Below are 57,190 nucleotides of genomic sequence, written 5' to 3'. Positions count from 1 at the left end.
TCCGATATTGCGTCGATCCCGATGGTAGGCAGCGTACTTCGTCAGTTGTTCCGTCAAGCTTCGCATGGATGCCCCGCAGTCAGGCGAAAACGCTATGATCGCGGAACCAAGGGGCCGCAAAAATTCGGGTAGCCGACAATTCGCTCGGAATGTGGCCAGGTTTGCCCATTTTTTCTATGTTCGGCTTCCAAGCCGTGACCCCGCGGCCATGCATCGCTCGATCGGCCCGATACGGAATACGACGCGCCCATGACCTCTCGCCCCTCGAGCCACGCGGCTTCGCGGCATAAACCGCTCGAAAACGCCGCCGCGCACGCGATGCTCGAACGGAGCGCCTGGTACCAGAGCGTGCCCGCACCGTTGCGCGAGGCATTGCGCAAGCACGGCCGCGTAGATGCACTGAATGCCGGCGAGTTCCTCTTCATGCGCGGAGATGCCTACGATGGTCTCTACTGTGTGCTGGAAGGCGCCATGCGTTTGGGCGCCGTTTGCGCGGACGGGCGCGAGACGCTGCTCGCGGTGATCAGCGTCGGACACTGGTTCGGCGAAATCGCACTGTTCGATCGTGGCGCGCGCACGCACGACGCTTACGCGGTGCGCGATTGCAGTCTTTTCCACGTACCCGGCGCGGCGCTCGATGCGCTGCTCCATGCTGAGCCTGCCTACTGGCAAGTCTTCGGGCTGCTTATGACGCATAAGCTTCGCCTCGCGTTCGAAGCCATCGAAGAGGCCGCGCTGCTGCCTGCACCCGCGCGCGTGGCACGGCGTCTATTGTTGCTGGCCGACGAATATGGCGAAGCGGCGGGCCTCAGCGGTACGGCAGGCAGGCCCCGGGCAATCAATACGCCCCAGGAAGACCTCGCGCTGATGCTGGCTCTGTCGCGCCAAACCGTGAACCAGATTCTTCGTCAATTCGAGCGCGAGGGACTATTGGCGTTGCGCTATGGCGAAATCGAGATCGTCGATCCGGAGCGACTGGCACTTCAGGGCGCACGAGCGGGTCGGTAGACGGCTTCGTCGCACGCACTGAAATGCACGTTTATGCACGTTTACTTTCTTGTTCATGCACGATAACATGCGTGCATGAACGAAGATCTCCCCCTCGCCCGGCGCGACGAAATCGCCGATCGGCTCGCGCAAGGCCAGTCTGTCGTGGCGGCCGTGCTCGCCGTCGAATTCAACGTATCCGAAGACGCCATTCGCCGCGACTTGCGTGCCTTGGCGGCGCAAGGCCGTTGCCGCAGAGTCTACGGCGGTGCGTTGCCGATTACGCCGGCATCTGCCCCCATGGCCGCCCGCATGGACGAAGCGCGCGCCCAAAAGGCGGCGCTGGCTCGCGCCGCCATCCCCCTGATTCAACGAGGCGAACTCCTGTTCCTCGATAGCGGCAGCACGAACCTCGCGCTGGTCGACCTATTGCCGGAGGACCGGGAACTCACCGTGGCAACGAATGCCGTCGACATCGCGGCCGCCGTGCTTCGTCGAGCCGATTTGCCGTTGATCATGATCGGCGGGGCGGTCGACCCAGCGGTAGGCGGATGCGTCGATGCAGCCGCTTTGCAGAGCGTCGCGAGATTGAATGTCGATCGCTGCTTCGTCGGTGCGTGCGCGATTTCGCCGAAGAGCGGCATCAGTGCATTTGGTCTTGCCGACGCCACCTTCAAGCGCGCGGTCGTCGAGGCCAGCGCGCACAGCATAGTGCTGGCCACCAACGACAAATTCGACGCTCGTGGGCCGCATCGCGTCGCGACGATGAAGGCCATCGAGTATGTGGTCGTCGAGCACGATTTGCCCCGTGCCGAGCACGCCGCTTTATCGAAAGCGGGGCCCTCGATCGTCAGAGCCGACCCATCAGCGAGCCTATGACCATGGAACGCGTATCCGCCATTCCCCCTGAAACGGCTTCGGATCTGCCGGCCGCTCGGCTTGCTACACGTCTTGCGTTCCTCGTCGCCGGCTTCGGCGTCGCATGCTGGGCACCGCTCGTGCCGTTCGCGAAGCAGCGGCTCGGAGTCGATGATGCCGTGCTCGGCATGCTGCTGCTCTGCATCGGCCTCGGATCGGTGATCGCCATGGTGATCACCGGCGCGCTCAGCGCCCGATACGGCAGCAAGCCCATCATCGTCGCCGCAGGCATCGTGCTCGCCGTCACCCTGCCAGTGCTGGCTGTCATCGGCACGCCGCTGACATTGGCTCTCGCGTTGCTCGCGTTCGGCGCGTCGCTCGGCTCGCTCGACGTCGCCATGAATATCCACGGCGTGGAGGTCGAGCGGGCGGAAGCTCGGCCGTTGATGTCGGGGTTTCACGCGCTGTTCAGCGTCGGCGGATTTCTCGGCTCCACGCTGATGACGTTTCTGCTTTCGGTGCATGTGGGGGCCCGCGTCAGCACGTTGCTCTGCGCGGCGCTCATGCTGGGTGCCATGGCGATTGCGCGGCCGCGCCTCATGCAAACGGCTCAGGCTCATGATGGTCCGCTGTTCGTCGCGCCGCGCGGCGTCGTGCTCGTACTCGCCGCGCTCGCGGCGATCACGTTTCTCGTCGAAGGTGCATTGCTCGATTGGAGTGCGCTGTTGATCACGCGCCAAGGGCTCGTCGCTGCCGCCCAGGGCGGGCTCGGCTATATGCTGTTCTCGATCGCGATGACCGCGGGGCGATTGGGGGGCGACGCGGTGACCGCGCGTTTCGGCGACCGATCCGTCATGTTTTGCGGTGGATTGGTCGCGACGGCGGGCTTCGTCGTGCTGCTGACGGCGCCGATCGCCGCCATGGCGATGCTCGGGTTTTTGTTGATCGGCTTCGGTGCATCCAACGTCGTGCCGGTGCTGTTTCGCCGTGCCGGCACTCAGCGTGCGATGCCGTCCGCGCTGGCAGTGGCGGCGATCACGACGACCGGTTATGCGGGAAACCTGGCCGGCCCTGCGGGGATCGGCTTCGTGGCGAACAAGGTCGGTTTGCCGGGCGCGTTTTGGCTGTTGGCCGCGCTCTTCTTTCTGGTCCCGTGTTGTGCTCGTCTGGTGACCGCAAGCCGATAGGGGTAGCGGTTCCCGCACCTGCGTTCGAATGCAGGTTTCCCCTAGGCAACTTTAAATCAATGGAAAGCGTTTACGGCCGTTAACGCGGATAAGGGGTGACGTAGCGCCGAAAAGCGCGGTGACCCCCGTGTTTTCATCGCACGAATCGAAGTACTTCCGCGGCGTCCAACATCATGTTCAAACTCAGCTTTTCGCAAAAGCTATGGCTACCGCTCGTCATCAGCCTTGGCGCGCTGCTCGTCGTCTCGGTGTCGGCGGCTTGGCAGGCGCGCGAGACGCGCATCACCGAGCGCAAGCACGATCTCACCAACGTCGCTCAAGTCGGGCTCAGCATCGTGAAGGACTATGCGTCGTTGGCGCAGAGCGGCGCCCTGTCCGAGGCGGATGCCCAGAAGCAGGCGCTCGACCGTCTCAGCAAAGTGCGATACGGGGAAGACGGCTATTTCCTCGTCATCAACTCCAAGCCGCAGATGGTGATGCATCCGATCAAGCCGGCGCTCGACGGTAAGGATCTGGCCGGTACCACCGATGCCGACGGCCGTCACCACTACGTGACGTTCGCCTCGGTGGCGCGCAATCCGGAGGGCGGATTCGTCGACTACGTGTTTCCGCATCCGGGCGCGACGGCGGCCCAGGCGGTGGGCAAGATCGGCTACGTCCTGCGCTATGAGCCGTGGGACTGGATCATCGCAACGGGCGCCTACGTCGACGATATCGATGCAGCGTTCATGCGCTCGGTGTGGCAGTTGGGCGCAATCTTCATCACGCTATCCGTGCTGCTGATCATGCTCGTCGTCATCACGAATCGCAGTTTGCTGCGTACGATCGGCGGCGACCCGGCCTACGCGGCGAACGTTGCGGAAGCGATCGCCGCGGGGGATCTCACGATTACGATTCGCACGCGCGAAGGCGACACGTCGAGCCTGCTGGTCGTGATGCAGCGGATGCGCGAAGCGCTGACCGGTGTGATCGGCCAAATCAAGCATGCGGCCGATAACGTCGCGACCGGGGCGAACGAAATCGCGAACGGCAACGCGGATCTGTCGTCGCGTACCGAGAGTCAGGCGGCCTCGCTTCAGCAGACGGCATCGAGCATGGAACAGATGACGGCGATGGTGCGTCAGACGGCTGACCACGCGCGCACGGCCAGCGACATCGCGGCCGGCGCGGCGGCAGTCGCGAATCGCGGCGGGGAGATGATCGCCGAAGCGGTGTCGGCGATGAACGGCATCTCGAAGGAATCGGGGCGCATGGTAGAGATCATCGCCACGATCGAAGGCATCGCGTTTCAGACCAACATCCTCGCGCTCAACGCGGCGGTGGAGGCGGCACGTGCCGGAGAACAGGGCAGGGGCTTCGCGGTCGTCGCCGGCGAAGTGCGTGCGCTCGCCCAGCGCAGCGGAGGGGCTGCGAAGGAAATCCGCGATCTGATCAGCCGCTCGGTAAACCGCATCGGCAGCGGGGCTACGCTAGTCGAAAATACCGGGGCGACGATCGAAGACGCGCGCGATGCGATCGCGCGCGTCACCGCAGTCGTGCAGGAGATTGCTTCGGCGGCGGCCGAGCAAAGCGCGGGTCTCGACCAGGTGAATCTTGCCGTGACCCAAATGGACGGGATGACTCAGCAGAACGCCGCACTCGTCGAAGAGGCCGCGGCCGCCGCACACTCGCTCAATGAGCAAGCGCTGACGCTGCAGCGTGCGGCGGCACGCTTCAAGTTCGAGAACGAGAGCCGGGCGACGCAGCTTTCCTGATCGATACGAGCCCCTGCTGACGTTGCGGCCGCTGGCCACGATCGCTGCGTCTGAATACTACCAATTGTTAGAGCGTCGCAGGTCGCAACACTCGACCCTTGGGTACCTTACTTGATCTTGACCACGACTTTACCCTTCGCGCGTCCTTGCGCAAGGTACTCAAGCGCTTCCTTTGCTTGTTCGAACGGAAAGACTTTGTCGATCACAGGATGGATACGTTCGGATTCGAGTAGTTTGCCGATCTCGGCGAGTTGAGCACCGTCGGGGCGTACGAAGAGAAATGAGTAGGTGACATCCCGCTTCCTCGCAAGACGCATGATCTTGCGGCTCATCAGGCCGAATACAAACTTCAGGGCGAAGTTCAGCCCGCGAGCACGGGCGAACGCTGCGTCCAGCGGCCCGATAAGAGAGACGATCTTCCCTCCCGGCTTCAAGATTCCTACCGATTTTTCAACCGCGTCACCCCTAATCGTGCCAAGCACCACATCGTAATCGCGCAGCACTTTCTCGAACGCTTGCTTCTTGTAGTCGATTACTTCGTCCGCGCTCAGGCCTTTCACCAACGGGATATTACCCGTGCTGGTATTGGTTCCCACCTTGGCGCCAAAATGTTTGGCCAGTTGGATCGCCAATGTTCCAATACCGCCGGACCCTGCGGGAATGAACACCTTCTGACCCGGCTGGAGATTGGCCCGCTCCTTCAGTGCTTGCCATGAAGTGAGCCCGACCATTGGAACCGAGGCGGCCTGCACGAAGTCCAGATTAACCGGTTTCGGGGCTGCAGCGCTCTCCGGTACCACGGCAAATTCGGCGATAGATCCTCTTCCAAGGTCGAACAGACTTGCAAAGATGGCGTCGCCTTTCTTGAAGCGAGTGACGCGGCTGCCAACATCGATCACGATGCCGGCCAGATCGCTGCCCATGGTCGCGGGCAGTTGGACCTTCAAGACGGGTTTGAACATTCCCGTCGTAATCATGTTGTCGATCGGGTTCACCCCCGCGGCGTGCACCTCAACCAGCAGTTCGTCGGGCTTGAGCGTGGGGCGCGGCATTTCGGCGAACCCGATCTCGGGTGATTTGCCATAGCGTTTGAATGTGAGCGCCTTCATGTTGCGCTTGCTCCGATGATGCGTTGTATTCGCGAGAGACTTCATACGCCACAGGTCCACAAAGTATTCATTGCGATAGAAACTCCAGTGCCGTGGGTACGAAGGCTTGCGCACCAGGCCCGGCGCCTTGAGCGACGCATCCTGCGCCACGAAGCCGCCAAGCGAGAAGCCGAGCAGATCGCGAAAAGTCCAGAATTGGCTGACCAGATAACCACGTGCTCCATGGATTTCTACGCCACTGAACCCAGCCTTCCTGCAAATGGCCGCGCTGCGCCCGAAGCGTCGTATCCGTCGTTCCGCCGTTTGCTGCAATGAATAGTCAGGCGCGCAACTGATAACGCTCGGCCGCGTGTGCTTGTCGAATGTCCGACAGCAGTTCCTGGCGAGCGCCATCCAGCGCGTCCCACCGCCCGGCTACGTGCAGCGGCGGGATCGTGACCAGTTCGCGACGGTCGAACCCGATCAGTGCCGCATCGACCAACTCGCCCACTTCCATCACCTCGGGCAGCGTGTTCACGTCGACCCCGACGCGCTCCCAAATCTCCGTGCGCGTCGCCGCCGGCAGGACGGCCTGCACGTAAACGCCCTTGGACGACAACTCGAGATTCAGGCCCTGCGACAGGAACAGGACGAATGCCTTGGTCGCGCCGTAGACCGACATGCCGAACTCGGGTGCGAAACCCACCACCGAGCCAATGTTGACGATGGAGCCGTTACCGGACTGCACAAAGCGTGGAGCGACCGCTGCTGCAAGCCGCGTCAGCGCCGTCGTGTTGAGCGTGATCAGGCGTTCGATGCTTTCAGGGGTTTGCTGCAGGAAGCCGCCCGACTCGGCCACGCCGGCATTGTTAATCAGAATTCCTATTCGATCGTCGTCGCGCAGACGAGCCTCGAGCGCGGACAGATCGGTGGACCGGGTCAGGTCGGACTGCAGCACTTCGACGGCCACACCGCTTTCCTCACGCAGGCGCGCTGCCAACGCATCGAGTCGCGCCTTGTCACGGGCGACTAGGACGAGATCATGGCCACGCTGAGCGAAGCGCTCGGCGTAGGTGGCACCGATGCCGCTGGAGGCGCCGGTGATAAGGACTGTCGGAAGCGTGGTCATGGGTACTTTCCTTTGCAAGGGTTCTTCTGGCGGAGGCTCAATCAAGGGCACGAGCCATAGCCGGAAATCGTCGGGTAATCGATGTAGCCCACCGCCCCACCGCCCCGCCGCCATAGAGCGTCGCCGGGTCGCGTTGCGTTGGGGTGCGCTGTGCTTCAGGCGTTCGACCAGGTCCGGGTTGCTGATAAACGGACGGCCGAACGCACGAAGGGGCGGGTCAGCGGCGCCATGACGACGCGATGGGTGAGCTTCAGGCCACCGAGGGCGTACGGCTCGAAAAGCGTTTTCTCTGACATGGTGTTCCGGTGTCTGGTGGTGGAATTGGCTTAATGATGACGATCATAATCTGACGTGTCAAGGCTTTGATGACGACCGACATCAATGTATAGTCAGGCCATCCGACAGGAACGCGCCGCACGGAGAGGAAAAGTGAAAGTCACCAAGGCACAGGCCCAAGCCAACCGGGCCCACGTTGTTGAAACAGCGTCGACGCTGTTCAGGGAGCGCGGTTTTGATGGGGTCGGCGTAGCTGATCTGATGGGTGCGGCGGGGTTCACCCACGGGGGCTTCTACAAGCACTTCCGCTCGAAAGCCGATCTGATGGCGGAATCGGCAGCCTGCGGCATGGCGCAGACCGTTGCGCTGTCGGCCGGGGTAGACGCATCGGAATTCGTGCGACTGTATCTCGCGCGCGAACACCGCGACTCGCGCGCAACCGGCTGCACGATGGCCGCGCTGGGCGGGGATGCCGCGCGTCAACCCGAAGCGGTCCGGGCCATATTCGCGGACGGAATCGAAAAACTGCTGGCGGCGTTAATCCAAGAACGTGATTCGTCAGACGGCGCAGACTTGGCGGGGATGCGAGCCGACTGCCTCGACATCATGGCGCATGCGGTTGGCGCGATGGTGTTGTCGCGCGCGTGCCCGGATGATTCTCAACTGGCCGACGAAATCCTGACGGTATGCCGCGACAAGATTCTCGCGACACTGGGGCCGTCGGCGACAGCACGCGAACCGGCGCACGATCATGGTAACGACAGATCCGCTAAGCAAACGTGACATGGGGCACCGATAGCCCCGTACTGGACGGTTTTGCATTTTCGAGACGCGCATGTCGGCTTTTAACGTTCCGAGCGAGAAGCGGCCACGCGCGGCGACCCATCGGCGTTGGCCGCGCGCCGCACACGCTTTTTCGTCACCATGACGCGAACCCCGAGCAGCTGCTGCGCCTCGTTCGCTCGTTCGTCAACCTAGCTTGAAGAAGCTCACGGTGGTATGCAGCTCGCGCCCTTGCGTCTTCAACGATTGCGATGCGGCGGCGATCTCTTCCACGAGCGCTGCGTTCTGCTGCGTCGATTGATCCATCAGCGAGACGGCTTGATTGATTTCGTCGATCGAGCGGCTCTGATCGTGCGCCGAGGCCGATATTTCGGCCGTAATCGTGGCCACGTTGCCGATCGCGTCAGTCAGTTCCGCGATGGTGCGCCCGGCCAGATTCACCTGTTGCGCGCCCGCTCTGACGTTTTCCACCGATGCATCCAGCAGAACCTTGATTTCCTTCGCCGCAGTGGTCGAACGCTGTGCGAGGTTGCGCACTTCGGAAGCGACGACGGCGAAGCCTCGGCCGCTTTCACCGGCACGGGCCGATTCGACCGCGGCATTCAACGCGAGAATGTTCGTCTGGAACGCGATGCCTTCGATTATCGCGACGATGCCCTCGATCTTCCCCGATTGTTCGACCGCCGTGCTCATCGTTTGAGCCGCGGTCGAAACGGCTTCGTTGCCCCGGCGCGCGACTTGCACCGCACCGGCCGCGACGTTGTTCACATTGCTTGCCTGCGAGGCCGTCTCGCGCACCGTGCTCGCAAGCTGTTCCATCGTCGCCGCCGTTTGCTGGATCGACGCGGCCTGCTGTTCCGTGCGCGCGGACAAATCGCCGTTGCCCATGGAAACCTCGCCGGCGGCGACCTCGAACTCGCGGCTGCTTGCCATCACCTTGACCAACACGCCGTGCAACTTCTCGACGAAGGCGTTGAACTGCGTCGCAAGCAGCCCGACTTCGTCGTGGCTGTCCTGCGGCAGGCGTCGAGTCATGTCGCCGTCGCCGACCGCGATCTCGCGCATGGAACTGGCAAGGTGGCGCAACGGCGACGTCATGCGACGGCCCAGCGCGATGGTGATGGCTAGCACGATGGCCAGCACGAGGAGACCGCTGCCGATCAACATGAATGTCAAGCGATTGGCGCCGGCCATCATTTCCGCATTGGGTACGAGTGCGTAGTACTTCCAGCCGTTATGCGGCGACGTATAGACATACGCGCGATAGTGGGTGCCGTCCATGTCCACCGTGGCCAGACCGTCCGCTGCTTCGGCCAGTTGCCGATAACCGCCGCCGAGGCTCTTGAGTTCCTTGAACCCGTGTGTTTTGTCGCGCGGATCGATCAAGATCTTGCCGCTGCCGTCCGCCACCATGACGTACCCGGTTTTGCCGAAGTGGATGCTGCTCATGGCCTTGGCGAACGCATCGAGCGTGATGTCCGCCTCGACTGCGCCGATGACCTCGCCCTGGGCGTTCGTCAACGTCTTCGAGAACGAGATGCACACGCCACCCTCGCTCGCCGCATTGAGGTAGGGTGCGGGCCTGACGACCTTGCCGGGCGTCGCCATCGCGAGCTGGTACCAGGGCCTCACGCGCGGGTCGTAGTGGCCGCTGGGGAAGCTTTCGATCGGCCACTGCACGTAGCCGCCCGCTTTCGTGCCCACGTCGAGGTAGCGCAGGCTGGGATGGCTGTCGCCGAATTGCTTGAACGTGTTGAAGATCGCGGTCTCGACCGGGCCATGACCATCCGCGGTCATTTCACCGTGCGTGAAATAGTTCGTGAGCGTGTCGTCCGCCGCCTGAATTTGCGGGAGCCCCGTGATGTAGTTGAGATTGTCCTCGAATTCACGGAACGTGCCGTCGAGCGATTCGTCGGCTTGGCTGATCTTGGCACTACTCGAACTTTCGAATGCATCGACTGCTTGCTGCCGCACATTTACCGCGCCCACGGTGGTCAACATCACTACCGTGATCGCTAGTGCGGCGCTCGATACCGCGCTGATCTTGAATGCAATCGAAGATGGGAACTTCATTTGTCGAAGACTCAGGTTTCAGGGAAATCACTGGCGGGCGAGCGTAGGACACGCTCGGCGCCCAGAAAGAAGTACTGACTGGGTTGTCGGCAAATCCTGGCCGATAGTTGAGCGCGGGAAGGGGTGGGCGAGGGTTAACCCACCCGAGAAGGGGCTTTTAATGAATCAATCGTACTTGAGCGATAAATACGCTCTCGCCCCGGTTATTTAGGTGCGGCTTGACGTGGATCGTCATGACCGAGCCGGCGAATGCGGCCGGTGAACAGAACGACCGCGGCCACCACGGGGAGGATCAAAAACCCTTCCAGGATGTCCGGGTCGAGCGACAGATGGGCAGCGTGAAGCGCACGCAGCGCCGCGCCGGAAAGATTGAGAACGTAGTAGGAGATGGCCGCCACCGATAAGCCTTCGACGGCATGCTGCATCCGCAGCTGGGTTCTTGCCGTGCGGTTCATGCCCTCGAGCAGCGCCGTCGTATGTTCTTCCTGCGCGAGATTGACGCGTGTCCGCAGCAAATCGACGGCGCGCGCGACGCGCGTCGCCGATTGCTGATGGCGAGCCCAGACCGAACTACAGGTTTGCATGGCGGGCAGAAGGCGGCGCTGCATGAATTCGGCAATGGTCGGAAAGCCCTCGATTCGCTCTTCCCGAAGCTCGGCAATGCGGGCGAGGACGAGCTTTTCGTAAGCTGCCGATGCGCTGAAGCGCGTTTCGAGGCCCGCGTTTGCCTGAATCTGGCCCGCGAGGCGCGTGAGTTCGCGCAGCAGATAGGCGTCGTCGCAATCGTCGCCCGGTTGTTCCATCCGCCGCATGAAAACGGAAAGCGCCCCATCGAGCTTGCCTAGGAACTGACTGTGACGCCGCGCGTCGGGGAGGGCGAGCAGCGCCATCATGCGGTATGTCTCGATCTCGAACAGGCGCTGAATGAGACGGCCGGCTTGCGCCTCGCGGAATCCGAGGTCGAGTATGAGAAATCGCGAGAAGTGATCGTCGTGCACGAGCCAGTCGCAGTAGACTTCGCCGCCCGTGAGCACTTTGGTGCCGACGAGCACGGGTCCCGGCAGCAGCGCGTGAGCCTGCTTGCGGATTTGCGCCGCATCCTCGCCGCAACGCAGTTCGGCATGTACGGCCACTAAGACGCTTTCTCGGAGCAAGGCGAGCCACGAATCGGGAAGATCCCTCATGGCCGAGCCGCTGAACAATTTATCCTGTGCCCCGCTCCGAACGAACGTGAACGTGGAGAATTCCGTATGTTTTTCCCACTTGATTTGCCAATCGCCCTTTTTCGCTGTGTAGTGATTGTGCTGCGGCGTCGGCGCGGGAAGCCCCATGGCGCTGGCCAAGCTGGCGAGCAGGCGGTCGTGGATGTCTTCGTCGCGCTCGGAATAAACGGCGAGATGGCTCAATGACGCGGGCCCGTCGATCCGGAGAAACGGGCGGGCGTGCAGTTCTTTCGAGAGCGGATCTCTGAGCGGATGGTTGAGCGACGAGAACATGGGTTGTATCGATGACCGGGCGTGACAGTGTAGCGTGCCAATATGGCAGTTGGCAGCACGGGATCGACATAGCCGTCATTGAACGCGTGGGCACGCGGTTGTGCCGAAAAACGCCAAGTTACCGGCGCACGCAGCATAAGCGGCCGTTATGTTCGACGGTATCATGTCCCGGTGACGCCGCAAGGCGGCGGGCCGAATGACGCAAGCATGTAGTGCCGGAGGATCCGAATGCCATCACGTCCCAAAGAGATACAAGCGTTTATCGACGCGGCGCGTATCCTCTTCGCGGCCGAGTCGATAACGCGGGAGGCTCGTGCGTTGGCCACCGAAATATTCACCCTCCTCGAGCGAGAGAGCCGATTCCGCTTCGAAAAGCGCGAGCGCTTCCCCGCGTGCGACTGGCTCGACGAGACGCTGCAGCCGTATCTGAATGCCGACGATGCATATGGTCGAATCGCAAGAAGCATCAAAGCGCTCGAACCGTTCATCGGCTGGTCGAGACGGATGACCGCCGCGAACGCGAGCGAAAATTTCCTCGAAGGCCACGCGAACGGCATGATTTGCGGCCCGGGCGGCATCGAGGAGCGGCAGGATCTTCAGTTGGGTTTTACGGTGATGAAGCCCGATGTCCGCTATCCCGATCACAGCCATCCACCCGAGGAAGCGTACGTGCTGATGACGCCGGGCCAATTCCGCAAGGACCGAGGGCCGTGGCTTTCGCCGGGAATCGGCGCCGGCATTCATAACGCTCCAGGCGCGGTTCACGCAGTGCGCTCCGACGAAAATGCGCTTCTGGCGTTGTGGTGCTTAAAGATATGAAAAACGGCGGTCATCCGTTGGAGGCGATGGCGAGCGCGGGTGCCGTCGACGTGCCGGAAACGTGCCGACCGGAATGGCGCGCAATGGCGATGTCCGCGACGCTGTCTTCCTCGAAGAAAAACTTTTTCGCACCGAACGCGGGCTTGAGCTCATGGAGCCAGGTCGCTGTCGGATCGAACCTGGCGTAGAACGGCCTACGCACCCAATCGGGGTTCCGTGCCTGCAGGAACTGAAGCGCGAACACCTTCTCGCCGCCGATATCGACGATCCCGTCGATGACGACCTTGCCGGGGAATGCGCTCATCGATGGGCCGCGGACCGTCCGCGCGAGTCCCGATACCGTTTGGTAAGCGGCCTGAAAAATCTCATAGGCTTTCGCGAGCGGCAATTGAAAATAGTGGCTGGGCCCGGTATCGCGCTCGACGAACATGTAGTACGGGATGGCGCCGAGCCGCACGCCCGTCGTCCAGAGTTCCGCCCAGCCCTTCGGATCTTCGTTGATGTGGCGAATCAGCGGCGCCTGCATGCGCAGCGTCGCGCCGGAGGAGACGATACGCTTGACCGCGCGTTGCGCGATGGCGGGCCGCAATTCCGCCGGGTGATTGTAGTGGCCCATGATCGCGAGGTTCTTGCCTGCGGCGACGACTTTTTCGAACAGGCGCATGAGGTCATCCGAATCCTTGTCCGTCACGAAGCGCTGCGGCCAGTACGAGACCGATTTGGTGCCGATGCGGATGTTCTGGATATAAGCGAGCTCGGGTGCCAGCAGCGGTTCGATGTATCCCGCGAGCGAGCGCGTGTTCATGATCAGCGGATCTCCGCCCGTGATCAAGACGTCGGTCACTTCGGGGTGCTGCTTCAGATAGGCAACCAGCTCATTCGATTCCTTCGCATCGAACTTGAGATCGTCCATGCCGACGAATTGCGGCCAACGGAAGCAGAACGTGCAATAAGCATGACAGGTCTGTCCGGCGCTCGGGAAGAACAGCACGGTTTCCTTGTATTTGTGCTGTAGACCGCTGACGGGTCGCCCATCGAGAAAGGGGACGTTGTGCGTCAGCTGGCCGGCGGGATGAGGATTCATCCGCATGCGGATCGCCCGCACGGCTGCTTCGATGGCGGCCTCGTCCTTCTTTTCGAGCACGAGATCTTTCAGATGCGAATACTCGGCCGGGGCAAGCATGTCCCGATGCGGAAACGTCAGGCGATAGATCGGATCGTTCGGGATATCGGTCCAATCGATCAGTTCTTCCATGACGTATTGATTCGTGCGGAACGGCAAGACGCGAGAGACGACTTGCACGGCTTCGCGCAACTCATTGGAGAGCAACTGCCATTGCGGGGCCTGGTTGATCGTTTGGCGCGTATAGGGCTTGAACTTTACGGGAAGCGCTTCGTTGGACATCATGCTCCTCCAATTTTAAAGATGACGTTTGCCTAAAAATAAGGAGTACGAATGAAATCGATACAAAAGAATTCATCGTCATCGAGCGGTCGAGGCTGCCGCATCGGCCCATCAAACAGGCGAGCCGAAGCCGCCGCCGGCGGAAATGGAAGCGGCCGACAAGCGATGCGACTGGAGCGATCTACCGCGATATGGAAGACATTGTTGCGATATGGTTCGCCGTGAGCAAACGATATAAACTCGCGACGTTGTGCGTTCGAGGAAGGATCCGTGAGACGAAAGATTCCGAGTATCGAGGCCCTTATCGCATTCGAGGCAGCGGCCCGGCACCTCAGCTTCACCCGCAGCGCGGATGAACTCGCGCTCACGCAAAGCGCCGTTGGACGGCAGGTCGCGATCCTCGAGGAGTACCTGGGCGTCGCGCTCTTCAATCGGGTCAAGAAGCGGCTCAGTCTTACGGAGGTCGGCCAGCTCTATGCGAAGCAGGTTCGGCTCAATCTCGAGAGGATGGAGCGCGACACGCTGGCGGCGATGGCCCATCAGGATGCGGGTGGCGTACTCGAACTCGCGGTCATTCCCACATTCGCTACGCGCTGGTTGATTCCGCGTCTTCCTCAGTTCTACGGCGCGCATGAGCACATCACCATCAATCTGGCGACGCGTGCGGAGCCGTTCCTGTTTACCGACACGCAGTTCGACGCCGCGATTCACTTCGGCGATCCGATTTGGCCCGGTGCGATCGCCAAGCATTTATTTGGCGAAGAGATGACGGCGGTGTGCAGCCCGCAGCTGATGAAGGGCCGCGCGAGCGTGGAACCCCATGAGGTCCAGAATTTCACGTTGCTGCACCAGTCGGCGCGGCCCGATGCATGGCGGCAATGGCTCATGCAGGCGGGCGTGCACGATGCGGACGGCATGAAAGGTCAGCGCTACGAGCTTTTTTCGATGCTCGTCGAAGCGGCGCGTGCCGGCTTGGGCGTTGCCCTCGTGCCTCGATTCCTCGTTTCGCACGAGTTGGCCACCGGCGAGCTCGTGTGTCCTTGCGATCTGCTTTTACAGAGCGAGAAGGGCTACTACCTCGTGTATCCCGAACATAAGCAGAATTCGCCATGGTTGCGGGCGTTCGAGGCATGGCTGCTATCCGCGGCGAGCCGGTACGTCGAACGCGGCGGTGCATAGGGTGCGAGCCGGCGGGCACGAGGGATGCTCAGCACTGGTGCGCGCGTCGATCGCCTGTGCAATGAGTCCGCGGACATTCGGCTGATCGCAGTCCATCGGGCGCGCTCGCGAATGATCGGGAAAACAAGCAACGCGTTCGTGTGAAGCCGACGACATCACTACTGGCGGTCAGTTTCTTCGCAGCCGATGTGCAGGCGGGCGCAGGGCCGTTCCTCGGCATTTATCTGCAGGCACACGGGTGGCACGCCGATTCGATCGGCACCATTCTGACGGTGGGGGCGATCGTCGGCATGCTCGTGACGGCGCCCGCGGGTGCGCTCGTCGATGCCATCTACCATCGGCGTTTGGTCGTCGTCTGCGCCAGTGCCCTTACGATCGTCGCGGCGGTTGTGATTTGGCTGTCCCAGGACTATTGGCCGATCATGTCCTCGCAAATCGCGACGGCCGTCGCGGGCTCGACCATGGGCACCGCCCTCATGGGATTGACGCTCGGCATCACGGGGCGACGAAACTTCGACCGGCAATACGGGCGCATCCAAGTAGCCAACCATGCCGGGAACATTGCAGCAGCGGCGTTATCGGGAGCGGCCGGATGGTGGTTCGGCATTTCCTATGTCTTCGTGCTGAGCGCGATATTCGGTGTCGCGTGCATCGCCTCGGTGCTGCTGATTCCCGCGCGCGCCGTCCACCGGCACTATGCTCGCGGCCTTGCGCACGAGGACGAGAAAGATCGATCGCAAGTGCGGGCGGAGCGCGTGCGCGTCTTGCTGCACAACCGTCCGCTGCTGCTGCTCGCCATCGCACTGGCGGCCTTCGATCTCGGCAATTCCGCCATGTTGCCGCTCTACAGCCTTGCAGTCTCGGCGCGTCACCATGGGGCGGCAAGTCAAATCACGGCAGCGAACATCGTCATTTCTCAGGTGGTGATGTTGATTGCGGCTGTCTACGCCTATCGCATCATTCGCCGCTGGGGCTTCTGGTGGGTCATCTTCGCGACGCTGTTGACGTTGCCGCTGAGGGGCGTGGCCGCGGCATGGCTCACGACGCCGTGGGGCATCGTGCCCGTGCAGATATTCGACGGTCTCGGATCGGGCCTGCTGAGTGTCGCGGTGCCGGCACTCGTCGTGCATCTCTTGCACGGCAGCGGTCGGGTCAATCTCGGTCAAGGGGCGGTGAAGGGCATACAAGCGGCCGGCGGCAGCCTGAGCCCGTTGTTGGGCGGATGGCTCGCCAACAGGTTCGGATTCTCGACGGCATTCATTGTGCTCGGAAGCCTCTCGGCGATCTCGCTCGCCGTATGGGTCATGCAGGGCGTGACGATACGCCGAGCCTTCGATACGCGCCGCGACGAACTGGACAAGATGGCCGACGTCGATACGTCGGCGTTGTTTCAGTGACGACGGCCCGAATGCAAAGGCCGCCGCACGCCGTTAGATGCGTTCGAGAATGACGGCGATTCCTTGTCCCACGCCGATGCACATCGTGCAGAGCGCATATCGTCCGCCTTTGCGCGCGAGTTCATAGGTAGCCGTCGTCGCGAGACGCGCACCGGATGCGCCGAGCGGGTGCCCCAGTGCGATGGCGCCGCCATTCGGATTGATTCGCTCGTCGTCGGCGGCCAGATCGAGTGCGCGCGTCACGGCGAGCGCCTGCGCCGCAAACGCTTCGTTCAGCTCGATGACGGCCATTTGATCGAGCTTCAATCCCGCTACCTTCAACACCTTGCGCACAGCGTCGATCGGGCCCACGCCCATGATGCGCGGCGCCACGCCGGCCGTCGCCATTGCGACGACGCGCGCACGCGGCCGCAAGCCGTATTGCGATGCGGCCCGTTCGTTCGCCAGCAACAGCGCGCAGGCGCCGTCGTTGACGCCCGATGCGTTGCCGGCCGTGACCGTGCCGTCGGGGCGGACCACGCCTTTTAGCTTGGCGAGCGCCTCTAGCGTCGTCGCGCGTGGGTGTTCGTCCTTCGTGACCACCAGCGGATCGCCTTTCTTCTGCGCGATCGTGACGGGGACGATCTCGTCATCGAACCGGCCGCTCTCTTGCGCCGCCGCCGTCCGTTGCTGACTGCGCAGGGCAAAGGCGTCCTGGTCCGCACGATCGATGCCGAATTCGGCCGCTACGTTTTCCGCCGTTTCCGGCATCGAATCGACTCCGTACATCGCGCGCATCGCCGGATTGACGAAGCGCCAGCCGATCGTCGTGTCTTCGATTTTGGCCGCTCTGCTGAACGCGCTTTCTGCCTTCCCCATGACGAACGGCGCGCGGCTCATGCTTTCCACCCCGCCCGCGATCATGAGGGCGGTTTCACCGCTCTTGATGGCGCGCGCCGCGATGCCCAACGCATCGAGCCCCGAGCCGCACAAGCGATTGACCGTGCTGCCGGGTACGTCGACCGGCAAACCGGCGAGCAGCGACGCCATCCGTGCGACGTTGCGATTGTCTTCGCCGGCCTGGTTGGCGCAACCGTAGATGACGTCGTCGATTGCGCTCCAATCCACGTTGGCGTTGCGTTCCATCAACGCCTTGATCGGAATTGCGCCGAGGTCATCGGTGCGGACGACTGCCAGTGCGCCGCCGTAACGTCCGATAGGTGTCCTGATCGCATCGCAAATGAAGGCGTTTTCCATCGAGAATCCTTGCTGTGAGCGTGAATACGGGTTTGACGGTGTGCCGCCACGCGAGCAAGCGATGGCGTTCGATTGCTCAATCTTGGAGACGCCCAACTTGACCGTCAAGTGCGATTAACAGAATACTGTGCGATCATCGAACAACGATGCATGGACACCTTGGGTAATCCTCAGAGGAAAAAATGGCAAGAACGAGCGATCGTCGCGCACCGGAAGCGGCAATGAAAGCGGAAGCGGAAGCGGAAGCGCAAGAGCACATGCCGGCAGCGCGCGTCGAACAGGAAAACGACCAAGCACCGGAGGCTGCCTCGGCCGGCGATCCGAACTTCATGACGTCGCTCGAGCGAGGGTTGGCGGTGCTGCAAGCCTTCTCGCAAGAGCGACGCGTATTGACGACTTCTCAAATCAGCCAGCGGACGGACATTCCGCGCGCCGCCGTCCGGCGTTGCCTCTATACGTTGGCCAAGCTCGGGTTCGTCGCCGAGGACGAGAACCGGCTGTTTTCGCTGCGGCCGCGCGTGTTGAAACTCGGCCATGCGTATCTCGCGGGGACTCCGCTCGCGAATGCAGCACAGCCCGTGTTGCGTCATATCAGCAGCACGCTCAACGAATCGGCGTCGGTTGCGATTCTCGACGGCGACGAGATTCTCTACATCGCGCGAGCGCCGATATCGCGCATCATGTCGATCGACATTCACGTCGGCACCCGGCTCCCGGCTTTCTGCACGTCGATGGGCCGCGTGCTGCTCGCGCATTGCAGCGCCGAAGTGCTCGATGCGTATTTCGATCGTGCGAAATTCATTCAATACACGCCGCGCACGATCGTCTCGCGGGACGGTTTGCGCGATACGCTCGCGTCCGTGCGGGCGAATGGATATGCGCTCGTCGACCAGGAACTGGAGATCGGGCTTCGGTCGATCGCGGTGCCGATCTACGGCACCGAGGGAAGAGCGATCGCCGCGCTCAACGTCGGCGTGCAGGCGGCTCGCCTATCGATTGCGGAAATGGAGAGCCGCATCCTGCCGGTGTTGCGCGAGGGGGCTCAGGAGTTGGCGTTGCTGGCTGTTTGAGAGCAGAGGGGCCCACTCGAAAGGACCGATCCCAAACGTCGCCCACTGGCGTTTGCGCCTCAAGGGCGCACGTTGGTCCCAATGCTTCGAATGCCTTATCAAGTGCGTGTACGCGATGGCTTCGCGTATCGATGCACTTTTGCGCCGGTTGACCACCTTGCGGCACGCGAGACGATTACTTTGACCGAGCATTTCATTGCTAATCATTCGGCAGGCCCCATCGCTACACGCATCGCCACATAGTGCGAGCAAGGTAAAAATGCATTTCCAAACTTTTAGCGGCAAGACGGTATCCATATTGGCACTCGTTGCTGCCTATGCATTGACGCCACTTCCTGCGTCGGCAGCCACCGTCATCGGGCCTTCGGAGCAGCCGCAGATTTCCATGAGCGGCAGCGATGCCATCGATTGCAATCGGGCCGTGCAAGGACTTCCAGCGGTTACCCAGCAGCAGGTGCCGTGCAAGGACTCCGTGCAAGAAAAAGCATGGTCCGACGCGCGGCAGCGGCGCTCCGAACAGGCATTGCGAGACAAAAGATTGCGAGAGCAGCGGCTGCGCGCCGAGCGATTACAGGCGCAGCAACTGCGAGATGAACGAATCCACGAAGAACGAATTCGCGATGAGCGGGTGCACGACGAGCGAGTGCACGAGGCGCGGTTGAGGGAGGAGCGAGTGCACGAACAACGATTGCGGGACGCACGATCGCACTAGCGCTGTTCGGCGAGCACGCGCAGCGCGAGCTCCGAAGTGCGTTTGATATGTGCCCGCGATGCCGCGGCCGCCGTCTCCCCGTCGCCGCGCTCGATTGCATCGAGCAGCGCATTCATTTCTCGATTCGACTCCTCGCTGCGGCCCGGCGTGGCGATCGTCATCGCGCGCAGCCGATTGATCCGTGCGTTCAGCGATTTCACGACGCTCAGCGAGACCACTTTGCCCGCGCCATTGAACATCGCATCGTAGAACGCTTCGGTATGCTCGAGCACGCGCGGCACGTCGCCCTCCGCAAACGCGCCTTCTATCTCTCTGCGGATCGCGCGCAACCGCGCGATCAACTCCGGCGTCGCCCGTTCGGCGCACGCTTGCGCCGCGTGCGCTTCGAGCAAACTGCGCAACTCGTATATCTCACCGACCTGGCTCGGGTCCAGCCGCGCGACGATCGGCCCCTGGCGCGCGACGATCTCAACCAGACCTTCCGTTTCCAAATGCCGCAACACTTCTCGCACGACGGTGCGGCTTACCCCTAGTTCGTCGCACAGCGTTCGCTCGACCAGGCGCGCACCCGGCTTGAAATAGCCTTGCACGATCGCACCGCGGAGTTTATCGAGCGTGAGTTCTCTGAGCGTCTTGGCCGTTCGGTCTATTTTGAGGTCTGACATGGCGTAAGAAGGGTGGGCGAGCCGTTGTTCGCCTGTGCCGGCCCATCGGGCGGCATGTTGGCATTCCGTATTATCGACGATCTCGGCCCGCCCGCCATGCGTTGCCGGCGATGGGGCCGTTTCCCGGAGCCACGGCCCGCACCGCAAACGCCAGAAGCATGCCAGGCGAGGCGTTCACTCTATCATGGTATTCCATAATATCTCCGCCTCTTTGTGCGCCATAAGCTGGTATACCATAATCTCAACCGATGGCATCCGCGGCGCTGCGCCGGGTCAGGAGAACTGTTATGAAGCTGGAAGTGCGCAAACTGGTCACGTATCTCGAGGACACGTTCATCGAAGGCGGTAAGGCCGCCCCCCGTCCTCTGAAGCTGTTCGCGGCCGCTGCCGTGCTTCGCAATCCGTGGGCGGGGCGTGACTTCGTCGAGGACTTGAAGCCCGAGATTCACGGCCTGGCGCCCCAATTGGGCGAATTGCTGACGGGCGAGATTCTGCGCGTCGCGGGTTCGGGCGAGGCCGTCGAAGGCTATGGCAAGGCCGCGATCGTCGGCACGTCGGGCGAACTCGAGCACGCTTCCGCGCTGATCCATACGCTGCGCTTCGGCAATCACTATCGGCAGGCGGTGGGCGCCAAGAGCTATCTGGCGTTCACGAACGTGCGCGGCGGCCCCAACTGCCCGATCTCGATCCCGCTGATGCACAAGCACGACGAAGGAATGCGTTCGCACTATTTGACGGTGCAGTTCTCGATCGTCGATGCCCCCGCGCCCGACGAGCTCGTGGTCGCGCTCGGCGCATCGATCGGCGGGCGGCCGCATCACCGCATCGGCGATCGCTATCAGGACTTGAAGGAGCTCGAGTCCAATGAAGCCTGAGCGCTCGCTGGGCCGCGACGCGACGAGCGGCGATGCCGCCGGCACGCGCTATAGCGTCTACGCGCCGCAGGCGGGCGACGCACGCGAGACGGTAGTGCTGATCCACGGCGTCGGCATGAACCACAGCGTCTGGTCGCCACAGATCGGCGCATTGACCGCGCACTATCGCGTCGTCGCCTATGACATGCTCGGTCATGGCGGCAGCGCGCTGCCGTCGGCCGCGCCGACGCTCGACGAATACGCCTCGCAACTGGAACGCCTGCTCGATGCGTTGCGGATCGAGCGCGCGCACGTCGTCGGTCATTCGATGGGCGCGCTGATCGCGCTGGAATTCGCATTGACGCGCCCTGGCCGGACCCGCAGCGTCGTCGCATTGAACGCGGTGTACGAGCGCACGCCCGGCCAGCGCGAAGCGGTCATGAACCGCGCCGCCACGTTGAACGATGCACCGGCCGCGGCCGGCATCGATGCGACGCTCGAACGCTGGTTCGGCGATCCCGTCCCCGGTCATTTGACGAAGGCGGCCGAGGCCGTGCGCGAACTGCTGTCGACCGTCGATCCCGTCGGCTATGCACGCACCTATCGATTGTTCGCTCGCTCCGACGATGCCCATGTCGGCCGGTTATCGCGCCTCGCGGTGCCTGCGTTGTTCCTGACGGGCGAATGCGATGCGAACTCGAATCCGGCGATGTCGCTGGCGATGGCGGCTGCCGCGCCGCACGGCCGCGCAGACATCATCGCCAACGAGCGCCACATGATGAACCTGACCAACCCGGCGCAAGTGAACGACCGGTTGCTCGAATTTTTGCGGAGCGCGTCGACCGTGAGCACGGTGGGCGACCGAGATGGCGACGCCGGAGGATGCCACCATGACTGAGACGATTCAAGAACGCACGATCGATACCGCCGAATTTCGCCGCGCACTCGGCGCGTTCGTGACGGGCGTGACGGTCGTGACGACGATCCAGCCCGACGGTTCGCCGCGCGGCTTCACGGCGAATTCGTTTACGTCGGTTTCGCTCGATCCGCCGTTGATCCTCGTTTGCATCGCGAAGACGGCATCGAGCTACGCGGTGTTTTCGCAGACGAATCATTTCGCGATCAGCGTTCTCGCCGAAGACCAGAAGGCAGTGTCGGGCGTTTTCGCCTCGAAGGCCGCGGACAAGTTCTCGCAAGTGGCCTGGCACAAGCGCGTCACGGGCGCGCCGGTGATGGACGGCGCCGCCGCAAGCTTCGATTGCGCGACGCATGAAGTCGTCGATGCGGGCGACCACATCATTTTGATCGGTCGCGTCCTAGACTTCATTCATACGGCGTCGTCGCCGCTCGGCTATTGCCGCGGCGCTTACGTGAACTTCAGCCTGTCGCTCGATGCATTGGCCGCGGCGGGGCCTCGCGCGCACGTCGGCGCGATCCTCGAGCATCGCGACGGCCTCGTGCTGCTCGAAACCGCTCACGGGTTGCAGTTGCCGACGGGTGCGAGGCTCGAACCGGAAAGCGACGCCGCGAGTTTGCTCGGTGTGCTTAGCAAGCTGGGGCTCAAAGTGCATCTGGACTTTCTTTTCGCGGTTTTCGAAGCGGGCAGCGGCCCCGCGCCGGGCGTGCAGATTTACTACCGCGGGCGCGTGAAGAACGACATCTCGCCGCAGTCGGGCGGCCCGATCCGAATCGTCCCGTTGCCGCAGATACCGTGGGACGCGATTCCCGACGACGCCGTGCGCTCGATGCTTCAGCGCTACGTGCGCGAGCGCAGCGAGGATGCATTCGGCATCTATGTAGGCGATACGGAGACCGGCACGGTGCAACCGCTCGCGCCGGCTCACTGAACACCCACGCGCGGCGAACGGCGTTCCGCGGTACGTAAGCCCACTGCGAACTAAGCCCACTGCGCGGTTGCGATAGGAGATGAACCATCATGAAGTTTTCGTTGTTCCTGCATATGGAGCGATACGACACGAGCACGTCGCATCGGGAACTGTTCGACCAAATGACGGAGCTCGTGCAACTTGCCGAGCGCGGCGGCTTCGAAACGGCGTGGATCGGCGAGCACCATGCGATGGAATTCACGATCGCGCCGAATCCGTTCGTCAATCTGTCGTACCTCGCCGCGAAGACAGAGCGCATTCGCCTTGGCACCGGCACCGTGATCGCGCCGTTCTGGCATCCGATCGCACTGGCCGGCGAAGCGGGCATGGTCGACGTGGCCAGTAACGGCCGGCTCGATCTCGGCATCGCGCGCGGCGCTTATTCGTTCGAGTACGAGCGCCTATTGCCGGGGCTCGATGCGATGAGCGCGGGCGCGCGGATGCGCGAACTCGTGCCGGCGCTGCGTCGACTCTTCAAGGGCGATTACGCGCACCAGGGCGAGTTTTGGTCTTGGCCTGCCTCGACGCCGGTGCCGCGCCCGATCCAGCTGCCGCATCCGCCGATGTGGCTCGCCGCGCGCGATCCGAATTCGCATGCGTTCGCCGTCGCCAACGGCTGCAACGTGCAGGTGACGTCGCTGGCCGCGGGCGATGCGGAAGTGGCGAGTCTCATGGAGCGCTTCAACGCCGCATGCGCCGCCAATCCGCAAGTGCCGCGGCCCGAGGTGATGATGCTGATGCATACGTTCGTCGGCGCGAACGCAACGGAAGTCGATGCCGCAGTCGAAGATCTTGCACGCTTTTATCGCTACTTCAGCAAGTGGTTCAAGAACGAACGCCCGATCGAGCAAGGGTTCATCGAGCCGCTCACCGATGCCGACGTCGACATGTTCCCGCAGTACTCGCCCGAGAACATTCGCAAGAACCTCGTCATCGGCGAGCCGAAGCAGGTCATCGAACGCTTGAAGCGCTACGAAGAACTGGGCTACGACCAGTACAGCTTCTGGCTCGATAGCCATATGAGCTACGAGCGCAAGCGCAGATCGGTCGAGCTGTTCATCGCCGAAGTGATGCCGGCGTTCGCCAAGCGTTGACATCGACATCGACATCGAGGCTTTCGGCTAATTTCACGCAGGGAGCGGCTGCAAATGTTGCAACGATTTCAGCAGTACATCGACGGTGCGTTCGAACATGCCGCCAGCGAATTCGACAGTGTCGATCCGTCCAACGGCGCGGTGTGGGCGCGCATGCCGGCCGCCGGCGCGGACGACGTCGACCGTGCGGTGCGCGCGGCGCATCGCGCATTGAGTGAGCCGGGGTGGGCCGATCTTACCGCCAGCGCGCGCGGCAAGCTGTTGTATCGGCTCGCCGAATTGATCGAACGCGATGCGCCGCGTCTTGCCGAACTCGAAACGCGGGATACGGGCAAGATCATCCGCGAAACCCGCAGTCAGATCGGTTATGTCGCCGAGTATTACCGCTATTACGCCGGTGTCGCGGACAAGATTCAAGGCGCATGGCTGCCCGTCGACAAGCCTGATATGGAAGTGACGTTGCGGCGCGAACCGGTGGGCGTCGTCGCGGCCATCGTGCCGTGGAACTCGCAGCTATTTCTGTCGGCCGTGAAAGTCGGCCCCGCACTCGCCGCAGGCTGCACGGTCGTGCTCAAGGCGTCCGAAGATGGCCCCGCGCCTTTGCTCGAATTCGCGCGCCTCGTGCATGAAGCCGGCTTTCCGAAAGGCGTCGTCAATATCGTGACGGGCAACGGCCACGATTGCGGCCGCGTGTTGACGAGTCATCCGCTCATCTCGCGCATCGCATTCACGGGTGGCCCGGAGACGGCGCGTCACGTCGTGCGCAACTCGGCCGAGAACCTCGCGGCGATGTCGCTCGAACTCGGAGGCAAGTCGCCCGTGGTCGTTTTCGACGACGCCGATATCGAAAGCACCTGCAATGCCGTGATCGCAGGGATATTCGCGGCGACGGGCCAAAGCTGCGTCGCCGGCTCGCGTCTCATCGTGCAGCGCGGTATTCATGATGGGCTTTTAGCGCGCTTGATCGCGCGGGCGCGCGCGATCCGCATCGGCGATCCCCAAGACACGGCAACCGAAATGGGGCCGCTCGCGACCCGGCGCCAACTGGAGCATATCCAGCGCGTATTGGCCGCAAGCATCGAAGCGGGCGGCCGCGTCGTCACCGGCGGATCGCAGCCGGAAGGATCGGTGGCGGGCCACTACTTCCTTCCCACGATCGTCGATTGTCCGAACGCAAAAGTACCCAGCGTGATGGAGGAATTGTTCGGACCGGTGCTCAGTGTCGTTACGTTCGATACGGAGGCCGACGCCGTCGCGCTCGCGAACGATACGAAATATGGTCTTGCTTCGGGTGTGTTCACGCGCGATTTGACGCGTGCGCATCGGCTTACGCGTGCGCTGCACGCCGGCATCGTCTGGGTCAATACCTATCGAGCCGTGTCGCCGATCGTGCCGTTCGGCGGCTATGGCTTGAGCGGTCTTGGCCGTGAAGGCGGCCTCGAGGCCGTGCTCGAGTACACGCGGACCAAGTCCGTCTGGATTCGCACGTCGGACGAGCCCATCGCCGATCCGTTCGTGATGCGTTGAGCAAACGAAGCTCAGGCATCGAAGGCGAATCATTCACGCAGGCGCTCGCAGAGAAGGGGAATCGGCATGTTCTACGAAATTCGCACGTACCGCATCAAGACGGGCGCGGTGCCCGCCTATCTGAAGCTCGTGGAGGAGGAAGGCATCGCGCTGCAGAAGCGGTACTTGGGCCAATTGGTTGGGTACTTTCACTCGGAAATCGGCCCGTTGAACCAGATCGTTCATATCTGGGCCTATCCGAGCTTGGACGAACGCGAGCGCCGACGCGCGGCGCTCGCCGAAGACCCGGCTTGGCGAATCTTCGCACCGAAGATTCAAGCGCTGATGGAAGAGATGGAGAACAAGATCATGAGGCCGGCTGCTTTCTCGCCGCTCAAATGAATCCGGGGCAATGCGTTCGCTGCGATCGCGGCGCGGTGATTGAAAAGCTATCTAGGAGACGAAGCATGAACGGCAGAGGCATTTTTCGGAAGGCAGCGCTGATTGGAATATGCGCAACGGCGTTGGCGTCAGCCGGCGCGCAAGCGGCGGATTCGATCGTCTTTACGAGTTGGGGCGGCACGACGCAATCGTCGCAGGACAAGGACTGGGCCAAGCCTTTCACGAAGGCGACGGGCATCAACGTGATGATGGACGGCCCGACCGACTACGGCAAGCTCAAGGCGATGGTCGACAGCGGCAACGTGACCTGGGACGTCGTCGACGTCGAAGGCGATTTCGCCTATGCCGCGCAAAAGGCCGGGCTGATCGAGCCGATCGACTATTCGGTCGTCAAGAAGGACGAGCTCGATCCGCGGTTTGCATCGGCCGATGCGGTCGGCAGCTTCTACTACTCGTTCGTCCTCGGGTTCAACAAGTCGTCGTTCAAGGGCGCGCAGCCCTCGAGCTGGGGCGATCTGTTCGATACGAAGCGTTTCCCCGGTAAGCGCACGCTCTATAAATGGTCGGCGCCCGGCGTGTTGGAAATCGCGCTGTTGGCCGACGGTGTGCCGCCCAACAAGCTCTATCCGCTCGATCTCGATCGAGCGTTCAAAAAGCTGGACACGATCAAAAGCGACATCGTTTGGTGGAGCGGCGGCGCGCAATCGCAGCAGTTGCTCGCATCGGGCGAAGCGCCGATCGGCATGTTCTGGAATGGACGTCTGCATGCGCTCGAACAGACGGGCGTGCCCGTCGGCATCTCTTGGACGCAAAACCTGACGGCTGCCGACATGCTCGTGATTCCTAAGGGGGCCAAGCATCGTGCCGAAGCGATGAAGTATCTCGCCGCGGCAACGAGTGCCGACGCGCAGGCGAAGTTCGCCGCGGATACGGGGTATGCGCCGATCAACGTGAAATCGCCGTCGTTGATGCCGGCCGCCGTCGCCAAAACGCTGCCCGATCAGTACAAGTCGTCCCAGATCAACCTCGACATGAAGTATTGGGCGGAACATCGCGACGAGATTGCGAAGCGCTGGTACGCCTGGCAATCGAAGTAAGCCTTTCGCGAGGCTGTGGGCCGTCGCATCCCCGATGGCCCCGTGCTGCACCGTTCGTATCGGGAGTCACCATGCCTAACGTAATGAGTTCCGTCGCGCATCCGGCGGCGCGGCTACCGCGTCGCCGGCGCGATTGGCGCAGTTTGCGGCTGCTCGCGCCGGCGTTGTTGCTGCTTACGGTCTTCTTTCTGCTGCCCGTGCTGTCGTTGCTTTTGCGCAGCGTGCTCGAGCCTGCGCCGGGCTTGCAGAACTATGCGCAACTGCTCGGTTCGACGACGTATTTGCGCGTCTTCGGCAATACGTTTCTCGTGGCCACTGTCGTGACGGCGGTGACCGTCGCGATCGGCTTTCCGACGGCGTGGCTGCTCGCGATCGCACCGCGCAAGGTGAGTTCGCTGTTGTTCGCCATTTTGCTGCTGTCGATGTGGACCAATTTGCTGGCGCGCACGTTCGCCTGGATGGTGCTGCTGCAAGCGACCGGACCGATCAACCGGTTGCTGATGGCGCTCGGCCTCATTCACGAGCCGCTGGCGCTCGTCAACAACCTCATCGGTGTGACGATCGGCATGACTTACATCATGCTGCCGTTCCTCGTCATGCCGCTGCATGCGACGTTGCGCAGCATCGACGCGTCGACGCTGCGGGCGGCGGCGATCTGCGGGGCGAGCCGCTGGCAAGCGTTCTGGCGTGTGCTGGTACCGCTCGCGATGCCCGGCATCGCTTCAGGGGCGCTGATGGTATTCGTCATGGCGCTCGGCTATTTCGTCACGCCGGCGCTGCTGGGTGGCCCTTCGTACATGATGCTTGCCGAACTGATCGCGCAGCTCGTGCAGGAACTGTTGAATTGGGGCCTCGCGGGTGCGGCCGCATTCGTGCTGCTGGCCGTGACGCTGTCGTTGTACGCACTGCAACTTCGATTCACCGGCGGTGCGCGCGCAAGTTTAGGAGGTAGTTGAGATGGAACAGCCCCCACGCTCACTTATGTTCGCTGCCCCCCGGCCCGGCAGGAGGCCAACATGCTTCTAGACTTCGACCGCCTAGGCGCGCTGCGCTGGGCGCTGATGACGGTGGGCGGTGCCGTCGCACTGTTCCTGCTGCTGCCGATCGCGTTCATCGTCGCGCTTTCGTTCGGCGATTCGCAATGGCTGATTTTTCCGCCGCCGGGCTGGACGCTTCAATGGTATCGCCAGCTCTTCACGGACCCAGGCTGGCTCGACTCGCTGTTGACGAGCACCGAGCTCGCACTGATCGTCACGTTCTTCTCGGTCCTGATCGGTCTGCTCGCCTCGCTCGCTCTCGTGCGCGGCAAGTTCCGCGGGCGTGGCGCGGTGCAGGCGTTCTTCCTGACGCCGATGGTGTTGCCCGTCGTCGTGCTCGCGGTCGCGTTGTACGCCTTTACGTTACGCATCGGCCTGAACGGCACGATGGTGGGTTTCGTGATCGGCCATCTGATCATCGCGCTGCCGTTTTCGATCATTTCCATCAGCAACTCGCTCGTGAGTTTCGATACGGCGCTCGAAGATGCCGCACTCGTTTGCGGCGCATCCCCGCTAGAAGTGAAGCTACGCGTGACACTGCCCGCGATCAGGCTCGGTCTCTTCGCGGCAGCCATCTTCTCGTTCCTCGCGTCGTGGGACGAGGTCGTGGTGTCGATCTTCATGGCGAGCCCGACGTTGCAAACGCTGCCGGTGCGGATTTGGACGACCCTGCGGCAAGACTTGACGCCGGTGGTCGCGGCAGCGTCCTCGCTGCTCGTGGGCTTGACGACGGTATTGATGGTGGCGGGCGCGCTCTTGCGTCGCGCCCGATGAAAGAGGTGAATCAGCCATGACTGCTGCATTTCTGCAAATTCAGCGCTTGCGCAAGACGTACGACGACGTCGTTGCGATCGATCAGGTCTCGTTGGACGTGCGCAAGGGGGAATTCATGACGTTCCTCGGGCCGTCCGGTTCGGGCAAGAGCACGACGCTCTACATCGTCGCGGGCTTCCAAGAACCGACCGAAGGACGCGTTTTGCTCGACGGCAAGCCGCTGCTCTCGGTGGCGCCGAACAAGCGCAACATCGGCATGGTGTTTCAGCGCTACACGCTGTTTCCGCACCTGAGCGTCGGCGAAAACGTCGCCTTTCCGCTTCGCGTGCGCCGACGTCCCGATGCGGAGATCAAGGCGAAGGTCGACCAGATGTTGGCGCTCGTGCATCTGGCCGAGTGCCGCGATCGAATGCCGGCCCAGTTGTCGGGCGGCCAGCAGCAGCGCGTCGCCATTGCGCGAGCGCTCGCCTACGATCCGCCCGTGTTGCTGATGGACGAACCGCTCTCCGCGCTGGACAAGAAGCTGCGCGAGGAGATTCAGCTCGAGCTGCGCCGCATCCATCAGGAGACGGGCGTGACGATCCTGTACGTGACGCACGATCAGGAAGAGGCGCTGCGCCTGTCGGATCGCATCGCCGTGTTCAACAAGGGCAGCATCGAGCAGGTCGGCACCGGCGAAGAGCTGTATGCCAACCCGGCCTCGCGCTTCGTGGCGAGCTTCATCGGCAATTCGAATTTCCTGCCGGTGAAAGTCACCGCGAACGGCGAGGGCGGCATGAGCGGCATCTTTCCGAACGGCCATGCCGTTGCGGCCGCGGCTCAAGGTCCCGCATTGACGGCAGGCGACGCCGGCGCGCTGATGATTCGTCCCGAGCAGATGCGCATTCGCGCATTGCAGAGCGCGAACGGCGAGACGGGATTGCCCGTCACCGTGCGCGACATCACGTATCTCGGCGATGCGATGCATTACGCGGTAGCCACGCCGTGGCAGCAGGAAATTTCGATTCGAATGCCGGCGGCCCAACGCCATGACAGCGGGCTGTCGATCGGGACGCAAGCATTCGTCGAATGGGATGCGCGCGACGTGCGATTGTTCGCCGGGGCGTGAAGAGATCGATATGAGCGACGCACAGCCCTCCCTGAAAGTCGAGCGCCGTACGACGACGCTGCGCGAACTCGCATTGGAGAAGGTGCGCACAGCCATTCTCGACGCGCATTTCCTGCCCGGCGAACGCCTCGTCGAGCGTTCCCTGTGCGAGGGGCTCGGCGTGAGCCGCACCGTGGTGCGCGAGGTGCTGCGGCACCTCGAGGCGGAAGGACTCGTCGATTCGATTCCGAACCAAGGGCCGATCGTCGCCGTGATCGATGCGCAAACGGCTGCGCAAATCTACGAGATCCGCGCCTTGCTCGAAGGGGACGCCGCGATGGCTTGCGCGCAGCATGCAGGCGAAGCCGTCGTGTCGCGGCTTGCCGAGTGCATCGCACGCATCGAGCGCGCGTTCGACGAGCGTGATCACCAGGCTGTCCGGGAATGGACGACGACGTTCTACGAGGGGATGTTCCATGGCGGAGACCGGAACGTCGCTTGGGAAATCGTCCAGACGCTGAACGCGCGAATCAACCGGCTACGCGCGATGACGATCGCGTCCGAGGATCGCGGCCGGCAAGCCGTCGCTGAAATGAACCTGATACTCGAGGCGATCCGCTGCCGCGACCCGAGGCGCGCCCGCGATGCGGCGACGGCCCACGTGGCGCGTGTGGCTGTGATCGCCGGGCAGCTATTGCAGCCCGGTCGCGAGCACCAGACATCGAACGTGCCGAGGCCGCCGAGTGAACCGAGTGAGCCGAACGAATCGGCAGGCTATGCGACGTTCTGAAGTTCAAAATTTTCACTGAAGCAAAGACCTTTCATGGATCTCGAGCAAGCATTGAAGGACCCCTCGTTATTGAGGCACCATGCCTATATCGGCGGCGAATGGCGAGCTGCCGAATCGGGCGCAACATTGGAAGTTTTCGACTCGGCCACCGCCGAATACGGAATGGTGGGGATCAACACGGGGCTTATTTCCAACGAAGTCGCGCCGTTCGGCGGGGTCAAGCAATCGGGGCTCGGCCGGGAGGGGTCGCATTACGGCATCGACGACTATGTCGTGATCAAGTATTTGTGCCTCGCCGTTTGACTGCCGGGAGGCGGCAGACATTGCGTGATGTGGGTGGCAGTTCGCAGTGGCGTTGCAAGTGGAACTAGAAAAAACCGATTGAGGATTTGGAGACTTCAATGAAATTAGACCGTGGAAATAAATTCGTACTCCTAAGTAGCATTTTCGCCGGATGCTTTCTTCCCGGCATTGCTGCCGCGCAATCGTCGGTGACGCTCTACGGCGTGATCGATGAAGGCATTGATTACGTCAACAATAGCGGCGGCCAACATTTGGTGCGGATGCGCGACGGCACCTACGACGGCATGTACGGCAGCCGCTGGGGCCTGAAGGGCAGCGAGGATCTGGGCGGCGGCTTGAGCGCGATCTTCAAGCTCGAAGCCGGATTCAGTCTCGAAAACGGGCAGATGCGTCAAGGCGGCAGGGAGTTCGGACGTCAGGCATACATCGGCCTTTCGAAAATAAACCTCGGAACCGTGACCTTGGGGCGCCAGTACGACTCCGTCGTCGATTACGTTCAGCCCGTGACGGCCGTGGGCAAATTCGGCGGGCCGTTCGTACGCGGCGGCGACATCGACAACACGGACAACTCGTTCCGCGTCGACAACGCCGTCAAATACGCGAGCCCGTCGATCGGCGGCTTCACGTTCGGCGGCATGTATTCATTCACGAATTCGAACGCGCCCGGCGTAGGCACCACCGGCATGTGGAGTCTGGGCGCGGCCTATTCGCACGGCGGGTTCAATGCGGGCGCGGCCTATTTCTACGCGAAGAATCCGGCGGCCCGTTTCGCGGACGGCGACTTCATCGGCAATACCACCGGTTCGGCCATCGGCGCGAGCGGACCGTTCAGCTATGTAGGCAATCCCCACAACGAGCGCATCATGGGTATCGGCGCGGACTATGCCTTCGGACCGGCCACGGTGGGTGCCGATTACACGAACACGAAGTTCGAGGATGCGAACGGCACGACGAGTTCGGTGACGTTCAGCAACTACGAGGTGTGGGGGCAGTACAAGGTCACGCCGGCCGCGACGCTCGGCGCGGCCTATGCCTATACCGACGGCAAGGCTGACTACAACGGGGCGAAGCCGAAATACCACCAAGTCTCGCTGATGGGCAGCTATGCCGTGTCCAAGCGGACGTCGTTCTACGCGATGGCAGGCCTCCAGCAGGCGGCCGGCGATGCCAACAGAGCCGATATCTTCGACTTCTCGATCGCCGACGCATCCACGACCAACCGCCAATTGATGTTCCGACTCGGCATGCTGCATCAGTTCTAAAACGACGCGGCCGATAGTGCCGCTGCTCTTCAGTTCCGGCTCAAAGCACATTCAACATCGCGACGGCCGCTTCCTGTAGAGCGGGCAACACGCGCTTCAACGCGGCATCGGCGCTTTCGTTCTTGATCGGCATGTTCGTGCTGAGCGCGGCGACGACCTCGCCGTGCCGATTTCTGAGCGGAACGGCGATGCCGCGCACGCCGACTTGCAACTGCTGCTCGACCAACACATATCCATCGGCGCGGGCCTGCTCGATCTTTTCCAAAAGGCGCGTCTTGCTCGTCAGCGTGTGCGGTGTATAGGGTGCAAGCTCGACGTTTTTGAGCCAGGTGGAGACGGCGTCCTGATCTTGCTTGTAAGCGAGCAGTACGACGCCCGGCGAAATCAGCGGCGCCGGCACGCGCGCGCCTAGCACGAACCCCGTGGTCATGACGCGCGAAACGCCGTTTCGCGCGATCACGACGAGTTCCCAGTCGTCGAGCACACTGACGTACACCGATTCGTTGATCGATGCGCTGATCTGCTGCAGGTACGGCTGAACGGTCCGCGGTAGCCGGGCCGAATCGAAGTAGGACCATCCGACGCGCAGCACGCGCGGCGTCAGGCCGAACAGCCGCCCGTCCGTGTAGACGTAGCCGAGCGATTCGAGCGTCAACAAGTAACGGCGCGCTGCGGTGCGCGACAACCCGGTGCGCGCCGCAGCTTGCGTAGGCGTCATGCGCGAGTGCTCGTTGTCGAACGCCTCGAGGATCGCAAGCCCCTTTTCCAGACCTGCGATCCAATCGCGCTTGTCGAGGGAAGGCTTATTCATGTCGATTTCGGTTTCATTTTCGCCTTCGCTTTCACCTTCACCTCCACCTTCGCTTGCCGCTGCCGCCGCCCAATCCGGGAGACACGAACGAGGCGGCTCGCCGGTGGGTCATTCCGGTTTGATTCGCATGCCGACGACGAGCGAAAGCAGGCAGCCGATCGCCAGATAGCCCGCCACGAGATGCCACGAGCCGCCGGCGAAGCTCGTGAGCGCCACGGCGATGAACGGGGTGAAGCCGCCGCCCACCACGCTCGCGAATTGGTATCCGACGCCTGCGCCGCTATAGCGATACTCGGCACCGAACAGTTCGGTGAAGAGCGGCTGCTGCACGCTGACGACCATGTCGTGCGCGATGTTCGCCAACATGACCGAGAACACGACGATCCAAACCGTCGCGCGCGCTTCGAGCGCGATGAAGAACGGCACCGCGCACGCGAGACCGATCGCGGCACCGGTGACATAGATCCGCTTGAGACCGAAGCGGTCCGCGAGCCAGGCGAAGCAGGGGATCGTCAGGCAACTGATTGTGCCGACGAGCAGCCCGATATTGAGGAACAAATCGCGCGACATGCCGAGGTTGGTCGTCGAATAGCTCAGTGCGAACGCCGTCACGATGTACATGGAGAACAATTCGGCGAGCCGCAATGCGACGATGTACGCGAACGCTTTCGGATGACGAGTGAGCGCTTCGATCACGGGAAGCTTGACCTTGCGATGCTGATGCTCGACTTTCTCGACGAACTCCCGCGATTCGTCCATGCTCGCACGAACCCAGAGACCGATCGCGACGAGGACCACGCTGAACACGAACGGCACGCGCCATCCCCACGAGCGGAACGCGGCGTCGCCGAGCCCATGGCTCAGCGCCGAGACGAAGCCCGTGGCGAGTACGAGGCCGACGCCGTAGCCCACCTGCACGCCGCTGCTATAGAACGCTTTGTTGCCGCGCGGCGCGCTCTCGACCGCCATCAGCGCGGCACCGCCCCATTCGCCGCCCACGGCGAAGCCTTGTATCGCGCGCATCGTCACGAGCAGGACGGGCGCCCACCAGCCGATCGTCGAGAACGTGGGCAACAGGCCGATCGCGGCGGTTGAAAGACCCATCAGCATCACCGTCAGCACGAGCATGCGCTTGCGCCCGAGCCGGTCGCCATAGTGGCCGAACACGATGCCGCCCAACGGGCGAAACAGAAAGCCGACGCCGAACGTCGCGAACGCGGCCAGCGTGCCCATCGTCGGACTGATTTTCGGAAAGAAGGCGGCGTTGAAGACGAGTGCGGCCACGATGCCGTAGAGCAGGAAATCGTACCAGTCGACGACGGCGCCGACGAAGCTGCCGATGGCGGCTCGCTGAGCCTGCGTCTTCGGCTGGAGATGGCCCGCTGCGGTCGCGGTGTCGAGGTGAGGGGTCATGCTGCGTCTCCTACTGTGTTGTACCGTCATGGGTATCGTTGGGTATCGTTTGGTAGCGTCGTATGGCTGGGCATCGCCGACCGGCCGGCATTCGGCGGTCCGCATGGCGCAAGTCAGTGATGGCAGCATAGGGCGGCCATCGTCCTGCCCGCAATGCGCTCTGCGCGCGTCCGGCGCGATGATCGCGCAAATGTGTGCGATCATCGCACGGATTCCGGGTTTGCCCCGACGCCGTTCGATGGGGCGAGCCCCTCGCTTGCCTGCCCCAGAATGAACGGTTTGGTTAAAATTACGGCACAGTCGAGTTGCCCGGAGAGATTCGCATGTGCCCCGTCGCTTCACTTTCCGCCGATGCTTCCGCGCCGGCCACCGGCCCGCTCAATCCGCTCGGCTTGGCCGGCCTCGAATTCGTCGAATTTGCCGCGCGTGCGCCGGACGAGCTCGGCCGCCGGTTCGAGCAGCTCGGGTTCAAGGCGATTGGGCGGCACGTGAGCAAGGCGGTGACGCTCTACCGGCAAGGCGACATGAATTTTCTCGTGAACGGCGAGCCGGATTCGTTCGCGGCGCGGTACGCGCAAGAATACGGAATGGGCGTGTGTGCGCTCGGCATGCGCGTCGAACAGGCCTCGCGGGCGTTCAAACGCGCGATCGACCTGGGCGCTTGGCCGTTCGAAGGCGAGCGCACGGGGGCATCCGAGCTGAAAATCCCGGCCATCCAAGGAATCGGCGATTCGCACATCTACTTCGTCGATCGGTGGCGCGGGCGCGGTGGCCTGCGCGGCGGCGTCGGCGACATCTCGATCTTCGACATCGACTTTCGGCCCATCGATATCGCGACGGCGCAGGCCGACCTGGCCCACACGGGCACGGGGCTGCGACGCGTCGATCACATGACGCAAACGGTCGGGGCGGGGCGCATGCAGGAGTGGCTCGACTTTTACCGGGACCTACTGCATTTCCGCGAAATCCATGAGGTCGATCCGGACGGTCACGTTTCGGCGGATTCGCGTGTGATGGTCTCGCCTGACGGCGAGGTGCGCATCCCGCTCTATGAGGAGGGGACGGCTCGCACCGAGCAGATGCACGCCTACTTGCCCGATCATCCCGGCGAAGGGGTGCAGCACATCGCGCTCGCGACCGACGACATTTTTGCGTGCGCCGACGCGCTCGCCGGCAAGGGCGTGGAGTTCATCGAGCCGCCGCGCGCCTACTACGATGGGATCGATGCCCGGCTGCCGGGCCACGGTGTCGACGTCGACGCGCTGCGCGCGCGCCGCATCTTGATCGACGGCGAAATCGGCGCCGACGGGGTGCCGCGGCTCTTCTTCCAAACGTTCGTCAAACGCCGGCCCGGCGAAATCTTTTTCGAAGTCGTGCAGCGCAGCGGCCATCACGGATTCGGCGAAGGCAATCTGGGCGCGTTGGCGAGCGCGCGCTCAGCCGCCGGCCGGCCGTGATTCGGCGGGATCAGTCGAGGTTCGAGACGAACCGCAAGATGGCATCGACGATCATTTCTCGATGCTTGGCGCGCAGGCGCGGATGGGACGGATCTCTCCCGAACGCCGTGCCGAACGTCGATCGGTTGCTGACGCGATGAAAACAGAACGAACTGATCATGAGGTGCAGGTCGATCGGATCGATGTCTTCCCGGAATTGTTCCGATGCGACGCCGCGCGTCAGTAAATCCTCGATCGTGGCGATGACGCTTGCGTTGCGGCTTCGAAACGTCTTCAACTGTTCGAGGTATTTCGCGCCGTGAATGTTCTCGATCGTCACGAGGCGAACGAAGTCGCGATGACGATCGTGATAATCGAACGTGAATTCGACGAGCCTGCGCATGCCTTCGACGGGCTCGAGCTCGCTGACGTGCAGCTCTTGTTCGAGCGCGCGGATATCGCCGTACACCTTTTCGAGCACCGCTTCGTACAGCCCTTCCTTGCTGCCGAAGTAGTAATAGAGCATGCGCTTCGTGGTGTGCGTGCGCTCGGCAATGGCGTCGACGCGCGCGCCGGCTAGACCCATCGCCGAGAACTCGGCCGTCGCCACGTCGAGTATGTTGCGCTTGGTCTCTTCCGGATCGTATTTGCGTGGTGCGTCGGTGCCGACGCGACCGCTACTCGCCGAGGCCGCCGGTCTTGCCATATCGTCTTGCGTTTCCAGAGTGAATGCGCGCGATTCTAGCATGGCGGTTTCGCTTCAAAACGTCCGCGGGGCGGGGCCCGCGGACGCAATGATCCGTCTGCGCCTTACAGTTCGATTCGCTTGATATCGCCGACGATGAAGATATACGAGGCCGCGCCGATCAAGGCGATGACGCCGATGAACGCGAGCGCCCAGACGAACGAGCCGGTTGCCCCCACGATCAGGCCGATGACGAGCGGCGTGATGATGCCGGCGAGATTGGCCGCGACGTTGAAAATCCCGCCCGTCAAGCCGAGCATGCCGTCCGGGGCGATGTCGGACACGAGCGTCCAGCCGAGCGCGGCCATGCCCTGGGCGAAGAAAGCGAGCGACAGAATGGCGATCACCGCGACGTTGCTCTGCACGAAGTTCGCAAGGACGATCGTCGACGCGAGCAGCAGGCCGGCAATGATCGGCAGCTTGCGCGCGATGTTAGCCGACTTGCCTTGGCGCAGCAGCCAATCCGAAAGCGCACCGCCGAACAGCACGCCGACCGATGCCGCGATGAAAGGCATGACCGCGAAGAAGCCGATCTTGAGCCATCCCATGTGGCGCTCCGTGGCCAGATAGGTCGGGAACCACGTCAAAAAGAACACGAGCGTCGAGTTGCCGGCGAATTGGCCGAGGCAAATGCCCGTGAGTTGGCGGTGCTTCAGCAGCCGGCCGATGTTGCGCCAATCGGTCTTGGGCGCTTTGTCCGCGCGCTCGCTCGGGCTGTGCCGCGTGAGGCCGCCTCCAGCCTCGATGTAGGCAAGTTCGGCGTCGTTGGCCGCCGGGTGGTCGAGCGGCTCGCGATAGAAGCGCCACCAGACGAGCCCGAACAGGACACCGGCGGCCCCGACCACATAGAACAGCGAGCGCCACCCGAACGCGCCCATCAGCGCGAACAGCAGTGGGCTGAAGAACGCGAGGCCGATGTACTCGCCAACGGTATAAGTCCCCGTCGCGAATGCGCGCTCCGTTTGCGGAAACCAGGTGGCGACGATGCGGCTGTTGGTCGGAAAGCACGGCGATTCGGTCACGCCGAGGCCGAGCCGGCAGGCGAAGAGAGCGCCAACGCCATTCACGAGTCCCTGAGCCAACGTGCACAGCGACCACAGCGTCATGGCCAGGAAGTAAGTCAACTTGCTGCCGAAGCGATCCAGAAACACGCCGCCTGGGATCTGCGAGACGACATAGCTCCATGAAAACGCGGAAAAGATCACCCCCATCAGCGCCGCATCGATGCCGAGCTCCTTCGTCAGTTGCGGTGCGGCAATGCCGAGCACCGTCCGATCGAGATAGTTGATCATCGTGCCCGCGGCCAAGAGGCCGAGGACCCGATAGCGGGCGCGTGAGCGCGGAACCGCTGACGATTGCGAAGCCGCTTGAAGCGGCGCCGTGCTCAGCGAGCGCGGGGAAATCGGAGGTGCCATGGTCTCGTGTCTCCTGTCGACCTCGATGGTCGAGTTGTTGAATGTGTGCCGCGCCGAACCCGAACTATTTCTCGAGCAGCGTCAGCAGATGGGCGAACATGCGGTCGGCATTGGGCTCTACGCCCGTGAAGATCCGAAAAGCGTCTACGGCTTGGTAGACGGCCATGCCGCCGCCGCTCAACGTGCGGCAGCCGACTCGTGCGGCCGCTTCGATGAGCGCGGTGCGGATCGGGAAATAAACGACGTCGGCGACCCAGAGCCCGCTGTGCAGCAACTCGGCGGGCAACGGCATGCCTGGAAGCTTGGCCATGCCCGTCGGCGTCGCGTGTATGAGGCCCGTGGCCTCGCGCATGGCGTCGGCGAGCGATCCTTCCGCGACGACCGTGGCCTCCGGAAAGCGCTGTTGCAACTGAGCCGCGAGCGATGCCGAGCGCGCCTGATCGACGTCGAACAGCGTCAGGCGCTGCGCGCCGAGGCTCAATGCGGCATCTGCAACCGCGGCGCCTGCGCCGCCGGCACCGAGTTGGACGACGCGCTCGAGCGACGCACCAGGCAGGCCTCGTTCAAACGAGCGCTTGAACCCAGACCAGTCCGTGTTGTAGCCGATTCGCTTGCCGTCTTTGAAAAGCACGGTATTCACGGCCCCCAACGCTTGCGCGTCGGAAGACATCTCGTCGAGCAGCGGAATCACCGCTTGTTTGCACGGGTAGGTGATGTTCAGACCGTCGAAGCCCATGCGCTGCGCAGCGACGAGCAATTCCGGCAATGCACCTGCATCGAGGCCGAGTGCCTCGAGATCGATGCGCCGATAGACGTAGGTAAGCCCTTGATGCCGAGCCTCTTGCTCGTGCATGGCTGGGCTCAGCGATCCCTGGATGCCCGCGCCGATCAGCCCGACGACGATTGAGCGCCCCCTTACATTCGATGCCGCGCTCATTGCGTGGCTTCCTTCTTGAGCAGCACCGCCATCCGTTCGAGCGCCAGCACATAGCCTTGCGTACCGCAGCCGACGATGATCGCCTCGGCCACGGGCGAAACGTACGAGTGATGCCGGAACGCCTCGCGCTTGTGCACGTTCGAGATGTGAACCTCGATCACGGGCTTGGCGATGGCGGACAGCGCGTCGGCCAGCGCGACCGAGGTATGCGTGTATCCGGCGGGATTGATCACGACGCCGTCGATGCGCTCGCGCGCCTCGTGCAGCCAATCGATCAATTGATGCTCGGCGTTCGACTGCTTGAAGTCGATCACGAGCCCGAGCCGCTGGCCGGCCTGCGCGCAGCGCTGGGCGACGTCGTCGAGCGTCTCGCGGCCGTAGATGGCCGGTTCCCGCGTGCCGAGCAAGTTGAGATTCGGCCCGTTCAGGACCAGCACCGAAGCAAACGTCATAAGAATGACTCCATGGCATTCATTGTTAAGCGAACGCTGCGCAGCAACTGCCGCGGCGTCTCGAATGCACGCAAGTGTGCTTCCAGTCGTTTCGAAAGTCATTCTGGGGTTTTCACGAATTTGTACCAACTAGTTAGTTCACGTACAGTGCGGAACGTCCAGCACCACACCCAAGCCCATGCAGAACCGCCCTTTCCCTTGTGCCGACGCACCGCTGCAGCGTTCGATCGCTACGGTTTCGATCAGCGGCACGCTGGTCGAAAAGTTGCGGGCGATTCAGGCCGCCGGATTTCGATGCGTCGAAATCTTCGAGAACGACCTGCTCTACTACGACGGCACGCCGGACGAGGTGCGGCGGATTTGCGACGATCTGGGGCTCCGAATCGCGCTCTATCAGCCGTTTCGCGACTTCGAGGGCGTCGATGCCGAACGGCTTGCTCGCAACGTCGAGCGCCTGAAGCGCAAATTCGAAGTGATGCATGCGCTCGGCACCGATCGCTTGCTCGTCTGCAGCAGCGTGGCCGCGGACACGATCCGCGACGACGCGCTGATCGCCGATCAACTCGCGGTGCTGGCGCAGCATGCGCAAGCGGCCGGGGTGACGGCATGCTACGAAGCGCTGGCTTGGGGCCGGCACGTCAAGTCGTATCGCCACGCGTGGCGGCTCGTGGATCGCGTGAACCAGCCGAACCTCACGCTCGCGCTCGACAGCTTCCATACGCTGTCGCTCGGCGAATCGCCGCAGGACATCAAGGCGATTGCCGGCGACCGGATCGGGTTCGTCCAGATTGCCGACGCGCCGCGCATGGACATGGATGTGCTCGAATGGAGCCGTCACTATCGCTGCTTTCCGGGGCAAGGCGAATTCGGTTTGGCCGAATTCGCCGCGTGCGTCGTCGCGAGCGGCTATCGCGGCCCGCTCTCGCTAGAAATCTTCAACGACGGATTTCGCGGCGCGCCGCCCGCGGCGACGGCTGCGGACGGATATCGGTCTCTCCTGCTGCTGGAAGAGCAAGCGCGTGGAGTGTTGGGCAGCCCGGGCGCTTCCGACGACGGTGCATTGCCGCTCTACGCGCCGCCCCCCGCGCCCGCGCATCTCTCGACGCAATTTCTCGAATTCGCCGTCGATGAGGCCTCGCGCAAGCCGCTCGTCGAATGGCTCGACAAGCTGCGGTTTCGGCGAGCGGGCCGGCATCGATCGAAAGACGTGACGCTCTATCGGCACGGCACGGCCGCGATCGTGCTGAACGCGGAGCCGGATTCGTTCGCCAGCGCGTTTTTTCAGCAACACGGGCTGTCGCTGTGCGCCTCCGCATTTCGTCTCGACGATGCGCGACTGACGCTCGAGCGCGCGGCGGGCTTCGGCTACGCGCCATTCTCGGGCCGCGTCGGCCCCAACGAGCGCGTCGTGCCCGCCGTTCGCTCGCCGGACGGCAGTATTAACTACTTAGTGAATGAAACGTCGGGGCAGCCGACGTTGTTCGAAGCGGATTTCGTGTTGACCGATATCGACGGGCCGAACGAGGTAGGGCCGCTCACGGGCATCGATCACATTTGCCTGGCGTTGCCGATGGGCGCGCTCGATAGCTGGACGTTGTTCTTGAAGGCTGTGTTCGGCCTCCACGCTTCGCCTGGCGTGCTCGTGCCCGATCCGTACGGTCTCGTGCGCTCGCGGGCGTTTTGCAACGGCGATCGTTCGCTGCGCATCGTGCTCAACGCATCGGTGGATCCCCATACGGCGGTCGCGGAAGCGGTGCACGTCTATCACGGGTCGGGGCTCAACCACGTCGCGTTCGGCACCGATGACATTTTTCGCGCCGCGGTCGAGTTCAAGGCGGCGGGATTGCCGCTCTTGCACATTCCGCGCAACTACTACGACGACCTCGAAGCGCGCTATGCGCTGCCCGAATCGCTGCTCGCGCGATTGCAAGCGCATGACTTGTTGTATGACCGCGACGAGCTCGGCGGCGAGTTCATCCATGCCTACACCGAAACCCTCGATCACCGCTTCTTTCTCGAGATCGTCGAACGGCGCGGCGGATACGACGGCTACGGGGCGCCCAATGCGGCGGTGAGGCTGGCGGCCCAGGCGCGGCGTCGCCGGGACAACGCCGCGACATAGCCGCCGCCGAACATGCCGCTCGGCGATGGCGCGACGCCGAGCCGGCCGGTTTCAATTCGCTTTATCACAGAGACCGCGAGTGCAACTCGCGGCGATGACCCTTGGAGATCGGAGAAGACGCTCGATGAAGACTTACAGCACACAAATCGGCCGCTTGGCGGCTGCAGTCGCGGCACTCGCATGCGCACCCGCATTCGCGCAGAGCAGCGTGACGCTCTACGGCGCAGTGGACGACGGCGTGGCCTACGTGAACAACCAGAGGGGCCATTCGAACGTCTATCTGCGGCAGGGAAATCTCTATGCCTCGAAGTTCGGGCTGCAAGGCAAGGAGGATCTCGGCGGGGGAACGCGAGCGATCTTCGATCTGCAGAACGGTTTCGACCTCAACACCGGGGCGCTGTCCTCGGCCGGTTTGATGTTCAATCGGCAGGCCTACGTGGGGCTCCAAAACGACCGGATCGGAACGTTGACCGCAGGCCGCCAATACACGCCTTATTACATGTTCGTCGGCCCGCTCACCGGTAGCTCGTGGCTCACGGGGGCAACCGGCGCTCATCCGGGTGACATCGACGGGCTCGATACGACCGTGCGGATCAATAACTCGTTGGTTTATACGTCTCCGAGCTGGGGCGGCTTGCAGGCGAGTGCGATGTATGCATTGGGCGGCATCGCGGGCAGTACTGGAAAAGGGCAGACCTGCAGCGGCGCGCTCCGTTATATGACCGGTCCGGTCACGCTATCGCTCGGCTACTTGCGCATGGACAACGCGCAGCAGACGACCGGCTTCGATCCCGCATCGACCGGCAGCTTCGGCACGTCTGCGCTGAATGCGGGCTATGTCTCGGCGAAGGCGATCCAGCACATCGCGGCGGCCGGCAACTATACGCTCGGCAATCTCGTGCTCGGGCTCTCGTATTCGAACGTCGAGTATCAGGCCGGCTCGCGTTCGCTGTTCGGCTCGACGGCGGTTTTCAATACCTACGCTGCGCTTGCGAGCTATCGGTTCACGCCCGCGTTCGACGCCGGTGCCGGCGTTGCATTCACGGCAGCATCGAAGGCCAACGGCATCAGCAGTGCCGCGCGCTATCAGCAGTATTCGCTCAAGGAGGCGTATCACCTGTCCAAGCGCACGACGATCTATGCGCTGCAGGCGTATCAGCACGCTACCGGGCAGACGCTCGGCAGCGGCGGGACGGGAAACATCATCGACGCGGCGCCCTCGGTAGGCGATTCGCAAAACGGAACGCCTTCGTCGACGCATTCCCAGTTCGTCGGCATGGTGGGGATTGCGCAGTTGTTCTGATCCTCCGAGCATTCTGGCGGATGAAGGATTTCCTTACATGGGTGTGAGGAAATCCTTCGTGTCGCGAATGTGACGGGAGTGGCTGGAGTGGCTGGGGGCGCCTGACAATACGATCAAAAAATGCCCGCCATAGACAATTTTTAGGCTCATTTTGCCTCGGGGTCCTCAAGTTCCTGTTGCGAACGGTCGTTATTACCAATGTAGTGCGTTCGCTTTTCAACCGCCACATCTTGGCTATTGGATCTTGGAGACCCCCCGCAATGCTCGGAACCATTCGCGGCCGAATCTTGGCGACCTGCGTCGCAATCGTCGTGACGGCGCTCGCCGTGACGGGCGGCCTCATCTACTACGTCGTGAAGATTCATAACGACGAGATCATCGACCAGAACTTCCAATCGATTTTGACGGGCCACGCGCTCGCCATCGACGGATGGATCGAAAGCCGCACGCGCGAAACGCAAGCGCTGGCCGATACGATCACGGTCGGCGAGGGCGACCCCTTGCCGGCCCTCAAACTGCTGGCGAAGTCGGGCGGCTTCGAAATCATGACGCTCGGCCTGCCGGACAAAACGGCGTTCTCGAACGTGCCGCTCAAGTCGGATTACGATCCGACCGCGCGGCCCTGGTACAAGCAGGCCGTCTCGGCCGGCCATATCGTCGTGACCGCGTTGTATCGCGATGCCACGTCGGGTAAGCCGGCATTCGCGTTCGCCGTGCCCATCATCCGTGACGGCAACGTGAAAGCCGTCATGGCCGCGAGCCTGTTCATGCAGAGCGTCAGCGAGATCGTGACGGCCGTGCACCCGACGCCCGCGAGTTTCGCTTTCCTCGTCGACGAGAAGGGTGAAGTCATCGCGAGCGCGAAAACGGATCTCATCATGAAGCCGGCCACGGAGATGGCCCCCGAGCTGACGCCCGATGCACTCAAGGCGATGCAAGGTGCGTCGGCCTCGGTTGCGGTGCGCGTCGACGGTGCGGTGAAGCTGCTCCGAGCTCAGCCGATCAAGGGCACCGATTGGAGCCTCGTGCTCGCGCTGGACAAATCGGATGTGACGGCCGGCATGCGGGCGGTGGCGACGACGACGCTCGTGGCGATCATCTTGGTTGCGCTGATTTCCGCCGCGCTCATCGGGGCACTGACGAACGCGGCGTTCAAGCGCATCCTGCTCGTGCGTGACGCGTTGACCGACGTGTCGAGCGGCAGCGGCGACCTCGCGCGGCGTTTGCCCGTCAGCGGCAACGACGAAGCATCGCAAATTGCGCACGCGTTCAATCTTTTTGCCGAGAAGATCAGCGAGATTTTGCGGCACATCCGTGATTTCAGCGAATCGGTCAACGTCGCGAGCGCCGAGATTGCCCAGGGCAACCAGGATCTGTCGAGCCGCACGGAGCAGGCCGCTGCCAATCTGCAAAAAACCGCCGCCGCGCTCGAAGAGATTTCGGGAACGGCGCGCAACTCCGCCGACGCAGCCACTCAAGTCAGCCAACTCGCGGAATCCGCTTCGACCGTCGCGGTGCGGGGCGGTGAGGTAGTGAGCGACGTCGTGTCGACGATGGATGCCATCACGAAAGCATCGACGGAGATCGCCAACATCATCGGCGTCATCGACGGCATCGCCTTCCAGACGAACATCCTAGCCCTGAACGCCGCGGTCGAAGCGGCTCGCGCGAGCGAGCACGGACGCGGCTTCGCCGTCGTGGCCGGCGAAGTGCGCGCGCTTGCGCAGCGCAGTGCCCAAGCGGCCAAGGAGATCAAGCAGTTGATCAGTTCCTCCGTCGAGCGCATCGAGGCCGGGTCGTCGCTCGTGCAGACGGCTGGGGCAACGATGGATGAGATCGTCGAAGGCGTGCGCGGGATCACGAGCGTCATCGGCGAAATCTCCGTTGCCGCGACCGAGCAGAGCACGGGCCTCGGGCAGGTGAACCAGGCACTCGCGCAACTCGACAACACGACGCAGCAAAATGCGGCGCTCGTCGAGCAATCGGCCGCCGCCGCGCAAATGCTGCGCGAACAGGCCGCGAAGCTTGCCGCGGCCGTGGGCGAGTTCAAATTGTCGGCTTGACGGGGCATGCGCTCGTACCGGTGCCGGCGGACTTCGCACGGTACGCAGGGCGAGCGCAAGCATCCACGCAGCGCACATCGTGCGCTGCCGCCCCTGCCGCACTGCGTATAGGGGGCGGGCTAGAAGCTGCTGCAAATCGCAAGTGCACGCGCGCCATAAGGAAAACACTCGGAAGCGATGCGGCACGAAACCGACCCTAGATGTTGCGAGGTTCTCGCAGAACGGGCATATTGCACGTAATCTTTGTGAAAGCGGCCGTCCGTTGATTGGAAGGACCGCTTCGCGTCGGGCCGTCATTCGGCGCTGAATCTTCAAAAAAGTGTCACACGTGGGGCGACGCATGAGTTGGGTCGTTCGCCGAACCATTCGGGGATGGTTTGCTTGCCTACGTGCGGGCGATACGGTCACGCCCGTGGCCGTCATATTTTTCTTGCTTTGTTTTTTTTGGACGGAAACGCTGGCCGATTCGAGCCCACCGCATAAGGCGGTGTTGCGCGTGCTGGCATGGCCCGGCTACGCGGACGACGATTGGGTCAGCGCGTTCGAAAAGCGCTTCCACGCCAAAGTCGAAGTCACATTCGTCGATTCCGACGAAGCGTTATGGACTCGGATGCATAGCGCGGTACCGCCGCCGTTCGACGTTCTGGCGGCCAACACCGCCGAGATCGCGCGTTACGCGCGAGCCGGGCTGCTGGCGTCGCTCGACCTATCGCTCGTTCCGAATCGATCGCACCAGCGGGCGTACTTTCGGCAACTCGATGCGATAGGCGGGCTCGTCAATGGAGGCGACGTCTACGCGATTCCATTCACGTACTCGTCGATGGGATTGATCTATGACCGCAAGCAGATCTCGGCCGCGCCGCATTCGATGCTCGCGCTGTGGGATGCCCGCTTTCGGGGCAAAGTGCTCGATTTCAACAGCGCACAGCACAATTTCTCGTTTACCGCACTGGCGCTGGGCTATGCCGATCCGTTTCATCTAACGCCGGCGCAGATGAAAATCGTTGCCCGCAAGCTCGTGGAATTGCGGCGCAATTTGCTCACGTATTACACGCTGCCCGAGGAGGCAACGGCGCTCTTCGTTCAGCACCACGTCGCGCTGATGTTCGGCAATTACGGCACGCAGCAAGTCGAGTCGCTGCGGCGCGCGGGTGTGGACGTCGGCTATGTCATCCCGGACGAGGGCGCACTCGCCTGGCTCGATTGCTGGGCCATTACGCAAGGCTCCGGGAATCGCGAACTCGCCTATGATTGGATCAACTTTATGCTGCAGCCGGCGATCGGTACGTCTCTTACGCAGCGGCAAGGGCTCGCGAATACCTTGACGCCCGCGCCCGGCGAGCCGAGCCGCCGCGGGCGGCAGCATCTCGTCTGGCTTCAGCGCGTCGAGAGCACCGGGCAGCGCGAAGCGCTGTGGCAGCGGATCGAATCGGGTGATCGCCCGGGGAGCTTTTCGCCATGATCAAGCTCGGTTTGACCTCGAGGCTGTCGATCTTGCTCGTCTGCACCGGCGTGGCGGCTTCGGGGGCGACGGGTTACTACGCCTATCGAGCCAATCGCGCGATGATCATGCAGGAAGCCGAGCGCAGCCTGTTGACCTCGACTCAGTTGCTGAGTCAACGATTCACGGCCGCGCTGGGCGACGTGGCGGACGACGTGCTCGTGCTCGCGACGGTGCCGTCGGCCGCCGCGGTCGCGCGCGGGGATACTCCTGTCGGCGGCGGCAGAGAAAGGATCGAAGAGGTCTTTCTCCAGTTTGTGACGCATCACCCCGAGTACCTGGAGATTCGCCTCATTGCCCGCTCCCGCAACGGGCTCGAGCGAATTCGCGTCGTGCGCGGCGAGCAGGGTATCCGTGCCGTTCCCGAGCGTGAATTGCAGGAGAAAGGGCAGTTTCCCTATGTGTTCGATACGCTGACGACGATGGACGGCCACGTTTATCTCTCGCCGATCGGCCTCGAGTCCGAGCCGGGCTGGGACGCGGGCAAGCTCCGGCCGGCGATGCGCGTCGCTGCGCCGATTACCGACGCGAGCGGAGACAAGGTGGGCGTATTGGTCATCGATCTCGATCTGACACAGGTGTTTCAACGGCTCGAACGCGACTTGCCGCCCGGCTACCTCGTCTATCTCGCCAACGAGTGGGGCGATTTCCTCATTCATCCCGATGCGAGCGAGACGTTCGGCTTCGAGCGCGGACGGCGCTTTTTGATGCAAACGAGCTTTCCCGCCACGCGCGGCCTGTTCGATGGCGGTCGGGAAAACGTGACGTTCGACGGGGCCGCGCACGCGGACAAGGTGCCGGCCCAGGCCTTCGCATTCGTGCGCTCGCCGTTCGGAAAGGTCGATGGCAACCGCTTCATCGTAATCGGTCTCGGGCGATCGCTGACGAACGTGCTGTCCTCCGCGCACGCGCTCGGCGATGAAATCGTCCGCATGGTGTTGATCTCGAGCGGCGTGGCGATCGTGCTGGCCATGCTGTTCGCACGCGCGTTGGCTCGGCCGCTGCGCGCGCTGACCCGTGCGGCGACGCACGTGTTCGACGACGCCAACGTCGAGCGGCTGCCGGTCTCGCGCTCGGACGAAATCGGCGTGCTCGCCCGCTGCTTCGACGGCATGCGTCACGAGATCCGGTCGCAAATGAAGACCCTGCGCGTCAAGCATCAGGAGTTGACGCATCTCGCGGAGCACGACACGTTGACGGGCCTGCCGAACCGCATGCGGTTCATGGAGCAGTTGGAAACGGCGATCGGACGGGCACGCGTGAGCGGGGAGCGGTTGGCCGTCATCTTCATCGACCTCGACGGTTTCAAGCAAATCAACGATCGATTGGGGCACTCCGCCGGCGATCGCACGCTCGTCGTCGTCGCGCAACGAATGCGAGAGGCGCTGCATGACACCGACATCGTGGCTCGCCTGGGCGGCGACGAGTTCATCGTGCTCGTCTCCGGTGCGCGATCGCCCGATGCGATCCGCGAGACGGCGGATCGTGTCCAGGCTGCCTTGCGCGACACGGTGACACTGGGCGCCCATCAAATGACGGTAGGCGCGAGCATGGGCATCAGCGAATTTCCGATCGATGGCGACGATGCGGAGGAGTTGCTGGCCAAGGCCGATGCGGCGATGTACGCCGCCAAGACATCGGCGCATTGCCGGCATCTTCGTTATCAGGAATTGACGGCGAACGAGCCGTCGGCGCAATGCGACGGAATCGGTCGCCTCGCGTGACGGGGTGACCGTACCAATGCGCTCGGTTCGAAGTTTGCTTGCCGGGTAACCGCGATCGACTCGATCGTTCAAGGGGCCAGCTATGTTTGACGAAAATGACGGCGCACTGCTCGAACTTTTTCTCGGCACGAAGCTGCCCTGTTGGCGCTTGCGCAGCGACAGCAACGCATTGGAGCTGGCTGCCGTTCCGGGCCGGGCCAACGTCAGCGTTGCGCTCAGTGCCGAACAGGCAAAAGAGATCCGTGCGCTGACGGGCGCGACTTCGCATCTGCGGCTCGATCTGTCGCTCTACGGCCAGACCATCACGCTTCACCTCGTCGGCAAGAAGATCGATGCGTGCGATTGGGCGGGGACGGCGTCGGACTATGCGGATGCGCCTTCCGTCGCGGAGGCACTATCGACAGGGCTGGCCTCGGCCGAGCAAGTCGTATCGGAAGTGAATTCGCTCGTCGTGATTCTCGACCGAAACGGCATCGTGCAGCGCTTCAATCGGATGTGCGAGGAAGTCACGGGCGCGCGCGAGGTCGACGTCATCGGCAAGAGCGCGTTCGACATGTTCATGAGCCAGGATCAAGGGCAGCAGTCGCGCACGAATATCCGGCAATTCTTCGAGCGCCGGCAATCGTTCGAGGTCGAGCGGGTCGTCAACACGATCAGAGGGCCGCGGCTGTACCAGTTCCGCAATAAGTTCGTCCGCAGCGGCAGCGGGGTGGAGGAAGAATTCCTCATCTGCTCGGGCACGGACATCACCGAGGAACGCGATGCGCAGCGGCGCTTGAAGGAACTCGCTTCGACCGACGTGCTGACCGGCCTCATGAATCGCTATGCGATCAACGCGAAAATCGAGGCGGCGCTCGAGCATGCGCAACGCGACTCGTCGCGCGTGCTCGGCATCGTGTTCCTCGATCTCGACAACTTCAAGCGCGTCAACGATCACTATGGGCACGTCAACGGCGACCGGCTCATCAAGCGCGTGTCGGAGATCGTGCGCGAGTGCTTGCCCGATGGCGCCATGCTGGCGCGCCTTGGCGGCGACGAATTCTTGATTCTCGTCGATCCATGCACGCAAGCGCAGCTCGAGACGCTCGCCGAAACGATCATCGATCGTCTGCGTGCGCCGATCCATTTGGAATTCATGGACGTGTATTCGAGCTGCTCGATCGGCATCGCGCTTTACCCGGAGCACGGCAAGACGCTCGAGGCTTTGATTTCGCACGCGGATACGGCGATGTATGCGGCCAAGGAAGCGGGCAAGCACACCTATCGCGTCTTCCTGCCGGAAATGAACCAAAAGGTGGCTCAATACATTTGGCTCGATACCGAGCTCAGAAAAGCGATAGAGGAAAAGCAGTTCGTGTTGTTCTACCAGCCGCTGATCAACCTCTGCACGGGGCGCCTGCACAGTGTCGAGGCGTTGATCCGTTGGCGTTCGACGAGTCGTGGCTTGGTTGCACCGTCGGAGTTCATTCGGTTCACGGAGGAGTCGGGCCTCATCATTCCGATCGGCCGATGGCTGATGCAGGAGGCGGCATGGCAGGCGGCGCGGTGGCTCGAGAGCGGGCTCGACATCCGGATTTCCATCAACGTATCGGCGCGTCAGCTGCGCGACACGGCTATCGTCGATCAGCTGCGCGAACTCGTCGAACAAGGCGGCGCGAAGCGCACGATGATCGACATCGAATTGACGGAAAGCAGCTTCATCGAGGACGAAAAAGCGGCGATCGAGCTGATGCGGCAGTTCAAGCAATTGGGCGCACGGATTCTGCTCGATGATTTCGGTACCGGATATTCGTCGCTGTCGCAATTGACGCGGCTGCCGATCGACGTGATCAAACTCGACCGCAGCTTCATCACCGGCATCGATCAGAATTTTCAAGCGCAGTCGCTCGTGCGCTCGGTCTTGGGGCTCGCGCGGGCCTTCGGGTTCACGGTCGTGGCCGAGGGCGTGGAAACGGAGCGTGAAGTGCAGTTTCTAAAGGACATCGGCGTCGATTACGCGCAGGGCTTTTACTACGCCAGGCCCATGGCTGCCGATGCATTCGAAGCTTGGCTCAACGATAAGAAGAAGCTCAGGCTCATTGCCTGACCTTCTTCTTGAACACGCTAACTGCGCTTAGTGCCTATCGCCCGGCATCGCCGTTCACGGCACCGCTTTCAGCTTGGACACTCGCCGGTTCTGCAATACGACGAGCCGCTCCATGAACGCGATGTCTTTTTCTTCGAGATTGAAAGCGGAGTGCACCCAATCTTCGGTGATGTCCATCAGTTCGGACCGTGAGAGCGGCAGCACCCGTTGACGCGCTCTGAGCATCGCGCGCGTGCCGTTGAGCACGGGCTGCATGACGTCGATGAACGTTCGCGTCGCCAGCGCGGCTTCCTCGGCGTCGAACAGTCCGTCGACGAGCCCGCGTTCCCCGTGCCATTCGGCAAACCGCGATTCGCCCGTGCTGATCAGCGTTTCCGCGACGCTTCTGCTCGATTTGCGCGCGACGAGCGAATATCCGCCCATGCCCGGAAACAGATTGAACGCGATTTCCGGAAAGCCGAGTTTGGCGCCTCGTTGCGCGAGCACGTAGTGGTGCGCGAGCGCAGCCTCGAAGCCGCCTCCGAGCGCGCTGCCTTCCACCATCGCAATGGTGACCGCGTCGGTGCCGAAACCGTTGTAGATCTCCCAGACGCCGTCGATGCACGAGCGCGCATACGCCATGAGCCGGTCGCGTTCGCCTTTGCGTATCGCGTCGACGAAAAAGCTCAGATCGCCTCCGACGTTGAAGATCTCGGGCACGAGCGAGCCCGTGACCCAGAAGTCGAACCTGAGCCCCGACTCGCGAGCGGCGCGAGCCAAGCGAATGATGTCCGATACCAGTTGCTGATTGAAGCAAGGGCGCGGCTCCGAGCGCAGCATCATCCACATGGTGTGTCGGTCCTCTTCGTAATATGCCGTGAGTTGACTGAATTCGCCTGCCTCGTGGAACGGCCGGCATGCCGAGTTGATGTCGAATCGCATGTTTTTCCTTTGCTTGTGTGGCGTTGGAATGCACCGCGCTCGAAGATGCGCGCGCAACGATGCACGCGCGGCTCGAGGCGCCATCGATTTTGCGTGACGTCACTCGTTTGCCGGGGGGAGTCAGTGAAAGTCCGGAGCTACGCAATCGATTGCGCGCCTTCCGGGCGCTTTGCCGTCGTTTTTCCGCCGCTTCGCTCGGTCTTCCGTAAAACACTTACACTATGGTGTGCGGCGGCGCGGGGTAGCCGAGTACTCGAAAACGAAATTGGCGAGCGCCCGTGAATTTGCCGATGGAAAAAAACCACGTACGGGTAAAACGAATGACAGCATCGACGAAGGGTTTGCGGCGGGCCGAAGTCTGGTATCAGCGCGCGCTTTGGGTCATCGCCATCGTGTTCGCGAATTTCCTGATCGGTCTCGGCGGAAAGGTCGTCGATGATCTTCCGCACGTCGAGCAAGCGCCGAATCGCGATGCGTTCATCGACCACCGGGCGAGCGCGCCGCTGCAAGAGCGGCTCTCGAAGCTGCAGGCCGAGTTGACCGCGAATGGCGATGCAACGGACCAAGCTGCGCTGATGTTGACGGCCGCGCAGCACGATACGCAGCAGGCTCGCGAGGCGTTCCGCACGATGATCGCGACGCGCCATGCGACCGCCGACGCGGAGCAAGATCCTGCGGTGATGTCGCACGCGCAAGCGCTCGAGGCAGCCACGCAGCGCGAACGGGCGGCGCAAGCGAAGATCGATGCGCTGAAGCAGGACGAGCTTAGCCTGACTCGGGAGCGTAGCGGCGTCGCACAGGCGCTCGCCGTGCTGGACGCGCAGGCCAACGAGCGTTATCAAGCCGTGCAGCGCAAGGTGGAGTTGCGCGTATTCGGGATTCGCTTGCTCTTTACGCTGCCGTTGTTGCTGATCGCTGCCTGGCTATTCGCGAAGCAGCGCAAGAGCCGTTATTGGCCCTTTGCATGGGGATTCATCTTTTTCGCATTGTTTGCGTTCTTCGTCGAACTCGTGCCGTACTTGCCGAGCTACGGCGGCTATGTTCGCTATACCGTCGGAATCATATTGACCGTGCTGCTCGGCCAATATTCGATTCGCGCACTGGCGCGGTATCTCGAACGTAAGCGCGCGCAAGAGCTGCAACCGGGATCGGCACGGCGCGAATCGCTCGACTTGATCAAAGCCTACGCGCGGGTCACGGCGAAAGTATGTCCAGGCTGTGAGAGAACGATCGATACGTCCGATCCGAATGCGAATTTTTGTCCGCATTGCGGGATCGGTGTGTTCAACCTCTGCCCGCATTGCCGTACGCGCAAGAATGCGTTCAGCCGCTTCTGTCATGCGTGCGGGCAGGCGGACGGCGGTGACCCGGAGGCGAGCCCCGCCTGAAGTGCAGGGGCGCCGCGACGGCCGGCGCGCAGGCACGAGACATGCTGTCCCGCTCATGCGTTCATTCCGTATCGACCGATCGAACCGCATGATAGGCGCCTTGCAAACGGCGAGGCCTGGGAGACAAGTCATGGCCGACCTCAACGCACCCCTCACGTCCGCGGCGTTGCCTCGAGAAGACATCGTCGCTTGGCAGCCGCACGCCGCGGTCGTTTCTTGGAGCGCCGTGTTCGCGGGCGCCATCGCAGCCGCGGCGTTCGGGCTGATCTTGCTGGCGCTCGGCACCGGCCTCGGGCTCGCGGCGCTTTCGCCGTGGCGGGCGGCCAGCGCGAGCGCGTTCGGCTTTGCCGCGATCATCTGGGTCTGCGTGACGCAAATCCTCACGTCGGGCCTCGGCGGATATTTGGCCGGCCGTTTTAGGCATCGCTGGCCGGCCGTCGATGCCGACGAAGTCTACTTTCGCGATACGGCACACGGCTTTCTGGCCTGGGCGCTCGCGACGCTCGCGACGGCAGCGCTCGTGGCCGTCATGCTCCCGCTAGCCGAGCAGGCCGGGGTGCGCGCCGCTGCGAAGGCGGCGTCGTCCACGTTCGCGCTCGACCGCGGCGATGCCCGAGCCGCGATGGCGCACTGGCCCGTCGGCTACTACGTCGACTCGCTGTTCCGCCGGCCGGCTTCGTCGTCCGGCGCGTCGTCCCGGACCGAGCCGTCCGGCGCGCCGGCGATTGCGACGCCGGAATCGAATGCCGCCGCGAGCGCGGTGTCGAGCGCATCGTCGCCCGCCGCGGCTTCGCCTTCCCCTGCGGCCAATTCGAATGCAGGCGCGGTTGCGAGCGTCGCATCGGGCACCGTCGTCAACCCCGTCTCCACGCCGTCGGTATTCACGACCGCCGCTGCCGAGCCTTCGCCGGAAGAGGGCGGCCCCGTGGCGGCGGGTGCGCCGCCCAAAGCCGAGGTGACGCGTATCTTTCTGAACAGCGTTGCGACGGGCGATGCATTGTCGGCCGCGGACGTCGCCTACGTGGCGCGCATCGTCTCCCGATACACGGGGTTGGCTCCGCAAGCCGCGCAGGTCAGGGTGGCGGCGACTTACGGGCAACTTCAGCAAAAGGTCGCCGCCCTGCAAGGCGCGGCGAAGGAGGCGGCCGATCGCGCGCGCCGCGCGAGCGTCTTCGCCTCGCTCTGGCTATTCGTCTCGCTGTTGCTCGGCGCGTTTTCGGCAAGCCTCATGGCGATTTTCGGCGGACGCGTCCGCGATGTTTGACGGCCTGCCGTCAGGCTGCTCATGGCCTGCCGTCAAGCCCGATCTCGGCGATCGCGGACGCTGGCTCATAAGGCTCGATTCCGCGATCTCCATTCACGACCGACCTAGGAGGGACCTATGCGCTCGATCCTGCTCTATCTGCTCGGTGTACCGATCCCGATCATCATCTTGATCGCCTTGCTTTATCACTGAGCCTGCCATGTTCGCCGGCGCCGCATGACCGATGGGACGGCGACGGCGGCACCCCCGAATTTCACGGTTGCTCCGGCTCCTCGGTCAGCTGCTTTTCGAGGCTCATGAAGATACGCCGCGTTTGCCCCTTCGCATGCAGGGCGAAGAGCAGCAGCGATCGGCCCGTGACTTGGTACGTGTCGCCGGATTCGAATTCCGGCAACTCCTCACGCACCGGCACGTTGGTATCGATGAGGCAGCTCCATTGATCGCTGCCCGGAATATCGGGCAGCTTGAATTCCACGACGTCGTGATGTGCGTTGAGCACGATCAGCAGTGTCGCATCCGAGGCAGGGCGACGAATGCCGCTCGTTTGTGCGCGGCCATCGATGAGCAGGCCGAAGCAGCGCATCGCCGGGTCGGCCCATTGATCCTGCGTCAACTCGGTGCCGGCCGGGCTCATCCATCGCACCTCGCATAGTTGCTGCCGTTCGTCGAATTGACCGGTCAAGAAGCGATTCCGGCGCAGGACCGGCAGCGTATGACGCAACGTCGTCAGCTTCACGACGAATTCGGTCAGCGCTCGGCCGTCGTCGCCGATTCCGGCCCAGTCTACCCAACTGATCTCGTTGTCCTGGCAATAGGCGTTATTGTTGCCGCGTTGCGTGCGGCCGAACTCGTCTCCGGCCACGATCATCGGTGTGCCCTGCGAGAGCAGCAGCGTTGCGAGCAGGTTTCGCTTTTGCCGTTCGCGCAGCGCGCGGATCTGCGCGTCGTCCGTCGGCCCTTCGGCACCGCAGTTCCAAGACTTGTTGTCGCTATGGCCGTCCTTGTTGTCTTCGCCGTTCGCTTCGTTGTGCTTATCGTTGTACGAAACGAGGTCGTTCAACGTAAAGCCGTCGTGCGCGGTGACGAAGTTGACGCTGGCCCATGGCCGGCGGCCACGCCGATTGAACTTGTCGCCCGATCCGGTGATTCTGCTCGCCAGATCGGGGGCCATGCCGTCGTCGCCTTTCCAGAAGGCACGCACCGTGTCGCGGAATCGGTCGTTCCATTCGGCCCACCCGGGCGGAAAGCCGCCGACTTGATAACCGCCCGGGCCGCAATCCCAGGGTTCGGCGATCAATTTGACGCTCGATAGCACGGGGTCTTGCCGGCAGCTATGGAGAAAGCCGCCGCCCTCGTCGAATCCATAGGGCTCGCGGCCGAGAATCGTCGCGAGATCGAAACGGAAGCCGTCGACGTTCATCTCGCTGACCCAATAGCGCAGGCTGTCCATGACCATCTGCAGCACGCGCGGATGCGAGAGGTTCAGCGTGTTGCCCGTGCCCGTATCGTTGATGTAGTAGCGCTGCTGATCGGGCAGCAGGCGGTAATACGAGGCGTTGTCGATGCCGCGGAACGAAAGCGTGGGGCCGCGTTCGTTGCCTTCGGCCGTGTGGTTGTAGACGACGTCCAGAACGACTTCGAGATTCGCGTCGTGATAGCGGTCGATCATTTCCTTGAATTCGGCGATCGCGCCGGCTTTGCGCGCGAAGAAGCGCGGATCGGCGGCAAAGAAGCCGATCGTGTTGTAGCCCCAGTAGTTCGTGAGGCCTTTGTCGAGCAAATAGCTGTCGTTGACGAAGGAATGGATCGGCATCAATTCGACTGTCGTAACGCCGAGATGCCGGATGTAATCGATCACTTCCTTTTGGCCAAGGCCTTCGAACGTGCCGCGCAGCCGATGCGGCACAGCCGGGTGCCGTTTCGTATAGCCGCGCACGTGCAGCTCGTAGGCGATCGTGCGGTCCCACGGCACGCGGGAGGACTTCGGATGGGTCCAGGAGAAGTGTTGGTCGACGACGACGCATTTCGGCACGAATGCGGCGCTGTCGCGTTCGTCGAAAGTCAGATCGTCTCCGTCGGCGCCGATCGTATAGCCGAAGATTGCCGGGTCCCATCTGAGGTCGCCGACGTGAGCCTTCGCGTAAGGATCGAGCAGCAGCTTGTTCGGATTGAAGCGATGACCGGCTTCGGGCTCGTAGGGGCCGTGCACGCGATAACCGTAGACGGCGCCGGGTTCGAGGCCAGGCACATAGACGTGCCAGACCTCGTCGGTATATTCGGGCAGCTCGATGCGGTCGAGTTCGCGTTGGCCGTTTTCGTCGAACAGACACAATTCGACCTTCGTGGCATTCGCGGAAAACAGGGCGAAATTCACCCCCGATCCGTCCCAAGCGGCGCCTAGCGGAAATGGAAGCCCTTCGGCGATCGACGTGGTATTCGGCATGGCGGCCCTCGGCGGTTTGATATCGGCGCGAGAGCGGCGCAAAGTTCGTTCCTGGGGTGCGGGACGAGGTTTCCGATGTCGATCGTCAGGCTCGTTTCGCCGGTGTCGTCAAGCCTTCGCCGTCGATCGGCGGTGCCATTCGGCGAAATCGATGCGGCCGAGGCGGGCTTGTCCCAGCGGCACGAGCGACTGCTCTTCGACTTTCCCACCGAAATAGAGCGCTTCGGGATCGCATATCACTTCGCGCGAATCGCCGACGGCCTTCAGATAGCGCGCGATGATCTCGTTGAACGGCGCACGCTCGGGGCCGGCGATTTCGATCGTGCCGTTTCGCGGCTCGGCGAGCGCCGCCTCCGCAACCGCCGCGGCGACGTCATCGGATGCGATCGGCTGGAACAGACCCGGCGAAACGCTCACCGTCTTGCCGTTCGTGCACGAATCGGCGATGCCGCCGAGGAATTCCATGAACTGGGTCGCCCGAATGATCGTATAAGGCACGCCCGAGGCCTTGATCAGTTTTTCCTGAGCCACCTTGGCGCGAAAATAGCCATTGTCGGGCGTGCGATCGGTGCCGACGATGGACAGCGCGACATGGTGCTTGACGCCTGCTTCGGTTTCCGCTGCGAGCAGATGGCGCCCGGAGGTTTCGAAGAACTCGAGCACGGCCTTGTCTTCGAACGAAGGGGAATTCGATAGATCGACGACGACTTGCGCGCCGGCCAATGCTTCGCGCAGCCCCTCGCCCGTGATCGTGTTGACGCCGCTGTTCGGTGAAGCGGCGACGACGTCGTGTCCGCCTTGGCGCAAAATCGAAACGGCTTTCGAGCCGATGAGGCCAGTACCGCCGATGACGACGATCTTCATGATGCATCTCTCCATGGTTCGTTGGCGGTAACGCACCGCACGAAACCATCGTAGGGCAGCGCGGTGCGATGCGGTAGCCACGCGCAGGCGCGCACC

At 62.8% G+C, this 57,190-nt stretch carries 49 protein-coding genes and 2 pseudogenes (1 of these 51 running past the window's edge); 32 read left to right on the top strand and 19 right to left on the bottom strand.

Annotated features, from left to right (window positions below; translation table 11 throughout):
- Positions 1-66: the start of an Mpo1 family 2-hydroxy fatty acid dioxygenase gene (locus ACTHNZ_RS07170; protein WP_440541804.1), read on the bottom strand. It extends 474 nt beyond the left edge of the window; only the first 66 of its 540 coding nucleotides appear in the window; it begins with the start codon at positions 64-66; its stop codon lies beyond the left edge, outside the window.
- Positions 67-318: 252 nt separating this feature from the next.
- Here ACTHNZ_RS07170 and ACTHNZ_RS07165 point away from each other — a divergent pair, with 252 nt between their 5' ends.
- From ACTHNZ_RS07165 to ACTHNZ_RS07150, 4 genes are all read left to right on the top strand, one after another.
- Complete coding sequence (locus ACTHNZ_RS07165; RefSeq protein ID WP_440541812.1) at positions 319-1,008, top strand: Crp/Fnr family transcriptional regulator; 690 nt, start codon at positions 319-321, stop codon at positions 1,006-1,008.
- A gap of 75 nt (positions 1,009-1,083) precedes the next feature.
- A complete protein-coding gene (locus ACTHNZ_RS07160) occupies positions 1,084-1,866 on the top strand; it encodes a DeoR/GlpR family DNA-binding transcription regulator (protein ID WP_440541803.1) in 783 nt (260 codons plus the stop codon).
- 2 nt (positions 1,867-1,868) lie between these two features.
- Entirely contained in the window at positions 1,869-3,032 is a 1,164-nt protein-coding gene (locus ACTHNZ_RS07155) for an MFS transporter (protein WP_440541802.1), read from the top strand.
- 173 nt (positions 3,033-3,205) lie between these two features.
- Positions 3,206-4,786, top strand: a complete 1,581-nt coding sequence (locus ACTHNZ_RS07150) for a methyl-accepting chemotaxis protein (RefSeq protein ID WP_440541801.1) — start codon at positions 3,206-3,208, stop codon at positions 4,784-4,786.
- 107 nt (positions 4,787-4,893) lie between these two features.
- Here ACTHNZ_RS07150 and ACTHNZ_RS07145 read toward each other — a convergent pair whose 3' ends face one another.
- From ACTHNZ_RS07145 to ACTHNZ_RS07130, 4 genes and pseudogenes are all read right to left on the bottom strand, one after another.
- Positions 4,894-5,895: an NADP-dependent oxidoreductase gene (locus ACTHNZ_RS07145; protein ID WP_440541811.1), complete on the bottom strand. Its 1,002-nt coding sequence runs from the start codon at positions 5,893-5,895 to the stop codon at positions 4,894-4,896.
- A gap of 198 nt (positions 5,896-6,093) precedes the next feature.
- Positions 6,094-6,288, bottom strand: a pseudogene (locus ACTHNZ_RS07140) (oxidoreductase); the annotation flags it as partial.
- Positions 6,215-7,003: an SDR family NAD(P)-dependent oxidoreductase gene (locus ACTHNZ_RS07135; protein WP_440541800.1), complete on the bottom strand. Its 789-nt coding sequence runs from the start codon at positions 7,001-7,003 to the stop codon at positions 6,215-6,217. The gene ACTHNZ_RS07135 and the pseudogene ACTHNZ_RS07140, both read right to left, overlap by 74 nt.
- A 155-nt stretch (positions 7,004-7,158) precedes the next feature.
- The gene (locus tag ACTHNZ_RS07130; protein WP_440541799.1) at positions 7,159-7,299 is read right to left on the bottom strand and encodes a hypothetical protein; all 141 of its coding nucleotides are present in this window, start codon (positions 7,297-7,299) and stop codon (positions 7,159-7,161) included.
- A gap of 133 nt (positions 7,300-7,432) precedes the next feature.
- Here ACTHNZ_RS07130 and ACTHNZ_RS07125 point away from each other — a divergent pair, with 133 nt between their 5' ends.
- Positions 7,433-8,062 (top strand): TetR/AcrR family transcriptional regulator, encoded by a 630-nt coding sequence (locus tag ACTHNZ_RS07125; protein ID WP_440541798.1) that lies wholly within the window; start codon positions 7,433-7,435, stop codon positions 8,060-8,062.
- 186 nt (positions 8,063-8,248) lie between these two features.
- On the opposite strand, the gene ACTHNZ_RS07120 is transcribed toward ACTHNZ_RS07125, so the two are convergent.
- Together ACTHNZ_RS07120 and ACTHNZ_RS07115 are read right to left on the bottom strand one after the other, a co-directional pair.
- On the bottom strand, positions 8,249-10,135 hold the full coding sequence (locus ACTHNZ_RS07120) for a methyl-accepting chemotaxis protein (RefSeq protein ID WP_440541797.1): 1,887 nt from the start codon (positions 10,133-10,135) through the stop codon (positions 8,249-8,251).
- A 203-nt stretch (positions 10,136-10,338) separates the two neighbouring features.
- Positions 10,339-11,631 (bottom strand): DUF3422 family protein, encoded by a 1,293-nt coding sequence (locus ACTHNZ_RS07115; protein WP_440541796.1) that lies wholly within the window; start codon positions 11,629-11,631, stop codon positions 10,339-10,341.
- A 228-nt stretch (positions 11,632-11,859) separates the two neighbouring features.
- Here ACTHNZ_RS07115 and ACTHNZ_RS07110 point away from each other — a divergent pair, with 228 nt between their 5' ends.
- Positions 11,860-12,450, top strand: coding sequence for a dimethylsulfonioproprionate lyase family protein (locus ACTHNZ_RS07110; protein ID WP_440541795.1), 591 nt, complete (start codon positions 11,860-11,862; stop codon positions 12,448-12,450).
- 10 nt (positions 12,451-12,460) lie between these two features.
- Here the strand turns inward: ACTHNZ_RS07110 and ACTHNZ_RS07105 are convergent, their stop codons facing one another.
- Positions 12,461-13,855, bottom strand: coding sequence for a KamA family radical SAM protein (locus ACTHNZ_RS07105; RefSeq protein ID WP_440541810.1), 1,395 nt, complete (start codon positions 13,853-13,855; stop codon positions 12,461-12,463).
- Positions 13,856-14,125: 270 nt separating this feature from the next.
- Between ACTHNZ_RS07105 and ACTHNZ_RS07100 the strand changes: the two genes are divergently transcribed.
- Both ACTHNZ_RS07100 and ACTHNZ_RS07095 read left to right on the top strand, forming a co-directional pair.
- Positions 14,126-15,034, top strand: coding sequence for a LysR family transcriptional regulator (locus ACTHNZ_RS07100; protein ID WP_440541794.1), 909 nt, complete (start codon positions 14,126-14,128; stop codon positions 15,032-15,034).
- Between the two features lie 140 nt (positions 15,035-15,174).
- A complete protein-coding gene (locus ACTHNZ_RS07095) occupies positions 15,175-16,431 on the top strand; it encodes an MFS transporter (protein ID WP_440541793.1) in 1,257 nt (418 codons plus the stop codon).
- Between the two features lie 33 nt (positions 16,432-16,464).
- Here the strand turns inward: ACTHNZ_RS07095 and pcaF are convergent, their stop codons facing one another.
- Positions 16,465-17,667: a 3-oxoadipyl-CoA thiolase gene (gene pcaF, locus ACTHNZ_RS07090; protein WP_440541792.1), complete on the bottom strand. Its 1,203-nt coding sequence runs from the start codon at positions 17,665-17,667 to the stop codon at positions 16,465-16,467.
- Positions 17,668-17,888: 221 nt separating this feature from the next.
- Between pcaF and ACTHNZ_RS07085 the strand changes: the two genes are divergently transcribed.
- Both ACTHNZ_RS07085 and ACTHNZ_RS07080 read left to right on the top strand, forming a co-directional pair.
- Positions 17,889-18,737: an IclR family transcriptional regulator domain-containing protein gene (locus tag ACTHNZ_RS07085; RefSeq protein ID WP_440541791.1), complete on the top strand. Its 849-nt coding sequence runs from the start codon at positions 17,889-17,891 to the stop codon at positions 18,735-18,737.
- Between the two features lie 259 nt (positions 18,738-18,996).
- The gene (locus ACTHNZ_RS07080; protein WP_440541790.1) at positions 18,997-19,449 is read left to right on the top strand and encodes a hypothetical protein; all 453 of its coding nucleotides are present in this window, start codon (positions 18,997-18,999) and stop codon (positions 19,447-19,449) included.
- Here the strand turns inward: ACTHNZ_RS07080 and ACTHNZ_RS07075 are convergent.
- The gene (locus tag ACTHNZ_RS07075; RefSeq protein WP_440541789.1) at positions 19,446-20,114 is read right to left on the bottom strand and encodes a GntR family transcriptional regulator; all 669 of its coding nucleotides are present in this window, start codon (positions 20,112-20,114) and stop codon (positions 19,446-19,448) included. The two genes, ACTHNZ_RS07080 and ACTHNZ_RS07075, sit on opposite strands and share 4 nt — an antisense overlap.
- Positions 20,115-20,401: 287 nt before the next feature.
- Between ACTHNZ_RS07075 and ACTHNZ_RS07070 the strand changes: the two genes are divergently transcribed.
- The 13 genes and pseudogenes from ACTHNZ_RS07070 (at position 20,402) to ACTHNZ_RS07010 (ending at position 32,206) form a co-directional block, all read left to right on the top strand.
- On the top strand, positions 20,402-20,989 hold the full coding sequence (locus ACTHNZ_RS07070) for an amino acid synthesis family protein (RefSeq protein ID WP_440541788.1): 588 nt from the start codon (positions 20,402-20,404) through the stop codon (positions 20,987-20,989).
- Positions 20,979-21,866: an alpha/beta fold hydrolase gene (locus tag ACTHNZ_RS07065; RefSeq protein WP_440541787.1), complete on the top strand. Its 888-nt coding sequence runs from the start codon at positions 20,979-20,981 to the stop codon at positions 21,864-21,866. Before ACTHNZ_RS07070 ends, ACTHNZ_RS07065 begins: the two co-directional genes overlap by 11 nt.
- Entirely contained in the window at positions 21,859-22,815 is a 957-nt protein-coding gene (locus ACTHNZ_RS07060; RefSeq protein WP_440541786.1) for a flavin reductase, read from the top strand. The genes ACTHNZ_RS07065 and ACTHNZ_RS07060 overlap by 8 nt, the downstream gene beginning before the upstream one ends.
- Before the next feature lie 89 nt (positions 22,816-22,904).
- The gene (locus ACTHNZ_RS07055) at positions 22,905-23,948 is read left to right on the top strand and encodes an LLM class flavin-dependent oxidoreductase (protein ID WP_440541785.1); all 1,044 of its coding nucleotides are present in this window, start codon (positions 22,905-22,907) and stop codon (positions 23,946-23,948) included.
- 54 nt (positions 23,949-24,002) lie between these two features.
- Positions 24,003-25,475 carry an aldehyde dehydrogenase gene (locus tag ACTHNZ_RS07050; protein WP_440541784.1) on the top strand — a complete coding sequence of 491 codons (1,473 nt, stop codon included), beginning with the start codon at positions 24,003-24,005 and terminating at the stop codon, positions 25,473-25,475.
- Between the two features lie 66 nt (positions 25,476-25,541).
- Positions 25,542-25,856 (top strand): NIPSNAP family protein, encoded by a 315-nt coding sequence (locus tag ACTHNZ_RS07045; protein WP_440541783.1) that lies wholly within the window; start codon positions 25,542-25,544, stop codon positions 25,854-25,856.
- Positions 25,857-25,921: 65 nt separating this feature from the next.
- Positions 25,922-26,953: an ABC transporter substrate-binding protein gene (locus tag ACTHNZ_RS07040; protein ID WP_440541782.1), complete on the top strand. Its 1,032-nt coding sequence runs from the start codon at positions 25,922-25,924 to the stop codon at positions 26,951-26,953.
- 71 nt (positions 26,954-27,024) lie between these two features.
- Positions 27,025-27,909, top strand: a complete 885-nt coding sequence (locus tag ACTHNZ_RS07035) for an ABC transporter permease (RefSeq protein ID WP_440541781.1) — start codon at positions 27,025-27,027, stop codon at positions 27,907-27,909.
- Between the two features lie 60 nt (positions 27,910-27,969).
- On the top strand, positions 27,970-28,764 hold the full coding sequence (locus ACTHNZ_RS07030) for an ABC transporter permease (RefSeq protein ID WP_440541780.1): 795 nt from the start codon (positions 27,970-27,972) through the stop codon (positions 28,762-28,764).
- A 16-nt stretch (positions 28,765-28,780) separates the two neighbouring features.
- On the top strand, positions 28,781-29,872 hold the full coding sequence (locus ACTHNZ_RS07025; RefSeq protein ID WP_440541779.1) for an ABC transporter ATP-binding protein: 1,092 nt from the start codon (positions 28,781-28,783) through the stop codon (positions 29,870-29,872).
- 10 nt (positions 29,873-29,882) lie between these two features.
- Entirely contained in the window at positions 29,883-30,641 is a 759-nt protein-coding gene (locus ACTHNZ_RS07020) for a GntR family transcriptional regulator (protein ID WP_440541778.1), read from the top strand.
- A gap of 87 nt (positions 30,642-30,728) precedes the next feature.
- A pseudogene (locus tag ACTHNZ_RS07015) lies at positions 30,729-30,944 on the top strand (aldehyde dehydrogenase family protein); the annotation flags it as partial.
- A gap of 98 nt (positions 30,945-31,042) precedes the next feature.
- Entirely contained in the window at positions 31,043-32,206 is a 1,164-nt protein-coding gene (locus ACTHNZ_RS07010) for a porin (protein WP_440541777.1), read from the top strand.
- A 40-nt stretch (positions 32,207-32,246) separates the two neighbouring features.
- Here ACTHNZ_RS07010 and ACTHNZ_RS07005 read toward each other — a convergent pair whose 3' ends face one another.
- Both ACTHNZ_RS07005 and shiA read right to left on the bottom strand, forming a co-directional pair.
- Positions 32,247-33,017, bottom strand: a complete 771-nt coding sequence (locus tag ACTHNZ_RS07005; protein WP_440541776.1) for an IclR family transcriptional regulator domain-containing protein — start codon at positions 33,015-33,017, stop codon at positions 32,247-32,249.
- A 108-nt stretch (positions 33,018-33,125) separates the two neighbouring features.
- Positions 33,126-34,430 (bottom strand): shikimate transporter, encoded by a 1,305-nt coding sequence (gene shiA, locus ACTHNZ_RS07000; RefSeq protein ID WP_440541775.1) that lies wholly within the window; start codon positions 34,428-34,430, stop codon positions 33,126-33,128.
- Between the two features lie 323 nt (positions 34,431-34,753).
- On the opposite strand from shiA, the gene ACTHNZ_RS06995 reads away from it, so the two are divergent.
- A complete protein-coding gene (locus ACTHNZ_RS06995) occupies positions 34,754-35,887 on the top strand; it encodes a 4-hydroxyphenylpyruvate dioxygenase family protein (RefSeq protein ID WP_440541774.1) in 1,134 nt (377 codons plus the stop codon).
- A 10-nt stretch (positions 35,888-35,897) separates the two neighbouring features.
- On the opposite strand, the gene ACTHNZ_RS06990 is transcribed toward ACTHNZ_RS06995, so the two are convergent.
- The 4 genes from ACTHNZ_RS06990 to aroQ all read right to left on the bottom strand — a co-directional run bounded on the left by ACTHNZ_RS06990 (position 35,898) and on the right by aroQ (position 39,415).
- The gene (locus ACTHNZ_RS06990; protein ID WP_440541809.1) at positions 35,898-36,572 is read right to left on the bottom strand and encodes a TetR family transcriptional regulator; all 675 of its coding nucleotides are present in this window, start codon (positions 36,570-36,572) and stop codon (positions 35,898-35,900) included.
- Between the two features lie 104 nt (positions 36,573-36,676).
- Positions 36,677-38,026, bottom strand: coding sequence for an MFS transporter (locus tag ACTHNZ_RS06985; protein WP_440541773.1), 1,350 nt, complete (start codon positions 38,024-38,026; stop codon positions 36,677-36,679).
- 64 nt (positions 38,027-38,090) lie between these two features.
- Positions 38,091-38,963: a shikimate dehydrogenase gene (locus ACTHNZ_RS06980; RefSeq protein ID WP_440541772.1), complete on the bottom strand. Its 873-nt coding sequence runs from the start codon at positions 38,961-38,963 to the stop codon at positions 38,091-38,093.
- A complete protein-coding gene (gene aroQ, locus ACTHNZ_RS06975; RefSeq protein WP_440541771.1) occupies positions 38,960-39,415 on the bottom strand; it encodes a type II 3-dehydroquinate dehydratase in 456 nt (151 codons plus the stop codon). The genes ACTHNZ_RS06980 and aroQ overlap by 4 nt, the downstream gene beginning before the upstream one ends.
- Positions 39,416-39,629: 214 nt before the next feature.
- Between aroQ and ACTHNZ_RS06970 the strand changes: the two genes are divergently transcribed.
- The 6 genes from ACTHNZ_RS06970 (at position 39,630) to pdeR (ending at position 50,214) form a co-directional block, all read left to right on the top strand.
- Entirely contained in the window at positions 39,630-41,537 is a 1,908-nt protein-coding gene (locus tag ACTHNZ_RS06970) for a bifunctional sugar phosphate isomerase/epimerase/4-hydroxyphenylpyruvate dioxygenase family protein (RefSeq protein WP_440541808.1), read from the top strand.
- 124 nt (positions 41,538-41,661) lie between these two features.
- Positions 41,662-42,840 (top strand): porin, encoded by a 1,179-nt coding sequence (locus tag ACTHNZ_RS06965; RefSeq protein WP_440541770.1) that lies wholly within the window; start codon positions 41,662-41,664, stop codon positions 42,838-42,840.
- Between the two features lie 260 nt (positions 42,841-43,100).
- Positions 43,101-44,903: a methyl-accepting chemotaxis protein gene (locus ACTHNZ_RS06960; protein ID WP_440541769.1), complete on the top strand. Its 1,803-nt coding sequence runs from the start codon at positions 43,101-43,103 to the stop codon at positions 44,901-44,903.
- Between the two features lie 340 nt (positions 44,904-45,243).
- On the top strand, positions 45,244-46,365 hold the full coding sequence (locus ACTHNZ_RS06955; protein ID WP_440541768.1) for an extracellular solute-binding protein: 1,122 nt from the start codon (positions 45,244-45,246) through the stop codon (positions 46,363-46,365).
- Positions 46,362-48,128, top strand: a complete 1,767-nt coding sequence (locus ACTHNZ_RS06950) for a diguanylate cyclase domain-containing protein (protein ID WP_440541767.1) — start codon at positions 46,362-46,364, stop codon at positions 48,126-48,128. Before ACTHNZ_RS06955 ends, ACTHNZ_RS06950 begins: the two co-directional genes overlap by 4 nt.
- An 82-nt stretch (positions 48,129-48,210) precedes the next feature.
- Positions 48,211-50,214, top strand: a complete 2,004-nt coding sequence (pdeR, locus tag ACTHNZ_RS06945; protein WP_440541765.1) for a cyclic di-GMP phosphodiesterase — start codon at positions 48,211-48,213, stop codon at positions 50,212-50,214.
- 54 nt (positions 50,215-50,268) lie between these two features.
- On the opposite strand, the gene ACTHNZ_RS06940 is transcribed toward pdeR, so the two are convergent.
- Complete coding sequence (locus ACTHNZ_RS06940; RefSeq protein ID WP_440541764.1) at positions 50,269-51,135, bottom strand: crotonase/enoyl-CoA hydratase family protein; 867 nt, start codon at positions 51,133-51,135, stop codon at positions 50,269-50,271.
- Positions 51,136-51,455: 320 nt separating this feature from the next.
- Here ACTHNZ_RS06940 and ACTHNZ_RS06935 point away from each other — a divergent pair, with 320 nt between their 5' ends.
- Positions 51,456-52,523 (top strand): serine endopeptidase, encoded by a 1,068-nt coding sequence (locus ACTHNZ_RS06935; RefSeq protein ID WP_440541763.1) that lies wholly within the window; start codon positions 51,456-51,458, stop codon positions 52,521-52,523.
- Between the two features lie 130 nt (positions 52,524-52,653).
- Entirely contained in the window at positions 52,654-53,787 is a 1,134-nt protein-coding gene (locus tag ACTHNZ_RS06930; RefSeq protein ID WP_440541762.1) for a hypothetical protein, read from the top strand.
- A gap of 253 nt (positions 53,788-54,040) precedes the next feature.
- Here ACTHNZ_RS06930 and glgX read toward each other — a convergent pair whose 3' ends face one another.
- Both glgX and ACTHNZ_RS06920 read right to left on the bottom strand, forming a co-directional pair.
- Positions 54,041-56,230 (bottom strand): glycogen debranching protein GlgX, encoded by a 2,190-nt coding sequence (gene glgX, locus ACTHNZ_RS06925; protein WP_440541761.1) that lies wholly within the window; start codon positions 56,228-56,230, stop codon positions 54,041-54,043.
- Positions 56,231-56,338: 108 nt separating this feature from the next.
- Positions 56,339-57,094 carry an SDR family oxidoreductase gene (locus tag ACTHNZ_RS06920; protein WP_440541760.1) on the bottom strand — a complete coding sequence of 252 codons (756 nt, stop codon included), beginning with the start codon at positions 57,092-57,094 and terminating at the stop codon, positions 56,339-56,341.
- Positions 57,095-57,190: the final 96 nt, after the last annotated feature.

This window comes from Trinickia sp. (assembly GCF_051953955.1).
GTDB lineage: Bacteria > Pseudomonadota > Gammaproteobacteria > Burkholderiales > Burkholderiaceae > Trinickia.
Note: the sequence above shows the minus strand (reverse complement) of the source record. Positions and strands in the feature narration are given on the sequence as shown.

Coding starts and splice junctions, on each gene's coding strand:
- ACTHNZ_RS07165 (WP_440541812.1), top strand. CDS start 319: ATGCTCGAACGGAGCGCCTGGTACCAGAGCGTGCCCGCACCGTTGCGC.
- ACTHNZ_RS07160 (WP_440541803.1), top strand. CDS start 1,084: ATGAACGAAGATCTCCCCCTCGCCCGGCGCGACGAAATCGCCGATCGG.
- ACTHNZ_RS07155 (WP_440541802.1), top strand. CDS start 1,869: ATGGAACGCGTATCCGCCATTCCCCCTGAAACGGCTTCGGATCTGCCG.
- ACTHNZ_RS07150 (WP_440541801.1), top strand. CDS start 3,206: ATGTTCAAACTCAGCTTTTCGCAAAAGCTATGGCTACCGCTCGTCATC.
- ACTHNZ_RS07145 (WP_440541811.1), bottom strand. CDS start 5,895: ATGAAGGCGCTCACATTCAAACGCTATGGCAAATCACCCGAGATCGGG.
- ACTHNZ_RS07135 (WP_440541800.1), bottom strand. CDS start 7,003: ATGACCACGCTTCCGACAGTCCTTATCACCGGCGCCTCCAGCGGCATC.
- ACTHNZ_RS07130 (WP_440541799.1), bottom strand. CDS start 7,299: ATGTCAGAGAAAACGCTTTTCGAGCCGTACGCCCTCGGTGGCCTGAAG.
- ACTHNZ_RS07120 (WP_440541797.1), bottom strand. CDS start 10,135: ATGAAGTTCCCATCTTCGATTGCATTCAAGATCAGCGCGGTATCGAGC.
- ACTHNZ_RS07115 (WP_440541796.1), bottom strand. CDS start 11,631: ATGTTCTCGTCGCTCAACCATCCGCTCAGAGATCCGCTCTCGAAAGAA.
- ACTHNZ_RS07110 (WP_440541795.1), top strand. CDS start 11,860: ATGCCATCACGTCCCAAAGAGATACAAGCGTTTATCGACGCGGCGCGT.
- ACTHNZ_RS07105 (WP_440541810.1), bottom strand. CDS start 13,855: ATGTCCAACGAAGCGCTTCCCGTAAAGTTCAAGCCCTATACGCGCCAA.
- pcaF (WP_440541792.1), bottom strand. CDS start 17,667: ATGGAAAACGCCTTCATTTGCGATGCGATCAGGACACCTATCGGACGT.
- ACTHNZ_RS07085 (WP_440541791.1), top strand. CDS start 17,889: ATGAAAGCGGAAGCGGAAGCGGAAGCGCAAGAGCACATGCCGGCAGCG.
- ACTHNZ_RS07080 (WP_440541790.1), top strand. CDS start 18,997: ATGCATTTCCAAACTTTTAGCGGCAAGACGGTATCCATATTGGCACTC.
- ACTHNZ_RS07075 (WP_440541789.1), bottom strand. CDS start 20,114: ATGTCAGACCTCAAAATAGACCGAACGGCCAAGACGCTCAGAGAACTC.
- ACTHNZ_RS07070 (WP_440541788.1), top strand. CDS start 20,402: ATGAAGCTGGAAGTGCGCAAACTGGTCACGTATCTCGAGGACACGTTC.
- ACTHNZ_RS07065 (WP_440541787.1), top strand. CDS start 20,979: ATGAAGCCTGAGCGCTCGCTGGGCCGCGACGCGACGAGCGGCGATGCC.
- ACTHNZ_RS07060 (WP_440541786.1), top strand. CDS start 21,859: ATGACTGAGACGATTCAAGAACGCACGATCGATACCGCCGAATTTCGC.
- ACTHNZ_RS07055 (WP_440541785.1), top strand. CDS start 22,905: ATGAAGTTTTCGTTGTTCCTGCATATGGAGCGATACGACACGAGCACG.
- ACTHNZ_RS07050 (WP_440541784.1), top strand. CDS start 24,003: ATGTTGCAACGATTTCAGCAGTACATCGACGGTGCGTTCGAACATGCC.
- ACTHNZ_RS07045 (WP_440541783.1), top strand. CDS start 25,542: ATGTTCTACGAAATTCGCACGTACCGCATCAAGACGGGCGCGGTGCCC.
- ACTHNZ_RS07040 (WP_440541782.1), top strand. CDS start 25,922: ATGAACGGCAGAGGCATTTTTCGGAAGGCAGCGCTGATTGGAATATGC.
- ACTHNZ_RS07035 (WP_440541781.1), top strand. CDS start 27,025: ATGCCTAACGTAATGAGTTCCGTCGCGCATCCGGCGGCGCGGCTACCG.
- ACTHNZ_RS07030 (WP_440541780.1), top strand. CDS start 27,970: ATGCTTCTAGACTTCGACCGCCTAGGCGCGCTGCGCTGGGCGCTGATG.
- ACTHNZ_RS07025 (WP_440541779.1), top strand. CDS start 28,781: ATGACTGCTGCATTTCTGCAAATTCAGCGCTTGCGCAAGACGTACGAC.
- ACTHNZ_RS07020 (WP_440541778.1), top strand. CDS start 29,883: ATGAGCGACGCACAGCCCTCCCTGAAAGTCGAGCGCCGTACGACGACG.
- ACTHNZ_RS07010 (WP_440541777.1), top strand. CDS start 31,043: ATGAAATTAGACCGTGGAAATAAATTCGTACTCCTAAGTAGCATTTTC.
- ACTHNZ_RS07005 (WP_440541776.1), bottom strand. CDS start 33,017: ATGAATAAGCCTTCCCTCGACAAGCGCGATTGGATCGCAGGTCTGGAA.
- shiA (WP_440541775.1), bottom strand. CDS start 34,430: ATGACCCCTCACCTCGACACCGCGACCGCAGCGGGCCATCTCCAGCCG.
- ACTHNZ_RS06995 (WP_440541774.1), top strand. CDS start 34,754: ATGTGCCCCGTCGCTTCACTTTCCGCCGATGCTTCCGCGCCGGCCACC.
- ACTHNZ_RS06990 (WP_440541809.1), bottom strand. CDS start 36,572: ATGGCAAGACCGGCGGCCTCGGCGAGTAGCGGTCGCGTCGGCACCGAC.
- ACTHNZ_RS06985 (WP_440541773.1), bottom strand. CDS start 38,026: ATGGCACCTCCGATTTCCCCGCGCTCGCTGAGCACGGCGCCGCTTCAA.
- ACTHNZ_RS06980 (WP_440541772.1), bottom strand. CDS start 38,963: ATGAGCGCGGCATCGAATGTAAGGGGGCGCTCAATCGTCGTCGGGCTG.
- aroQ (WP_440541771.1), bottom strand. CDS start 39,415: ATGACGTTTGCTTCGGTGCTGGTCCTGAACGGGCCGAATCTCAACTTG.
- ACTHNZ_RS06965 (WP_440541770.1), top strand. CDS start 41,662: ATGAAGACTTACAGCACACAAATCGGCCGCTTGGCGGCTGCAGTCGCG.
- ACTHNZ_RS06960 (WP_440541769.1), top strand. CDS start 43,101: ATGCTCGGAACCATTCGCGGCCGAATCTTGGCGACCTGCGTCGCAATC.
- ACTHNZ_RS06955 (WP_440541768.1), top strand. CDS start 45,244: ATGAGTTGGGTCGTTCGCCGAACCATTCGGGGATGGTTTGCTTGCCTA.
- ACTHNZ_RS06950 (WP_440541767.1), top strand. CDS start 46,362: ATGATCAAGCTCGGTTTGACCTCGAGGCTGTCGATCTTGCTCGTCTGC.
- pdeR (WP_440541765.1), top strand. CDS start 48,211: ATGTTTGACGAAAATGACGGCGCACTGCTCGAACTTTTTCTCGGCACG.
- ACTHNZ_RS06940 (WP_440541764.1), bottom strand. CDS start 51,135: ATGCGATTCGACATCAACTCGGCATGCCGGCCGTTCCACGAGGCAGGC.
- ACTHNZ_RS06935 (WP_440541763.1), top strand. CDS start 51,456: ATGACAGCATCGACGAAGGGTTTGCGGCGGGCCGAAGTCTGGTATCAG.
- ACTHNZ_RS06930 (WP_440541762.1), top strand. CDS start 52,654: ATGGCCGACCTCAACGCACCCCTCACGTCCGCGGCGTTGCCTCGAGAA.
- glgX (WP_440541761.1), bottom strand. CDS start 56,230: ATGCCGAATACCACGTCGATCGCCGAAGGGCTTCCATTTCCGCTAGGC.
- ACTHNZ_RS06920 (WP_440541760.1), bottom strand. CDS start 57,094: ATGAAGATCGTCGTCATCGGCGGTACTGGCCTCATCGGCTCGAAAGCC.